The sequence below is a fragment of the Cytobacillus sp. S13-E01 genome (assembly GCF_029193815.1).
Classification (GTDB): Bacteria; Bacillota; Bacilli; order Bacillales; family Bacillaceae_L; genus Bacillus_BV.
Map to the genome: position 1 here is coordinate 1 of NZ_JARFVC010000008.1, position 57,671 is coordinate 57,671.

The following is a 57,671-nucleotide window of genomic DNA, read 5'->3' on the forward strand; positions in this document are numbered from 1 at the left end:
CAGCATTTGGTCATTAAAAAATGTTATGGAAAAAGCGCAAATGCCGTTTACAATCAAATTTACATAGCTATGATCACCTTTTGTCTAACTTTATTGATGAAGAAAAAAGTAAGTTATCAAGGAACCCTCCTTGATATGCTTGAGTTTTTAGGTGAATATTGGTCGAAATGCTTCTTCAATTTTGTAAAAGCACTTTTTGAAAGGCCTGATCGATCATCAGATGGTCGAAGGCGACTAAACCATGAACAGGTTTTCACTGAAACCCTAGCACAGTTTGAAAAAGGAGATGTTCAGCATTTAGATGAATTAACATATGACCCTGTTTATTTGTAAAATTATGGATAAGGACTACCTTCAAATAGGACCCCTTACCCTTTTTTCTCAATTAACCTAAAGATAAAAATACAGAATATTCTGTTATGTCATATTTTGGAATGATATTCAAAAATATACCTTTTTTACACTCTTGACTTTTTCATAATTTTTTTATGCAACGCTAGTGTAAATTCCTTAACAATTAAAAAGGAGAACCAAGTAGAAATCAGTTCTCCGTCAGTTTACATTCATTTTTTACTCTTCGTCTTTGTTTTCGTCACCTGTTACATCACCAGTTCCAGCGTCGCCACCAGTTCCTGTTCCAGCACCATTACCTGCGTCTCCGCCTGTTCCTGTATCATTATTCCCAGTTCCAGTGTCAGTACCGTTTTCTGTCACATCTCCAGGTGTACCTTCTTCACCTGTTCCTATGTCTCCTGTTCCACCGTTACCACCGTTACCGGTTGTATCACCCATTTCGTCCTCAACATCATTTTCCAGTTGAGTATCATCTGGTGGCGGATCTTGATCGTCAGCTGCACAACCAGTAATTAACATTGCCGCAAGAAGAGGTCCTGCAAACGTTGCATACCATTTTTTACTCATATAAACTCTCCTTTCAAAGGTTAGTAAGTATAGTTGACCTGTAAAATTAAATTTCGGTCTGTGACTATCTTTCCCCAAAAACCATTTTACTTGCATAGAAAAGTAAATTTATTAAGAAAAGCGCAGGGCGCCCGCCTATCGGCGACAAGCATAAGACAAGCCGGCTTGTTCTTTACCTTCCAGACGGCTTGGCTTATGAACTCAAGCCGATGGCGCCTGGAGCTGGACGTAGATAGACAAAGACTCGAAGTTATACACAACCTTACAATTTTGTAATTTCCTAAACAGTAAAAAATAGCCGACCTTGGGTAAGGCCGACTATCTTCATTATTTTATTTTTACTGCATAGATCACACTAAACTATTGTTTATCACCTAGTGCAAACATAATTTCTGTCTCACATACAATTTCGCCGTCAACTGTTGCAACAGCTTTTCCTTTTCCAAGTGAACCACGTAAACGAACGATTTCAACCTCTAAACGGAGTTGATCACCTGGTCTTACTTGCTTTTTAAAACGGCAGTTATCAATCCCAGCGAAAAATGCTAACCGACCACGGTTTTCTTCTTGTTTTAGGATCGCAACTGCTCCTACCTGTGCAAGCGCCTCAACAATGAGTACACCTGGCATTACAGGATAGTCTGGAAAATGTCCATTAAAGTATTCTTCATTGCTACTTACGTTTTTAAGACCAACGGCCCGCTTTCCTTCTTCAATTTCTAGAATTCGATCAACAAGTAAAAACGGATAACGGTGTGGAATAATCTCTTTAATTTGAGTTGCATCTAACATATGTATTTTCCTCCTTTATGGATGTACTATTATTATAAAGCATTCTGTCCATCTTTTGGAGTCTTACAATAAAGCAAAGTGCAGGGCGCACGGAGCTAGACACTAAAACTAGGTACAAACTTTTATGTTTTCACATCTAATTTCTGATAGTACACGAAGGGTGTCAACCTCCCTGGCTGACACCCTTACCAAACGTTTATTTTACATTGTCTTTTTCAACAAGGTCAATTATATGAACCCAGGTTGATTTTTTAAAAGCGTCTGAAACTTTACCATCCCCGATGACCCCGTAGCCAACAACAACACCACTTATCGCACTAAGTGCTAGAAGAATCGCTATAAGAACTAGACGAAGCCATATAGGTATAAGGCGAATACGGATCTTATTTCTCCGCTTTTGCTGCTTATTATTTAGTTTCGTTTCTTCTTCTGTACGAGCTTTACGTAAACTAGTACGCGACTTTTCTTGTGTATTGTTAAGATCGGTAGCCACTTAAAATTCCCCTTTTATCTTATTCCATTAACAAGACCCATCATTTGGTCAGCAATGGAAATCGATTTCGCATTAAATTGATAAGATCGTTGTGTTACCAACAGTTCTGACATTTCCGTTGTTAAATCAACATTTGATTGTTCGAGAGCACCTTGCAAAATACCAATTTGTTCACGGATGTCGCCTTCTAATAAAGTTAATACATCTTCTACACCAATATTTAGATCAGCAAGATTGGGTAACGCAAATAAATTATTTCCTTTAGCTTCTAACAGCTGCGGACGGTGCAACAAGACGACAGATAGTTCGAATACCTCAGATGGATCAGCTTGATTAGTTGGTTTTACTATGATTGTTCCAGTTGATGATATCGTTAGATCAGAAAAATCATCTTCAAAAGCAATTGGAGCTCCGTCTTGATCAAGAACTGGGAAGCCTTCACTTGTAACAAGCATTACAAGACCCGAACCATCCCCTACTGGAGATAAATACAAAGATCCATCCCTTGTATATCTTGTAACTTGTTCACCATTTTCCTCAACTTGAACTTGAAGAAATTGTCCTTCTTTTGTTAATGCTAAATCAAGTTGGCGCTCTGTCGTGGTAATGGTCCCTTGTGTGAATACAGCATTGGTAGACCCAAGCTTTGCTCCCACTCCTTGTCTAATCCCATTCGGAGTTAGGCGGCCAACATCATTCCCATCAACAGGCTGATTATTAAACTGTTGGAATAAAAGCTCACTGAAATTGACTTCACGTCTTTTATAACCGGTTGTACTAACATTGGACATATTCTGACCAATTATATCCAGTTGCTTTTGAAGCTGACTCATCGTATTCGTTGCTGTAATCATTGAGCGATTCATCTGAATTCCTCCTGAATGAAACGATAGAAGCCTCTGTTGTCACCAACCTTTTTAAAGGCAACAACAGTAAGCAGTATAATTTATCCTACGCTTAACGGGCAGTAAGACCCACACTTCAAAACTTAGAGAACTCATGGATTAGGTGTGGGATCAACTGTCCCTAAGGTCTGACGAAGCATAGGGTGTGCAAGTAAGGCGTTGCGGGATAGGACGTGCGCGCTCCCCTAGCGTTATAAGTTCAACTATCAATCAGTGTGGATGAAGAAAACCCCCACTGATTAAAGTTTCACTTTATCGTAACCGACCTATTTCATTTACAGCCTTTTCCATACTTTTGTCATAGGCCTGTAGTATTTTCTGATTTGCTTCGAAAGCTCGGTATGCCGTCATTAGTTCTGTCATTGTTTGAGACACATCTACATTTGAACGCTCAATAAAGCCTTGTGAAAGTGAAAAACCAATTTCTGGATTATTTAATGCACTTTGTAATGGATCACCTTCAAGACTATATAATCCATTACCTTCTTTGATGAGGTCACTAGCATTTTCAGCGAATGCAATATTAATCCGCCCAGTTTCTTGGTTACCATCTATAATCGTACCGTTTGATGAAATAGTAAAGTCAGTATTCTGTAGTTGAATAGGATTTCCTAGTTCATCTAGGACAAAATAGCCTTCATTTGTCGTTAAAAATCCAGACGCATCCTGTGTGAAGTTTCCGTTCCGAGTATATCGTACGTCTCCAGTTTCATTTTGAACTGTAAAAAATAACGCACCATTCTCCGGGAGATTGCTGTCAACTAAAGCTATGTCCGTTTTACGACCTGTTTCACGAATATCGCCTTGTCTAAACAAGGGGATAGCTTCTTGCATATACACTCCTGTATTAAGACTACCAATCGGAGTTGACCTCGAAAACTGCTTACTGGTACCAGTTGGCGTTTGAACTGATTCTAATCGCTGTAAGAGCAGTTCTGGAAATGCACGAAGTGATGCTTGATCTGCTTTAAAGCCTGGTGTATTTGCATTCGCCATATTGTTTGTTAACATTTCAGTACGGCGTTGTTGTGTTAACATGCCAGACGCAGCACTATACAAGCCTCTTAACATTAGACCTTCACCTCTATTTTCGACTAGCCATTCTTTCATCATCTTCTTCTAATTATAAAAGAATAATTAGCATTCATCACGAACCAAATATTTCCTATCGTTAATGCTTGTCCAATATGACATTAAATAAATTTTGATTTAGGAAGCCTGTCCAAGTTTTCAAGCATAATGCCTGTTCCAATCGCAACACATTCCATTGGATTTTCCGCAATCAAAACTGGTACTTTTAATTGGTCAGCCAGTAACTGATCAATTCCATGGAGTAGTGCTCCACCACCAGTTAGTATTACACCACGGTCAATAATATCGGCAGAAAGCTCAGGCGGTGTTCTTTCTAACACACTTTTTGAAGCTTGGACAATCATTGAAACTGGTTCATGCAACGCTTTTTCAATTTCATGAGATCTAACCGTAATTGTCCGTGGTAACCCAGTGACCATATCACGTCCACGAATATCAATTTCTTCTTGACGTGCACCTGGGAATACAGTTGCAACTTTTATTTTTATGTCTTCTGACGTTCTCTCACCGATTAGAAGCTTGTATTCACGCTTTATGTAGCTTAGAATTTCTTGATCGAACTTGTCCCCAGCCATTTTAATGGAAGAGGCGGTGACAATATCGCCCATTGATAACACGGCAACATCAGTAGTTCCACCGCCTATATCCACAACCATATTTCCGCTAGGTTGGAAAATATCCATTCCAGCTCCAATTGCTGCTACTTTTGGTTCTTCCTCAAGATAAATCTTTTTGCCGCCACTTTTTTCAGCTGCTTCTCTAATCGCCTTTTGCTCAACTGATGTAATATTTGTTGGGCAGCAAATCAAGATGCGTGGTTTTGATAAGAATCCTTTTACGTTCAACTTGTTTATAAAATGCTTCAGCATTGCTTCTGTTACGTCAAAATCGGCAATTACTCCATCTTTTAATGGTCGAATCGCAACTATATTCCCTGGTGTACGTCCAACCATTCTTCTTGCTTCTTCACCGACAGCTAGAACTCTTCCTGTATTTTTATCAAGCGCAACTACAGAGGGTTCATTTAATACTATCCCTTTTCCTTTAACATGGATTAGTACGTTTGCGGTACCAAGATCTATACCAATATCTCTTGCTAACATTCGATAACTTTCCTCCTTGCAACTGATGGCTAAGTACATTTTCCTAATAATATATTGTATCATATTTTTAAATATAAAGTATGAAATTGTAAAAAAAGATACAAAATGTTGTAAGATTTTGTCGATATTGCAAGAATTAAGTTGAATGCGTAAGGTTATTTTACTGGTTCTTCTTGTAGTTCCTCATCTTTCCTATATTTTAATTTTGTAGCCTCTCCACCACGCAAATGTCTTATTGATTTATGATAATCAAGAATTTCTTTAACTTCATTTGCTAACTCAGGATTGATATCTGGAAGCCTCTCTGTCAGATCTTTATGGACAGTACTTTTTGAAACGCCAAATTCTTTCGCAATCACGCGAACCGTTTTCTTAGTCTCTACAATATACTTTCCAATCTTGATAGTACGCTCTTTGATGTAATCGTGCACACTACTCGCCCTCCCTGAAATGGATGTGAGAAGTGTGAAATGAGTTCCGCACAAGGTTTCAACGAAGAAGTACCTCTGTTTTTCTGACGTTGGCTATAAGCATTACTAAGACTTCGAAGGCGATTTACGAGTCCTCACCTCAAACACTCTCTTTTATAGGTTTGTAATCATTTTATTAGCTTGGTTGAGGGAATATGTCATAAATGTCAAGAGGGACAAGGGTTTTATCTAATTTTTTTGAAAACTTACTTCTTTTCATGATCAAAAAGTTCTATTTGTATGCGTTTTAACAACAAATACAGGGATTGGAAAAATTTTATATTTTTTTTGTAACTCATCCGCTATCTTTACGTCTAACAATATGAATGTATAGAAAAGCGAAGGCGCCCGCTTTTCGCTCACACGCATGAAATTTAATTTACGGCATGGACCTAGATACCAAACTTGGTGAAAACATATATACTTCATATTTATTTTTAAATGGAGGAAATAACTAATGAAAAAACCATTAATAACAGGCTTACTTAGTCTAACGTTAGCTGCTTCTATCTTTAATCCAACATATGCAGCTGTTGATAGTAATTGTGGAGAAGGCGAAGTTACTTGCCTTGAAGTTATAAAAAAAGTTTTAACACTTAACGAAAAGTATGCTTTTTTACAAGATAAAGAAATATTTAAAGGCAAAGCAGATGGGAAAGCACATTTAGATAAAAAAATGACAAGAGCAGAATTAGCGGTTGTCATTGATCGTATGTTGGAATTAGAAGTAAAGGGTAAGCATTCTTTTAAAGATTTAAAAAAGCACTGGGCAAAAGATGAAATAGAAGCTGTTGTAGATGCAGGATATATGGAAGGTAGCGAAGGAAAATTCCTTCCCAATAAACATGTAACACTAGAAGAGCTTGCTTCAGTTCTAGTTAAGGTTACGGAGCTTGACACTGGTGATTATGCTTCGATTTGGCTTCCTGGTTCTGACTGGGCACAAGGCTATCTAGCTGCTGCATTAACAGAAGAGTTACTTGGAAAAGCTGATGATTATACCGCTAAAGCAACACGTGGTGATCTAGTGCAAAGTATTTATCAAACTTATCAAATGCTCTTTACAAATGGCGGAATTGTAGCAGGCACGTTAGAACCTTCACTTACTTACGTTGAAAATAAAAATGGTTCATTTGATTTTACGTATAAAGTGAAAAATCAAACAGAAAAAGTGCAAACACTTGAATTTACAAGTGGGCAACGTTTTGACTACGATTTATATAAGGATGGAAAAGAAATTTACCAATATTCAATGGATAAAATGTTTATATTAGAATACGCTGAAATTGAATTAAAGCAAGGCGAAGAATTAACATTTAATGATACATTAAATGATTTAAAACCAGGAAATTATGAGATTGAGTTTTGGTTAGCTGATAAGGATAATGCTTGGCCGGATGCTAAAACTAAAATTTCTTTTAAAGTGAAATAGTAGTAAATAAATAACGGTTCACCTACTCCTAATAGGTGAACCAATTTTTATTAGAAAAACACTTTCCTTGACTGACTCTCCGTCGCCTAAAGCAGCTCTCCCCAGGTCTTATACCCTCTGTTTTTAAACTGCCATACTAACTCTACAAAAAGGTAAGCTGTTGTTAGCGCATCACCTAATGCGGTATGACGCTCATAAATTCTTGTTCCAAAGGCCATTGCGTATCTTTCTAAATCTCTCATATCAAATGAAGGTGCGATATATCCGATAAAATCTAGCGTATCAATGGTAGTAGGTTTTTTAAAAGATAGCTTCTCACGTTTTAATTCATTTTTTAGCACCAACAAATCAAATGCTAGATAGCGTCCTACTAAACATGTGCTTTCCTGTTTTTCAACAAATTGAAAAAAATCAGTGATGGCTTCAAAGGATTCAAGTGCATTCTCTACCATTGCATTGGAAATACCAGTTAACTCAATTATTTCCCGAGAAATTTGTCGTTTTGGATTCACATATGTGTGGAATTTGTCGATTTCTCGTACCTCTAACCCATTAACCGTTACTGCCCCACTTTCAATCAATCGATCTGTTGTCGCCACATGAAACCCTGTCGTTTCTGTATCAAATACTTTAAAAGTTAGCTCTTCAAAAGGTGTAGATAAGGGTATGTCATCATTAAGATTGCAAGTTATTGATTTTCTATTTAAGAACAATCCCTTTTCCTCCTCTATAGAAAAGTGGAGCGTGCCTGTTTAGCGACGTATGGACTGGACTGATCCGCATGTGATAAAGGAAACACGAAGAGCGCATAGCGATTCGATGTTGACTTATCGTAAGGAGGAGAGGGAAGTCCACTAGTCGCTGGGCACGCGGAACTAGACACTAAAACTGTGTTCAAACATTTTTAAAAATGTGAAAATACAAGACTTTGTAATCCCCTTAAAGTCTTAGACTCAAGATTAGATCTTCCTTCTCTCTTGAAGTAAGATGGGTAAAGTTTAGTACTGATGTAGTCGGTTCTTTTTGCTGGTATTGTTTCCATCTTTGTTTCACATAAATTGACATAATCTCCGTAACTGCTGTTTCGATATCCTTAGCAAAGTTAGCTGATAGCACTTTTTTATTTACTAGTTTATTCATTCTATCAATCGGCGTGCCTGAAACGATTCCATTTACTAGACTTAAGATTTGGAGGCTATGATGATAATGAAATAATACTTCTTTTTTCATATCTAATTGTTTTCGGTCAGTCTGAACAATGAACGGATAGGATGGTCTAGAGTTGGAATATGGTTTTCTTTTTCGACCTCAGTTAAACGGTAGATAAATATTTTCCTCTTGCCAGTTGCTCAGTAATTTTCTGTTCAAACTGGTGATGTAAATCCTGACTACCAAAGACATACCGATACAAAAAGAAGTTTTGCGCTAACAATAAATTCTGGTTTGTTGACTGAACACTAAAAGTCCGTAAACGGTCTTGCGACCTGAGTAACAGTACCTCTCCAAATTGGATAACTCGCTATCATATTCCTTTGAAACATTCATAACCTGCTGCTTCAAAACAAGCATACAATTTCTTCAGCTAATCAAATCTACTAATCGTAATTGGATCTAGAGTCATAATCGTTTCTGCATGGTCTGTATAAGATTTTGCATTACCTATTACATGTTCTACTAAATCTCTTTCCGTAATGATTCCTCGGATTTCTTCCTCATCTACTACTAAAACTGAACTAGTATGTTGTTGTATCATTTTTTTTGCAACTATTTAAATTGAGTCCTTTGAAGTTACTGAATTAATAGGTGATGACATAATATCTTGTACTTTTGCAACAATGGCTTCACCGCTTACACCAATATGCCAAGCCAATTTTACTTGTTCAACTAGTGACACATAAATATCCTTTAACCTAATCGACACCTGTGTTAGCAAATAGTCATGTAGATTCGTATCATCCCATCTTTTCGTAATGACGGAAAAATGAATTAGTAGCACTTCCGTTTTTTCTACTGCTCGCACTTCTACTAAATGTTCAGGCTTTTGGTCCTTTTTTGAAACTACTAGAAAGTCGGCTAAGCTTGAAAATCCGATCATTTCTCCCTTTTGGACTACCTCAAGTACTTCTTCTGCGACTTGTTGTTTCTTTTGATGCTACATATACCTCTGCAATGCCAGAAAGCAGCAAAAGGAGACCCTCTCGCTGCTCATTAGCATGAAACATAATAGTCGATTGTTCAAATGTTTTAAGTTTGCAGAGGTTTAGTAATTCAAGGGTCTGTTCTTTTTCGACCCCTTGAAAAAATGGATGAAACTTTATTTTCTCATATAGAGATTCTTGTTTTTACATAGCTAGCCCTCATTTTTAAAAAGCTGTTTACTCAAGGATTCTTGTTATTTTGGATAGTTCTATTAAGTTTTCCCGTTGATTTCCGGTCCAGGCACTTGCCTTTGGCGGGGATATCCGGGAGCCTCCTCTACGTTCCGTCTTTCGGGGTCTCGACCTTTCCTCTACTTCCCGCTGAAGTCAAGTGCCTTCCCCCCCCCAATCAAATCAGTTTTTTAATACTTAACATACTTAACTTAGATTGATGAATCCTCCTTCAACCAAACTTCACCGTCTTTGTAGGTCATTTGCTCCGGATAACGAAGATCCATAACCTCATCTTGCGTTTCTTGTGAAGGAGCTTCTGTCCGTAATGACACGATAACGTTTGTTAAGATGGCAGCTGTTGCACCAAAGACACCCGCTCCTGTATCAATGATACCAGCGATGGTGAAGCCACCGTATTTCGCTGCAAAAATATACGTTAACGTTACGCCAAGTCCGACAATCATACCCCATGTCACACCATATGAGTTTGATCGTTTCCACCAAACCCCGAGTAGAAGAGCTGGGAAGAAGGTTCCTGAAGCTAATGCAAATGCCCATGCAACAATTTGCGTGATTGCCCCTGGTGGGTTAAGTGCAATAAGACCCGCAAATAATGTCGCAATAACGATTGACCATCGTGCAACACTTAAGCGCTTTTTCTCAGTAGCATCTGGCTTCATAACACGGTAGTAAATATCATGAGCAAAGGAAGATGAGATTGCAATCATTAGTCCTCCTGCTGTTGATAATGCAGCTGCCATTGCCCCCGCTGCTACTAGACCAATAACAAATACTCCTAAATTTGCAATTTCCGGAGTTGCCATAACGACAATGTCATTTGCAATTGTTAGTTCTTGCCATTGTAAAATTCCGTCCCCATTGCCATCGGCTAATTGTAATTTTCCTGTATTAACCCATGATTCAGTCCATGTTGGAAGTGCAGTAAGCTTTTGTCCAACAACATTTTTCATTAAAATAAAACGTGAAAACGCTGCATAGGCTGGTGCTGATAAATATAGTAAACCGATAAAAAGTAGTGCCCATGCACCTGACCAACGAGCAGCTTTCATCGTTGATACTGTATAGAAACGTACAATAACATGTGGAAGCCCTGCTGTTCCAGCCATTAATGTAAACATTAACGCTAAGAATTGCCACTTCGTTCCGTTCGTAAAGGGTGCAAAGTATTCGGAGATTCCTAATTGGCGATCAAGTTCACCCATCTCTGATACGATTTTTCCATATGACAACCAAGGAGCTGGATTTCCAGTAATTTGTAGGGACATAAAGATTACAGGAATTAAGTACGCAATAATTAGAATGACATACTGTGCAACCTGTGTCCATGTAATCCCTTTCATCCCACCAAACGCTGCGTAGAATGCTATCAGGACAACCCCAATCATTGTTCCAAGTTTTGCATCAATTTCAAATAAACGCCCAATTACTACTCCAGATCCTGAAAGCTGGCCAATTGAGTATGTAAAACTGATAATGATTGTACATATTGCTGCAATAATACGAGCAGTATGGCTATTGTAGCGGTCCCCGATAAATTCTGGCACTGTATAACGACCATACTTACGCAACTGTGGAGCAAGCAAGAAGGTTAATAATAAATATCCTCCGGTCCACCCCATGATATAGGCAAGTCCGTCATATCCTAACAGCATGATCGTTCCAGCCATACCAATGAAGGAAGCTGCACTCATCCAATCCGCTCCAATTGCCATACCATTAAAAATTGGTGGCACCCCGCGACCCGCTACATAGAAATCAGATGTTGCTTTTGCTGTGTTATAAACGGCAATTCCAATATAAAGCCCAAAAGTAATTAAAATAATGGTTAATGAGACCAAAAACTGTGTATCCACATTTCATCCCCCTTTTTCGAAAGCTTAAATTATCTGTTAGTTAATGATCAAGAACTTTCCCAGAACTAATTTGTTCGTTTTTACTTTCATCAATTCCATATTTGCGATCAATATTGTCACTAAGCTTTGCGTTTACGAACAGAAGGATAATGAACGTTACGACAGCACCTTGGGCACCCATAAAGTAGTGAAATGGGAAACCGTTAATTGAAAAGTTACTAAATGGCTCTGCCAACAATACAACACCAAATGAAACGATAAACCAAATAATTAAATAAATAACGATGTTTCGTGTTCTTTCCCGGAAATACCCATCCGCTAGTTTTTTATCGATTTTCTTCAACAAGTCCACCTCCATTAATAATTCACTGTACTACTTAAGTTGATACTATTAGACCACCTACCTTTTCCTTTGGTATATAAGATCAACTTCACTCAGTACAGATGATAAGTTAGGCTGAGTGTAGTATTTCTAACATGTCGGTAGATTACCTAAGGTTTAAGATGAATTTTAAAGTGTCGAACAAAGGTGCAGGAAACAGTATGATTTCAACGACGAAATAAATTAAAATAGCTGCGAAAGGAACCAATAACAATTGAGGAAGCTTGCGCCTAAGTGCGAGAAAGAGACTGATTGCTGTAATAAGTAGTATCATAAAAAAGATAACCAAGTGTCGAATTCCCTCCTTTTTTGTAAGCGTTACCATTAAAAGACTGTAGAAAGGATTTTCTACTATAGTAATGTTGCTTAATCATTGTTGTTAATATTTAGAAAATTATAGTAATTTAATTATCCTTAATTCATTGTCCATCGTCAATAGTCGTTATCGAAAAATTATAATAAGAATTTCTACAAAATCTGCAGGAGTATATTATAGTTAACGAAAAGATATGTAGTAATCCGAAAACATCACTTCTAAAAGAAGGATGATATTTTCAGTGCAATTATAAAAATAGCACCTTTATATATCCAGAAAGTTTATTGTAAGAGGAGAAAAAAACTCGCCGAGTGGCGAGCCCAAAGGGCGAAGACAGAGGCGTAGTTGCCCTTTTGCGGTTTAGAATTTATGGATATAAATGCTAATTAGCTAAAGAAAAGTTCAGGGCGCCCGCCTATCGGCGACAAGCATAAGACGGTTCCATTAAGAAGGTGGTCGATTAAAACGTCTTTTGATAACCGTTTTCTATTTTTTTCGAGATTTCGGGCATCAGATTGCTCTTTTGATTACCGTTTTCTATTTTTTTCGGAGTTTCGGGCATCAGATTGCTCTTTTGGTTACCGTTTTCTATTTTTTTCGGAGTTTCGGGCATCAGATTGCCCTTTTGGTTACCGTTTTCTATTTTTTTCGGAGTTTCGGGCATCAGATTGCTCTTTTGATTACCGTTTTCTATTTTTTTCGGAGTTTCGGGCATCAGATTGCTCTTTTGGTTACCGTTTTCTATTTTTTTCGGAGTTTCGGGCATCAGATTGCCCTTTTGGTTACCGTTTTTTATTTTTTTCGAGATTTCGGGCATCAGATTGCTCTTTTGATTACCGTTTTTTATTTTTTTCGAGATTTCGGGCATCAGATTGCCCTTTTGATTACCGTTTTCTATTTTTTTCGGAGTTTCGGGCATCAGATTGCTCTTTTGATTACCGTTTTCTATTTTTTTCGGAGTTTCGGGCATCAGATTGCCCTTTTGGTTACCGTTTTTTATTTTTTTCGAGATTTCGGGCATCAGATTGCCCTTTTGGTTACCGTTTTTTATTTTTTTCGGAGTTTCGGGCATCAGATTGCTCTTTTGGTTACCGTTTTTTATTTTTTTCGAGATTTCGGGCATCAGATTGCTCTTATGGTTACCATTTTTTATTTATTCGGAGTTATATTTTTTTGATACTCGAACCCATTTAGAAATCACTGATAGGGGTTAATAAAAAGAGGCCCTTTCTGCAGTTTCTGCAAAAAAGACCATTTTTATAGGTTGCGCTATTTTTTAGGGTTGTTCTTCTTTTCTTCTTGTTCCCTAAACCATGTTTTCTTCTGTTGGTTCCTCGTCATTTGGTAGCCCATCTAGAGTCCACTTCGTCTAGAGTTTTTTGTTTACTTTCCGCCATTGTGCTCTATCTTTTTCGCTTGTATATAAATATATCCTCCTTCGACCAAGGTATATTATACCAGGATTTTTGATCTATTATGCTGTTTTTAAAGTCTAAAAGGATCAACATATAAACTCTGATAGGATAAGAAAAGCGCAGGGCACCCGGAGCTAGACACTAAAAATGTGTTCAAATTTTATACTTTTTTATCTTTTAAAAAAACAGGTAATCCAATATGAATTTACCTGCTTGATACGTTTTACCTATTTTGTTTCATATACTCCAATATCTCGCGATCAATTTTACCTTTGTCTTGTTCGCGGGCTTCAAAGTTTTCTGTATGGATATACGTTGTTAATGCGTCATAAAGTTTACCGTCAGAACCATCAAATTCTTTTAAGTAACCATGTCTTTCAAGCTCCAAAATCAATTCTTCTTTGACACCACCTGTGATCTCTAAAATATTTTCTAGTTTGGTTGGTGCAAAATAGAGCTGCTGGAGATTATAGATTCTGATAAGTTCTTTAATTGGATCTGGATGTTCATCAACTCGTAAATCGATATAACGATCATTAAAGCCACCATAGCCACCTTGTTCTTTTACGACTAGTAAGGCTGCTGATTGCATTCCTCGACTGTCTCCACCAGCATCTTGTCCAGCATCCAATGCTTTCAATAATCGTTTGGCAAGGGTTCCACTAGTTTCTAAGAAAGTACGTCCCATTGCTTGTACTGTTTCTTCACTTACTAAAATATTTCCTTGCGCAGCGAAGTAGTCCCCTGTAATACCACCAGCCCAGTCATAGCATTTTTCGCCAGTGAAGGTAGCAACATTCCCGTTGGCATCGACGATTCCAGCTTGTCTAAATTCTTTTTGTTCATCCTCAGAAGTTAGCGCATCTAATGTTTCTTGTGCTGTTTTCCCTGTAGCCATAAGCTCAAGTCCTTTAGGACCGTATGAAGTGTTGGCATAGGATTGCGTAGCGATAGCACCAACACCCGCTTTAGCCCATGGAACGACTGAACCTACACCGAGAAACTTTGATTGTACGGCAATACCTAATTCCTTTGTTTCTGGATCAAATCCTACAATTGAAAATGTCATTTTGGTGGTCTCCTTTTGATTTATTTGGTTTTCTTTTAAAAAAGCACGTTACTTCATGCTGCAATTTCCAATTAACAGGAAATACTCGTCTATTTTGTGGAAATACTCGTCTACATCTTGGAAATACTCGTCTACTTCCAAAAATACTCGTCCATTTTACGAAAATACTCGTCTAATTCAAAATATATATCTAATGAGCAAGCCCCGTGCATAAACAAACTACCAACACTACCTACCCCAAAACCTCAATCATCGCCACCACTGCATTTTCCAAGTCACTTCCTGACCAACTCGGTAATTTCGGATGGGCAATCGCAAGCTCGTGTGATGCGGGGATATGGACAAAGCCAGCGCATACGTCTAGGCCATCTTGCGCAACCTTATGTAAAACAGCGTACATGACATTATTACAAAGATATGTTCCAGCTGTATTAGAAATCGTAGCTGGCAGTCCTTTTTCTACTAAAACATCGACAAAGCGACGAATTGGCAGTGTTGAGAAATACCCCGCTGGACCTTCTTCTTCAATTGGCGAATCCTGAAGCTTTACACCACGATTATCTTCGGCGCCATCACGACAATTAATTGCAATTCGTTCTGGTGTTATTTTTGATCGACCTGCTGCCAAACCTAGTGAAAGCACCGCATCAGGTTTCACTTCATTAAAATGCTCTAAGCACTGTTTTGCTGATTCCGAAAAATCAACTGGTAAAATTCTTCCAACCACTACATACTCACCTATGGTTTTTCCATCTAGCGCCCTAACAATTTCATCTGTTGGATTAATCGGGAAGCCCAAGAATGGCTCAAAACCTGTTAACAATAATTTTTTCATATCCTGCTCACCTTTTCCGATTCAATAGAGGGGTCAGACCATATAAGTTTGACCCCAAATTATTTTACAAAAACAAAGCCCCATACCCTAGCGCACCAACAATCACATATGCCGGATGAACCTTCCATTTTTCCATCAATAAAAAGCTTGCTACAATTAAAAACAGTGTTTGCCCTGTTCCTGTGTCTTCATATGATGTTAAAAAGAAACGAATGGACATCAATCCTAATAAGACTGCAATTGTTGGGCGGATGTAATTTGTCATTTTCTTTACTTTAGGTGAATCCTTAAATTTGTAAAGTAACCCTAGTAAACCAATCATTAAAATAAGCGATGGTGCAACGGTTGCAAAGACAGCAATACCTGCTCCTACTACTCCTGCTTGCTCGAATCCAATATATCCAGCCATCTTTGTTGAGATAGGACCAGGCAATGCATTTCCTAGGGCAAGCACCTCACTAAATTCACTAACTGTTAGCCATTCATAATTATGAACGACTTCATTTTCAACTAAAGGTATTGAAGCTGGACCACCACCATAGCCTAAGATGCCCGGAATAAAGAAGGCAAGAAAAAGCTGCCAGTAAATCATGATGATGCCCCACCTTCTTCTTTATCACGTGTGAATAGAGCAGCCCCTAGTAAAATCGTAATTAAAATACCAGGGTGCAATCCGAATAATTCTAATAATACCAAGCTTAACACGCCTAATCCTGCGGTTCTAACCCAACCCATCCCTTTTTTTGCTCCATCAAAAAATTGCCAAGTCAATACTGCAAGCATCACACCAACTACAGGCACAACGGCTTTCGTCATTCCCGCTACCCATGGTTGGTCTTTAAAGGAGGTCAAAGAAGTTAATATGATAATCATTAAAATTATCGTGGGAACAATGGTCGCGATAATTGCATTGATCATACCCCATATTCCTGCAACACGATAGCCGATATAGCCTGCCATCTTTGTTGCAATTGGTCCTGGTAATGTATTTCCAAGTGCTAGCACATCCGCAAATTCATCGGTGTCCATCCATTTATACGTAGCAACCACTTCTTTATGAACGAGTGGGATGGAAGATGGACCTCCGCCATAGCCTAACAGTCCTACTTTTAAAAAAGCTAAAAATAAATGCCAATGTTTCATAGCTGTCCTTTCCCGAAGAAGTTTTACCTATCTCAATTAATAAAATCATACGTTCAATTCGAGATAAGCAAGTTATTTGTATAGTATGTCTTTTTGCTAACTTTCAAACATACACATGCAAACGTTCTCCTGTGGAAAAGGTATACACTCAAGCACTAATAGAGTTAAGGCCAGAACCATCATGGCTCTGACCTAACAATTTTTAAGCTAAAAAGATTGCCCCATACCCAAGAGCACCAATGATAACGTATGCTGGATGAACCTTAAGTTTTTCAAGTAAGACATAACTCACTACAATTAAAATGAGCGTTTGCACGACGCCAGCATCCACATAGGCTGTAGCGAAAAAACCAAATGTCATGACACCAAGTAATAACGCAATGGTTGGGCGTACATAGTTCGTCATTCTTTTTACTTTTGGGGAATCTTTAAATTTATATAACAATCCAAGTAGTGCGATCATTAAAATGAGTGAAGGAGCAACAGTTGCAAAGATCCCAACAACCGCTCCTAAAATACCACCCTGTTGAAAGCCGATATAGCCCGCCATTTTTGTCGCAATCGGACCTGGTAGGGCATTTCCGATCGCTAGCACCTCACTAAATTCGGAAGTGCTTAGCCAGCCGTAACGTTCAACTACTTCATTTTCAACCAACGGAATCGATGCAGGTCCACCACCATATCCGAGGATACCCGGAATGAAAAAGGCTAGGAAAATATACCAATAAATCACATTCCTACACCCCTTTCAACATTTTGATGTGTATCCACATCTTTGTCTTTCTTCAATAAAGCAAACAATAGTAACGACGCAATTAATATCGCTGGGTGAATTCCTATAAGCTCCATTAAGACAAAACTCGCTACGATGACGACAGATGCGTTCACCCAACCTAACGTTTCTTTCGACTTTTTAAAGAAGTCCCATGTTAAAGTTGCTAACATCACGCCAACAACTGGAACGACAGCTTTTGTCATTCCCATAACCCAGGGTTGATCTTTAAAAGAAGCTAAAGATGTTAGTAAAACAATCATTAAGACGATTGTCGGGATAATTGTCGCCAATACGGCAGTTATCGTCCCTAGAATACCCGCCACTCTATAACCAATATAGCCCGCCATTTTTGTCGCAATTGGTCCTGGAAGTGTATTTCCTAGCGCTAAAACATCGGAAAATTCATCGTCATTCATCCACTTATATTTATCAACGACCTCTTTATGAACGAGGGGAATAGATGAAGGACCTCCACCATAACCTAACATCCCAACTCGAAAAAACGCTAAAAACAAATTAAGTTGTTTCAAATTGATCAACCCTTTACATTTGGTGTGAATCTAGGAGTATTGAAAAAATTACCAAGCAGCAACCGCACCATCTGTTCTAGATTCCGTACCACCCGCTAATACACCTGTTTTTGGATCGCGCCAAATGATTTGTCCACGCCCGAAGCCACCACCATCTAAAGCGACTTGAATTTGATGACCTTTACGAGCAAGCGCTTGTGCAATATGTGCTGGGAAGCTTGGTTCAACAAGTACTTTTTTACCTTCCATCCACTGCCATCTTGCTGCATCAAGTGCCGCCTGCGGATTTAGGTTGAAATCAACTGTATTCATAACGACTTGAGCGTGTCCTTGTGGCTGCATATATCCACCCATTACACCAAATGGCCCAACCGCTTCGTTGTCCTTCGTTAAAAATCCAGGGATAATGGTATGATATGTCTTTTTACCTGGTTCTAACGCATTTTCATGAGTCGGATCTAATGAGAAATCATGACCACGGTTTTGGAGTCCAATTCCTGTTCCAGGGATAACAATTCCTGATCCAAAGCCCATGTAATTACTTTGGATAAATGAAACCATATTACCTTCACCATCAGCAGTTGCAAGGTACACTGTTCCACCACTTGGAGGTGTGCCTGGTTCAGGAGTTAGAGCAACATCTCCGATTAAATTACGTCTTGTTTGGGCAAATTCCTCTGAAAGAAGCTGCTCAGAGCTAACAGACATCTTCTCTGGATCTGTTACATATTTCTTCCCATCTGCAAATGCTAGCTTCATAGTTTCGATTTGTTTATGATATGTTTCTACAGATTCCTTCTCAGTGAGCTCATAACCCTTCATCATATTAAGAGCCATTAACGCAACAATCCCTTGGCCATTTGGTGGAATCTCCCAAACATCATAACCACGGTAGTTAACCTTGATTGGTTGTACCCACTCTGGTTTATAATCTGCTAAATCTTCTTTAGAGATAAATCCACCATGTTCTTTTGAAAATTGATCAATTTTGTTAGCTAATTCACCACGGTAAAAGCTTTCTGCATTTGTTTCTGCAATTGAACGTAATGTATCAGCATGCCCTTGTGACTTCCAAACGTCACCAACTTGTGGTGCTTTACCTTCTTTAGCAAACGTATCAAACCAAGGTTTGTATTCATCAGTCGTAAACATTTCTTTGAACTTTTCGTAAGCTGCATTCCAATATTTCGCTAGCACTGGTGAAAGAGGATACCCCATTTCTGCATAGTCAATTGCAGGTTGTAAAACTTCAGTTAAAGGCAGTTTACCAAATCTTCTTGATAGCTCTGCCCATGCACCTGGCACACCTGGAACTGTAACTGGGATTAACCCAAAAGTAGGCATAGACTCATGTCCTTTTTCTTTGACCGCATCAATTGAAATGCTTTTTGGAGCAGGGCCACTTCCATTTAACCCGTGCAATTCTCCCTTTGTCCAAACAAGCGCAAAAGCATCTCCACCAATACCATTTGACGTAGGCTCAACAACAGTCAAACATGCCGCCGTCGCAATCGCCGCATCAATTGCATTCCCACCCTTTTTCAAAATATCTAATCCAGCTTGTGCTGCAAGTGGCTGAGACGTAGCGACCATACCATTTTTCGCAAATGTCGTTGTTCTTTGTGATGCATATGGATGATTTAAATAATCGAAATTCATGTAGTACACTCCTCTAAGTAGACTTGGAATATTAACCCTAAGTTTCCGTTTGTTAGTTTATCTAATTCATATACTTTACAAACGGAACTAACAAACTAGTAAATTGATTATAAAGTAAAATCCAATGAAACTCTATATTCTTTCTAAAAAATATAGGAATTAATTTTTTATACTGTTATCTTCATTACTTTCCATAGCTAATCTTCTACCTTCTCGAATCTCTGATACTACTGCATAAATAATTGATAAAATTGTTAAGGTTAGTAGCACACCTGAAATAGGCCTTGTAAAAAATAGTGATAAATCTGCATCAGTTGAAACAGCTCTTCTCAAATTGACCTCTGTTAATGGCCCTAAAATAACGCCTAACACAAAGGCCGCTAAAGAAAAATTAAACTTTTTCAGCAAGTAACCGACTACTCCGAATATTAAAAGGATCCAAATATCAAATACGCGATTGTTAATAGCAAAACTTCCTAATGCACACAGTATAAATACGACAGGAAGTAGATAGTGCATTGGTACATCCGTAATTTTTAAGAACAATCTAATTCCAAATGCTTGTATAAGAAGCATGAAAATAGCAGATATAAAAAATGCTAAGAAAATTCCATATGCTAAGACAGGCTCTGAGATTAAAAAGTAAGGTCCTGGCTGAATACCATGTACTAATAATGCTCCCATCATCATAACGGTAACAGCACTACCTGGAATTCCTAACGCTAATGTCGGAATTAAGGCACCACCCTCTGAAGAGTTATTAGCAGTTTCTGCGGCAATAATCCCATCCTTTGTGCCTGTTCCAAACTTACCTGGATTCTTTGATACTTTTTTTGCGATATCATAACTAAGAATATTCGCAATACTTGATCCTGCACCAGGTAGAGCACCAACCACTGTTCCAATAATAGAAGATCTCACAACATTTATCCAAGAAGATGCAAGGTCTTTAACTACTTTTCTTATTGGATAATGGAGACTGATATCTTTATTGATTGTAATTTTCTCATTAGGCTTTTTCTTCACCTCAGAAAGTAGCTGTGAAAAGGCAAAAATTCCGATTAGGACTGGTAAGTAACTAATTCCAGCTAATAAGTCTGTTGAGCCAAATGTAAAACGTTCCGTTCCTAAAACTGGATCTAATCCAATTGTTCCTATAAACATCCCTAAAAGACCTGCAATAAGTCCTTTAATAAGATTTCCGCTACCTAAGCTTGCAATGGCACTTAAGCCAAATACCATTAAACTAAAAAATTCCCATGGTCCAAATTTAATCGCCCATGCTGATAATAATGGAGCTGCTAAAACTAAGATAATTCCACCTATTAGTGATCCAACAAACGATGACCATAAACCAATGGATAACGCTCTTCCAGGTTCACCGTTTTTAACCATTGGGAATCCATCAAAGGTTGTGGCCATTGCCGATGGAGTACCTGGTATACCTAATAAACAAGCAGAGATCAAACCACCTGAAGCCCCGCCCAACCAAACACCCATCATCAAGGAAATACCTTGTAAAGGTTCAAGCGAAAAACTAAAGGGTAGTGTTAATGCGACTGCCATCGTTATTGTAAATCCAGGAATACAGCCAAAGATGATCCCAGCTATTACACCCACGACCATTAACAACAATGTATCCCATTGTAAAATTGCCTGTATACTCATTACTAAATTTTCCATGGTCCCACTCCTTTCTGTTTAGAAAAATACACCTCTAGGTAAGAATACTTGAAGAACGGTTTGAAAAAACATGGATATTCCCACTGAAACAACCAGTAACCCACCGATAGCAACAAGGTGTTGTTTTAAAGGTCTTTTTTCCCTCACGATTAAAAGGTAAACCACGGACATGAATAAAAATGAAGAAGTGATAAAACCAATGACTTGAATTAAAATGACATATACACCAAAGAGGGCGAAAAGGATCCAAACGATCCACCCTCTTTTTTCTTGTACCTCTGATTCTTTTTGTGCTTCTACTATTTTTTGTGGAACAAAAAACGATTTAATCAACATCACAACAGAGAGTATGGCAATAATACTTAGTATTACTCTTGGAAAAAATGCCGCTGTTATCCCAGTTAAATCTTTAGTTTGAAACAGTGTTGTTTGATAGTAAAAGAAGCCGCAAAATACAAGTAATCCAATACTTACTATTCTATTATTTGCCATACAGTACACTCCTCAAATCTTATTCAATAATTCCCTGACGTTTCAGCATTCCTTCTAAATATGCTACGTCATCTTCTAGATACTTTGTATAATCTTCCGTACCCATATAGTTCACGTTAACGCCCATATCTTCCATTTCTTTAATATAATCAGGATTTTCTGCAACCTTCTTCATTGCATCGTTCATTGCTTTTACGATTTCTTTAGGCGTACCTTTTGGGAAGAAGTAACCACGGTTTGTTGCATTTACAAAATCAATTCCTTGTTCCTTTAATGTAGGAACATCTGGTAAAGCAGGATTTCTCTCTGCAGAAGCAATTGCTAACATTTTCAATTGACCAGCTTTTAAATATTCTTTTGCTGCCGGGATTGTTGTTGAACCAAGGTTAAGATGGTTACCTAGTAGTGCTTGAGTACGTTCTGCTGTGCCTTCATAACTAACAATATTGAATTTCACATCTGATTTATCCATAATCCCTAGTGGAACAATATGAGTTGTTGAACCAATTGTCGCTCCGAAGCTGATTGACTCTGGATTTTCTTTTAGTTCATTTACAACGTCTGTAATACTTTCCCACTCGTTATCAACGTGCGTTGCAATTAACTGATTTGCTGTTGTCATTAATGCTACTGGTTCAAATTCAAAATAAGAAAAGTCCGTTTTCCCCATTAAATTAGAGACTGCGATTGAATCATGTCCCGCAAACAATGTATACCCATCAGGCTCTGTAGCTAGTGCTTCCTGAGCTCCAACAGCTCCACCAGCTCCACCGATATTTGTAACAATAATTTTTTGTCCCAATTCTTCTTCTAAGTATTTGTTCGTAATCCGTGCAATAACATCAGAGTCTCCTCCTGCTGCCCATGGAACAATTAACTTAATTGTCTTCTCTGGATAACTACTCTCACTCTCACCTTCACCTGAACTGCCTGCACTATTTGATCCACACGCTGATAGCAGTAGAGCAAGGATCGTCATTACTACCATTATAAGACTACTTTTTCTTCCTAATATGTTTTTCACGTTTTGTTTCCCCCTTTTAAAATCATCAAGTAATTACAATCAATAAGCTTATTCATAACAAATGTAACTTATTAATTTGAATCACTTTCGTTTGTTATATTTTTTAGTATATATGCTTTCCTTTTGTATGTCCACCGAATTATTAGAATTTTATAGATTTACCAAATCTTTTGTTTAATTAACATTAAATCTGTGCCTAGTTCTACGCTAAATACACCCTTACTCACGGAGTAAGGGTGTATGGTGGCCTATATTTCAAATGTAAGGAGAAAACCGTTAAAGGCTAAACATGATGACAAGCAACAAAATGCCCTGCACTCATTTCTGTAAACACTGGCTCAACCTCACGACATTTATCAGTGGCGATTGGACATCTTGTATGGAAGCGACAGCCACTTGGTACGTTTAGTGGACTTGGTACGTCACCAGTTAGGATGATTCGCTCACGTTTAGCTTCCTCTTTGGTTGAAGGAATCGCTGATAAAAGCGCGCGAGTATAGGGATGTAATGGATCAGCATACATGTCCATTTTATCTGCAAGCTCAACTATTTTCCCTAGGTACATAACAGCAACACGGTCACTTACATGCTTTACGACACTTAAGTCATGGGAAATGAACAGGTATGTTAAATGATGTTCTTTCTTCAAGCGCTGTAGTAAGTTTAGAATTTGTGATTGGACGGAAACATCTAGTGCTGAAACCGCCTCATCACAAACGATAAGTTTCGGGTTTACACAAAGTGCTCTTGCAATACCGACACGTTGACGCTGTCCACCTGAAAATTCATGCGGAAAACGGTAATAATATTCTTCTGATAATCCCACTTCTTTTAAAAGGTTACAAACGTAGTCAAATTCTTCCTTCTTAGGAACAATTTTATGTGTTTGGACGATTTCCGAAAGCATGGCACCAACTGTCATCCTTGGATTTAATGAACTATAAGGATCTTGAAAGATAATTTGTAAATCTTTTCGCTTTTCTCTCATATCACGTTTAGAAATCGATGTGATATCTGAGCCTTCAAACACAATCGAACCTGAGCTCGGTTCATGTAGTCTAAGGATTGCTCTTCCCATTGTTGACTTTCCACAACCTGATTCACCAACGATTCCTAAGGTTTCTCCCTTTTTAAGTGAAAAAGAGATCCCATCAAGTGCCCGTACAACCTGCTTGTCTTTATTAAAAAGACCTGAGTCTCCGACAGGAAAATGCTTAGTTAACTCACTTATTTCAAGAAGATTTTGAGGCTGCGATTTCTCGGCTAATTGACTCATTTAGCTCTCCCTCCTTCTCTGCAATCCAGCTGTCTGTATATTTCCAACAGCTTACCAAATGGTTACTGTCTTCTTCACTCACTAGTGGTGGCGCATTGTCTACACACATCTCTTGTGCAAATGGACAACGATCAACAAATCGACAGCCTGTTGGCATCTTGTCAGGACTTGGTACGGATCCTTTAATAACAAAAAGCTCTTCGCGTTCTTCTTCATCATCTACATCTGGAATACATTGAAGCAAGCCTTGTGTATAGGGATGTTTAGGGTTGCTAAAAATTGCTTTGCGGTCACCATATTCAACTGCTTTTCCTGCATACATAACAAGTACTGTGTCTGCCATTTCATAAACAACAGCTAGATCATGGGTAATCATGATGATTCCCATTTCAAACTCTTTTTGTAGATTCTTCATTAAATCTAGAATCTGCGCTTGAATCGTTACATCTAGTGCTGTTGTTGGTTCATCGGCAATTAGCAGTTCAGGGTTACAGCTTAACGCGATTGCAATCATCACACGTTGGCGCATTCCACCACTTAGTTCATGAGGATATGCGTCGACACGTTTCTCAGGTGACGGGATTCCAACAAGTTTCAACATATCAATTGCTTTTACACGTGCTTCCTTTTTACCAACCTGTTCGTGAATCATAATTGATTCTGAAATTTGTTTTCCTACCGTTTGAACCGGATTGAGTGAGGTCATTGGCTCTTGAAAAATCATTGAAAGCTGTTTTCCACGTATTTTACTCATTTGCTTCATCGTCTTGGTAGCTAGGTTTTCTCCTTTTAACAGGACTTCCCCTTCAAGTTCACCGGTCTTTGGAAGTAATCCCATAACAGAAAGTGACGTCATACTTTTGCCACAGCCAGATTCACCAACAATACAAAGAGTCTTTCCTTTTTCAACCTTAAACGAAAGGCCCGCTACGATATTCGTTGTTTTCTTTTTCGCTTTAAAACTAACACGTAAGTCTTTTACTTCTAGTAGAGGTTGTGACATTGACATTATGAGTCCCCCTTTCTTTTTAAAAGATTATGAGTATATGGAAATAAATCTGTCTCGCAAACTTTGTATACTCTGAATAATTCTGTAACTGGATCTGTATGTTCATCGACACGGATATCGACTAATGGATAGTCTTCTTCATAAACAACATAGAGGGCGGCAGATTGTTTGCCGCGCTTGTCACCACCTGCTTCTTGACCACTTTTCAAGGTTGCTAGAAGCCGCTCTGGAAATGATTCATTCTCAAATGCTTCATAGGTATCAAACATTGTTTGTAAGACTTCGGGTCCTGTTAACATGTTTCCTGCTACGACAAACTGAGAACCTCGTAAATGTCCCTGCCAGGGCACTGTATTAACTCCTGTAAAAGCGGCTGTTTCTCCATTTATATCGACGATTGCAAACTGTCTTCTATCTGAGTCTGAATCTGATTCTAGTAATTTATCCTTTACTTGATTCGCTGATAGACCGCTTTGTAATAGTCGTAACCCGTCAATTCCATAGTAAGGATTTACAAGCGCTTGGGTTGCAATTGCCCCTACCCCAGCTCTTACATAAGGCACTAGGGAACCAACCGCTGGACGTGCCGTTGAAACAGCAACCCCTAGCATTCCGGTCTTTTTACACCTTGCTGTAATAGAAAAAGTAGTTAATTCTACCACCTGTAATCCCTCCTATTTAAGTTTCGGGTCTAACGCATCACGTAATCCATCACCGAATAAGTTGATTGATAACACCGTTAAAAAGATGAATAAGCCTGGGAATAAGGAAATCCATGGTGCATCAGCTAAATAGCCTTGGCCCATCGCTAACATTGAGCCCCAACTTGGTGTTGGCGGTTGTGTCCCTAAGCCCAAATAACTTAATGAAGCTTCAGCGATAATCGCTGCTGCAATTGACAATGTTGCTTGCACAAGAATTGGCGGCAAGCAGTTCGGGAAGATATGACGAAACATAATCACTAAATCATTAATTCCTGAAGCCTTTGCAGCCGTAACATATTCTCTTTCACGTTGACTCAATACTTCCGCTCTCATCAGGCGGATAAAGTTCGGGGTAAAGATGATACCAATGGCAATCATCGCATTTTGCAAACCTGCTCCAAGTACGGCAGCAAGTGATAACGCCAAGACAAGTGGTGGGAATGATAGCAGTGCATCTGTGAATCTCATGACCACATACTCATCAAGGACACCTCGGTAATAGCCTGAAAAAAGACCAATTGGAATACCAAATAATAATGCAATACCTACAGAAATAATACCTGCTTGTAATGACACCTTCGCTCCGTAAATGACTCGACTTAAAATATCACGACCTAGATCATCTGTACCTAGCTTATTTTCAGCACTTGGAGCAGACAGAAATTTTCCATAGTCTTGCTCAATTGGATCATATGGAGCAAGTTGTGCGGAAAATAACGCCATAATTAGGAGTATAAGTGTAAAAATACCTCCTATTACAGCTAATTTATTTTGAAAAAAACGACCTGCCATTTGTTTGAACATTTTTACCTTTGGACTTTCATTAGGAATGGGCTTTACCTGGTCTGTTTTAGATTTAGCTAGTTCCATTATGACTGCCCCCCTGTTAATTTGATACGTGGATCTAAGATTGAGTAAAGAATATCAATTAGGAAGTTCGTTACAACAACGGCAATTGCCATAAAGAGTACCGCTCCTTGAACGACAGGGAAATCTCTTGTTAGAATCGCATCAACTACTAGTCTGCCAAGACCTGGTACAGCAAAGATTGTTTCTGTAATAACAGCACCGCCTAAGAAGGTTGCAAGCTGTAATCCACTTACCGTTACAACCGGGATTAACGCATTTTTAAGTGCGTGACCGATAACTACACCTTTTTCTAAAACACCCTTTGAATAGGCAGTACGAATGTAATCTGCCCCAAGGACCTCGAGCATACTTGAACGAAGCATTCTCGTAATCTCTGCAGACAAGCGAACTCCAACTGCAACTGCTGGCAACACCATTAGCAGCATACTCTTTTTAAAATCAACCCATGGTTCTATATAACCAGAAGGTGGGAACCAACCTAAGCTAATTGCAAATATAAAGATTAAGAGAATTCCAAGAAAAAACGGTGGAATTGAGACCCCTGATAAGGCAAAAGTCGTTCCGAAATAATCCCAAAACGTTCCTTTTCTTGTAGCGGAAATAATACCCGCAGGAATGGCGATAATTAATGCAATTGCAAATGACATGATGGTTAATTGGATTGTTACTGGTAATTTTTGAAGTAACACTGTAAGTACTGGTGTGTTGTCTTTTAATGAATTTCCGAAGTCACCTTGTATGATTCCACCTATCCAAGTTAGATACTGTACATACAATGGTTCATTAAGACCCATTTTTTCACGTAGTGCATTTAACGATTCTTCTGTAGCCTCTTGACCTAACATCATCCTTGCGGGATCTCCTGGTGTTAGATGGACTAAGGAAAAAATGATAATACTAACGATAAAAAGGATTACAACCATAAGGCCTAATCTACGTATTAGAAATCGAGCCATTCTTTTCCCCTCCATTTTGAAAAGCTTTGGGTGCCCGTATATCGACTTGCCTTATGACCTCGAACAGGTGGCACCCAGAGCTAGACATTGTACAAATTTTTGACTAACTTACTCTTCCTAGTAAATACATAGGCTTGGAGCCAATTCATCTCCAAGCCTACTGAATGATTATTTGAAAGTTACAGTATGGAAACGCATCATTTGGTCTGGGATGTGCTTATAGCCTTGAAGATAATTCTTATATGCTTTGTAATCTAGCTCATGATAGATAAAGATAAATGGTACTTCCTCTTTTCCTAATGCTTGAGCTTTTGTATAAATTTCTTTACGTGCAGCTTGATTTGTCTCTGTACGTGCTTGTACAAGTAGTTCATCCATTTGTGGGTTTGAGTAACCGTAGTTAATTGAACCCTCTGTATGGAATAAAGCGAAAATATTTCCATCTGGATCTGTTCTTCCACTCCACCCTAGTCGAACAGCGTCGAATTCAAAGTTGTCCATGTCATCAAGCATTGCTCCAAACTCGATTAATTCGATTTCAACTTTGATTCCAGCTTCTGCTGCCATGGATTGAATCATTTGCGCAATTTGTTCTTCAACTGGTTTTGGTGAAAGCTTTAATGTAAATGAGAATCCATCAGGGAATCCTGCATCTGCCATGATTTGTTTTGCTTTTTCAACATTACGTTCTGTTGGTTTAATGCTCTCATCATATGCCCATGTTCCTGGAGGCAGTGCTCCTGCAGCAGGTACACCAGCACCACGAAGCGCTACTTTGATAATTGCATCACGGTCAATTACTAAATCTAGTGCTTGACGTAGTGCTTTGTTATTGAAAGGCTCATTTTTATTGTTTAAGTATAGACCTTGGAAACCAAGTGCTCCTGCCTCAGATAATGTAATATTCGGGTCTGTTTTAAGCTTTTCGATATCTTTTGGTGGAACTTTATTAATAATGTCTAAGTCACCAGATAATAGATTTGTTAAACGAACATTCTCATCACCATATGGACGATAAACAATTTTCTCAAAATTAGGCTCTCCGCCCCAGTACTCTGCGTATTTCTCTACTTCTATTTTGTCTTGCTTCACACGGCTTACAAATTTGTAAGGACCTGTTCCTACAGGAGAATTCTTAAAGTCTTCCCCTTTTTCTTTAACCGCAGTTGGAGAAACCATCATCCCAGCACGGTCTGTTAATGCCGCCAAAAATGGGCTAAATGGTTGTGAAAGTGTTACCTTTAACGTAAATTCATTAACAACTTCTATAGTATCAACTAATGAAAGCTCTGAAGCACGAGGTGAACCACTAGCAGGATCCATCATTCTTTCGAAATTAAATTTAACCGCTTCTGCATTAAACGGAGTACCATCATGGAAGGTTACACCTTGTCTAAGTGTAAACGTATATATTTTCCCTTCGTCTGTGATATCCCACTTTTCAGCTAACATCGGTACGAAGTTTAGTTCCTCATCTACATCAATTAATTTGTCATAAATACTTTGATAAATTTGTCGATCCACTGCAGCTGTTGAAAAATGCGGATCCAATTGTGGTGGATCATCATCAAGTCCAGCTACTAATGTTGTTTTTGATGCTTGACTTTCAGTTGCTGTCGTTTCCTCTGTCTCTGTTTCTTCTTTTGCTGAACCATCATTAGATGAGGTGTTATTACTGCCGCTACATCCTGCAAGTAACAATAAAGCACCTACGAATAAAACAAAAAGAAATTTACTTTTATTACTCATATTATTATCCCCCTTATAATTTTTTGAACTGGAATATTTTTCATAAAGACGTAAAAAAGTATCTTTATACTTCTTTATGAAAGCGTTTCACTTGTTTTTATTCCTTTTTGTAATTTTCATAATTATAATACAAGACTTTTTAAAAATCTACTAATTATCTGAAAAAATTTTTAATTTTACTTTTTAACGCTTTAAAGCCCTTATATAAATGGCTATCTTATAACAAAACTTTTTTTAAAAAAACCCCCTAACAAAAAAATGATTTGAATCTTTCAATATAATTACGGTAAGATAGTTAATATTACATATTTTTGTAAAAGTGGTGAGGTATTGAAACTAGATGAAACAGATAAAAAAATCCTCCAATTGCTAACTGAAAATGGCAGGATGTCATATGTGGATATTGGTAAAGAACTGAGTCTTTCAAGAGTATCGATTCGGGAACGAGTCAATCATTTAATAGAAAATGGAATTATCGAGAAATTTTCAGTGGTGATTAATTCTGAAAAAGTGGGTAAAGGCGTGTCTGCGTTTTTCGAGGTGGATTGCGAGCCATCTTCATTAGTAAGGGTTGCTGAGGCCTTAGCAAATAACCCTCAGGTTGCGAGTTGCTATCAAATGACAGGTCCAAGTACATTACATATGCATGTTCTCGTTGAGGATTTTTCAAAGCTCGAACATTTTATTAATGAGGAATTGTATGCGTTAGAAGGCATCACAAGAGTTGAGAGTCATATCTTATTGCGTCGATTTAAGAGTAGAACCGGGCTGAAACTTTAAGATAAGCGCAGGGGCCAAAGGGCTAGACACTAAAACTAGGTGCAAACTTTTATACATTTATCTTTTTAAAAAAGACTTTACGGCGGAACTCACCATAAAGTCTTTTTTCTTTATTCCGGATAATTCGCGCTCTTTGTACCATTAACAGATGTTTGATCTAGTTGATGCTCTCTGTCACTATACTCGGGATATGCCGCATTGCCTTCATTTGTTTTCTTGAATTTATCTTTTTTATTGCCTTGGTTGTTTTTGGCCATCATCCTCATCCTTTCCTACTCGGTTATCTGTAGTTTGCTATAAATCCTGTCATTTTAAACACGAAAGCTCGCGGGCTTTTTGTGGTGTTTAGAACCCGCCCCTTGAAAGCATGAATACGGTGGTGATTGCACTGCGAAAAAAAAGCCTACCCACTAAGGATAGACTTCGTACTATTTATGCAGTTGCCATACCGATTGAAGCATCAGTGTTTTCATCTTCTTCTGATTTTTCTTCATCAGCAGGAGATTTTTCTGTGTCTTCGTCAGCTGCAGGTGTTTCTTCTTCAGCAGGTTGTTCTTCAGATACACTTTCATTTTCTTCTAAAGACGTTATTGGCTTTTCGAAGATTTCAAGTGGGTTCACTGCTATACCATTGTTTCGAACTTCAAAGTGCACATGTGTTTGTGCATCTTTGTTAAATAAATTTTTTCCAGCTTTTGCAATTACTTGACCTTGTTCAACAGCATCACCTTGTTTTACCACGACATCAGATAGTGATTGGTATACTGTTATCACACCTTCTGCGTGCTCAATTTCAACAATATTTCCAAATAAAGAATCTTCGGCGGCTCTGACTACTGTACCAGAAAGAGATGCTGTTACATCAAAGCTTTTGCCATCTTTCCCGACAATGTCGATACCTTTGTTTGGATAGTATGTGTTTTCATAAGATACAAGTGCTGCTTCTTGTTCTTCTTTACTTGCTTCTGTATCATAGAATTGCTTGTAGATCTCAACCGCGTCTTCATCAAGTACAGGCATCGCAAAGTTTTCAAGTGATGTGTTAACCGGAACTGCTGGTTCATTTTCATTCGTGGCTGTGCCTGGCAGATCTTCACTGTAATTATACTCTTCTTCTGCCAAATCCTTGCTACCACTACTTTGAAACCATAACACACCTGTCAGTATAATTGCTGCACTAGCCAAATAGATTGCTGGAAATACCCAACGCTTTTTGAAAAAACGTTGTAAACTTGAATTTTGAGAAGTACGTTTCTTTTCTTCCTCTCTCATTATCATCACCTCAGCAATCATTCTGAACATATCTAGCAAATTATATACATCCACTAAAAACTTTTTTTAGATTATTTTTCGACAAAATTAAAATACTATACATAAAAGTTAAAAAATGTCGTAAAAATAATTCATTTATGTTTTAATTTACTGATATACCGTTGGTTGGGGAGGGATTTTAAAATTGTTACTTCGTTTGTTGTACTACTGTATAAAAACAGCACCATTCGCCTATATGGCATTAATATGGATATTATCAAGCCTTCCACAAGATGCAGTAATTGACACACCTTACAGATGGGACAGACCATTTAAAGAATCACTCCATCTTATTGAATTTGGAATTCTATATGTCTTATTTGTTTTGTTTTTTGTAGTAGATGGCAAGCTTACGCGCAAAACAAATGTTATAGCTGCAGTGATTGCGATTTCCTATGGCTTTGGCGATGAACTTCATCAGTATTTCGTACCATATCGATCAGCTACTGTTAATGATTTGGTAAAGGATACAATTGGGGTGCTTGTCGGCTATATTGTAGTGAAGCGTTTTTACTTTTCTAATGAATCTACCAAATTGAAGGCTTTTTTAGAGGGTATACGTGTAAAAATAGGATCTACTAGGTGATTTTGGTGCTGGGGCATAGTCCTTGGCACTTTATTTATTGAACATTTTGACTGTTTATCCAAGTGTCTAGGAGCTAAATCAGCAGTTATTCAATCGTAACTCTATATTATTCGTCCAAGTTCAACAAGAATTCGGCCGACTAAGGTTTTCTCTCTCCTCCCCAGCTCAAATCGAGCCGAACCCATCAAATAATCAGGCGATACCTTTTAGAATCCCGCCAATTTGTACCAAATCCTTCCGATTTAATGGACAATTCCGCCAAATTCACGGATAATCCCGCCAAACACCATTTACTGCTTAATTATTAAATAAACAAACTGCCACAGTACATTGTACTATGGCAGACACTTTAATTATTGTTTCGCAGTAAACTTCGTTAGGTACTGCTCAGCTGATGAGATTTGGACACCTTTATAATAATAAGAAATAATTTCTTCGTAATTTTTGCCTTCTTGTGCCATGCCATTTGCACCGTATTGGCTCATCCCAACACCGTGTCCAAAGCCTTTTGTGGAGATTACGATTTCACTACCATTTCGTTTCCACTCAAAGTCGGTCGATTTCAAGTCTAGGAGTTCACGGACTTCTCTACCTGTAAACCTTTCACTTCCAACTTCTACCTCAGCTACACGTTTACCCGGTGTTCGTGAGATGATCTTTCCAACTGATCCATCATTGCCTAGCTTAACACCAAGGGCTTTTTCAAATTCAGCAACCGTGATTGTCACTTGGTCATAAAATTTAGGTGATTTTTGATCCCATGGACTTTCAACACTTTTTAAATAGGGGTAAGCATTTTCCCAATAAGCCTCTGAGTTTTCAGTATAGCCATTGCTAGTTGAAAAATATTGTGGTTCAATCGGCTTATTATCATATGTTAAAATCTTGCCTTTTGTTTGCAGCACAGCTTCTTCAATCTTTTTAAGATTAGTGCTATAATTTCTACCCCATTCTTTTTTTAGTTCAGCTTTATTTTTATAAACTTGGTGCAAAACTGTATCACCAATATCTGCATCTTCAGGAATACCGACACTTACATCGCTTAACAGTTGTTTGACTAGATAGGTTCTTGCGGCTAGTGCCTGCGCTTTTAAGGCCTCTGGTTCAAAATTAGCATACATTTCAGATGCGACGACACCGACAACATACTCTTCTAATGGAATTTCTTCAATTTGTTCTATCTTACTTCGATAAACAGCAACATTTATCGTAGGCCCTGAAGCAATTTGGACTTCTTCCTTTTTTTCCGTTTGAAGGTCTTCTGTGAGCGTTCCATTTCCCTTATCTGTAAAAGGAACGACTAAAATGGTAGGTATCATTAAAATGACAACAAATAAGACTGATACGAGTACGATAAGTGGTTTCAATGGTTTCATGAATGGCTGACCTCCAGTTTAAGTAATAGCTTTTATAAATGCAATAAACAACCTTACTTAATGATATGGAGGTGGACAACCTTTTATGACTAGTAGAAAAAGACAAATGTGGATTAGACTATATTTATTCAACAAAAAAAGCCAGAAAATAGACTGATTAGATATTACTCAGTATATTATCTGACTATTTTATCTTTCACATATTAACGTTTACTTCTTCAGATTGTTCTATTACTACTTCAGAAATGCGTTCGATATCCGCACCAATTGCAGCTAGCTTCTCATGAAAGCTAACATAGCCTCGATCAAGGTGCTTTAATTCTGTTATGCGTGTATAGCCATCCGCGACTAGACCTGATAAGATCAAAGCTGCTGCTGCACGTAAATCAGTTGCAGACACTTCTGCTCCTTGAAGCTTAGATGGTCCGTTCACAATAACTGAACGTCCCTCAATTTTAATATCACCGTTCATGCGTCTAAATTCTTCAACATGCATGAAACGATTTTCAAACACTGTTTCTGTAATCATACTGGTGCCTTTTGCACGAAGTAATAAAGCCATCATTTGTGATTGCATATCGGTTGGAAATCCTGGGTGTGGCATTGTTTTTATATCGATCGGTTTTAAGTACTCAGGACCGATAACACGAAGTCCATCTCTTTCTTCAGTGATGGTAACGCCCATTTCTTCCATTTTTGCAACTAATGAACTTAAATGTTCTGGTACAGCTCCTTGCACTAAAACATTTCCTCCTGTGATTGCTGCGGCTACCATAAATGTACCCGCTTCAATTCGATCAGGAATGATGTTATGCTGTGTGCCGTATAATTTAGGAACACCTTCAATACGGATTGTTCCAGTACCTGCGCCTCTTACCTTTCCTCCCATTGAGTTAAGGAAGTTTGCTAAGTCAACAATCTCAGGTTCTTTTGCAGCATTTTCAATAATCGTAGTGCCTTCTGCTAAAGATGCAGCCATCATAATATTTTCTGTTGCCCCAACACTTGGGAAATCAAGATAAACCTTCGCACCACGAAGTCTTCCATCTACTTGTGCATCAATGAATCCGTTACCTACTTTTACCTTGGCTCCCATAGCTTCAAAGCCTTTTAAATGTTGATCAATAGGACGTGAACCAATTGCACAGCCACCTGGTAAAGCTACTCTTGCACAACCATTACGTGCAAGCAGTGAACCCATCACAAGGACTGATGCACGCATTTTGCGGACATATTCAAATGGTGCTTCTGTTTTAAGCTCTCTCGATGCATCAACAACGATTTGATTATTTTCAAAAGTAACATCTGCATTTAAATTTCGCAGTACTTCATTAATCGTATATACATCAGAAAGCGTGGGTACATCACATATTACGCTTTTTCCATCACTAGCTAACAAAGATGCAGCGATAACTGGCAACACGGCATTTTTTGCGCCTTCTACCTTTACAGTACCGTTTAGCCTTCTACCGCCACGGACGATGATTTTTTCCAAGGTATTCCCCTCCGCGTCCATTTTCTCTATATTAATATTCAGAAGTAATGATTGGTGTGCCAACTTCTACCGTAGTCTTTTTCCAATCCAGACTTTCGTAACGCGATTTGTATATTCATTTTCTCAGTTAATGTAGGGATATCGTTCTTCCAGTTTTCAGTATATGCAGACACCAAGAGGAATGTCTCTTCTTTCGCCGATTCAATTCGCTCTGCATTAAATTCTTCTAAAAGGTAGTCGACCTGATTATACAAAACACCTTCCATCTTATCATTGTTTTCGCCTTTTATACAAGTGAAAATAGTGGGATTTTCTAGAAAGATGTCGTCGTTTGTCGAATTTAATGATTTATAAAAAGAATCAGTTAAAGCTTGTTCCCAACGATCTCCTTTTATATCATAAACTATATACGAATAAAGATTTCTGTATTTGGGGGTAGTCAGCATTTTTATTTATTTTTATTTAATTCATCGCTACGAAGGACTGATTAATCCGTTATTCATTTTCTATCATCAACCATTTCATTCTATTGGTTTATTCCCCAGTGCACCATTCTCTATATTTCCATTCATAACCAAAGTAAAACCTAAAATGATTGGCAAAATAATCATGTAAAACCTTGTTACCGTTACTCTCTCTCCTTACCTTTCATTCTTGCCAAACATAGATGGTACATACGTGGAAAAACTCGGGATTATTGGATTGATGAAATGATTTTCTTGGCGTTGATTATAAAAAGGCACGCGTAACTGTTACCAGTTCACCCGCGCCTTTAGTTGATTAAAACATTGTTGGTATTTGCCTTGACCAGATCATGTAGTCGAGGAAAAAATTGCTTACTGTTGCTCCAATTACAATTGTTATAAAGATAAGTAGTAGCCTGGCTTGAATCACATGGTTTGGTTTCAGGAATTTTTCAAAATTCAAGCTTTGTAGCGCCCACCACGTAATTGAAATGAATAGTAGATGTGAAATAATACTTATTAATGCTTGTTGGCCAAAATCTGCGATCATAGGTGTTGGTGCTCCTTTCAGGTATAGGTATCGTTTTTGTTGCTATACTTGGGTTTGCACTTATTTTAGTAGAAAGTGCACATATTTCGTTTAAAAGTGCACATAATTGGAACAATTCTGCACATAAAGTTTGTTTTTCTGCACATAAAATCACTAATTCCGCTCATAAAAACATAAATCTACTCGTAACTCTTTGTCGCCTTGATAAAACAATGCTTTTTTTAGTGAAGTCCTTAAAAGTGTGTAAAATTTTATTTATAATCCACTCCAAATTCTACTATACTTTGGACAAAATACTCAAAGATTGTGATTAAATACAAAAAAGAAGGGGTCCCTAAGCCCCTTCCTTCATACGTTAACATATACCCCTTAAAAATTAACCAATAAAATCAGAAAAGTTATTAAATTGACTTAAAAAATCTAGTGCGATACCTGGAAAGATCCCAAAAGCAATTGTCCCGATCACACACAGAATTGCTACAATTAATACTCCACCCGGAAGCTTAACTTTACTATCATCGATAGCAGGTCTAAAGAACATTTGGGTCAAGATTCCGAAGTAATAGAAATAAGATATTACTGTTGTTGCAATCATAATCGATGCTAATACATAGTGTGTTGGTTCTGTTACAAATGCACCTAAGAAAATATTAACTTTACCAATAAAGCCAGCTGTTCCAGGTATCCCCGCTAGTGATAAAATAAATATTCCCATTGCTACGGCCGTAAGTGGTGAACGCTTATACAATCCAGCGAATTGCTGAATGTCTGCCGAACCTGACTTATCTGTCACAACTTGAAGAATAGCGAATACCCCAAGGTTCATAAACAGATAAGCAACAAGATAGAACCAAATTGCTTCAATCATAAAGTATGAAAGTGTTGCAAAGGCAACTAGGATATAACCCGCTTGTGCGATACTTGAATAGGCAAGCATTCGCTTGATATTACGTTGTTTTAATGCAATTGTATTCCCAATGATCATCGTTGCACCAGCTAAAAATGCGACGAAATCTTGGAGATGGAAAATCATATAGGGTGACTCTTCGTTACCAGATGGCACTTGACCGAAGACTGTAACCATAATGCGGAGAATAATTACAAATCCAGCCGCTTTCGAAACAATACTTAGGAACGCCGTTACAGGAGTTGGTGCTCCTTGGTAAACATCTGGTGCCCACATATGGAACGGGGCAGTTGCCAATTTGAATGATAATCCAATGAATATCAAGAAAAATGCAAGTGCAACGATGTACAGCATTTTTGTCTCTTGTAGGTTTGTAAACAACAAGAAGATTTCTGTAAGGTTTGTTGTTCCAGTTAAACCATAAACATAACTCATCCCGAACAAGGTAATCGCAGTCGCTATACTACCATTGATTACATATTTCATTGCTGATTCGTTCGATTGAATATTTTTCTTACGAAGGCCAGCTAAAATATAAGATGAAATGGATAATAGTTCAAGTCCAACGAAAAGTGTAATTAAGTCCCCACTTGACGTCATAATCATTGCACCTAGTAATGCTGCTAAGAATAAGTAGTAGAATTCCCCACGATATTCTTTCATGCCTTCTTTAGGCTCATAACTCATTGCTAAAAGCAGTACCATACCTGCTCCAACAAGCATGATGAATTTAAACGCTTTGCCAAATCCATCTAATCTAAATGTATCTGCCAAGATGGATGTCGCTTCTTTGTCAAGTAAACCAAAAAGGACTCCAATTGCTAGGACGATACCTGCGATACCAATCCATGCTAATGGTTTGCGGTCTTTATCACGACCCATAAATAAATCAAGAATTGAAAGAAGGGTAGCAACACCTAGGATGATAAACTCTGGTGCCATGATGCTCCATTCATAACTTAATAATGTCTCGAGATCCATCCGCTTACCCTCCTAACCCTAACATTATAGTTTCAAGAACGAACTGTAGAGGCTCTGTAAGGACATTTGGATAAACCCCAATTAACACGATAAATCCTAGTAATACGAAAACAGGAACCATCTCGATTGGACGAATATCAAACGCATTTTCATATGTGTTGTAAGACTTCCCATATGTCACATTCAATACAGCTCGTAGTAAATACACAGCAGTCATAATAATACCAATTGCTCCGACAGCAGCAAGTACAGGCATTTCTTTAAATAGCCCTAAAAACGCCATGAATTCTGCGATGAAGCCCGACATACCTGGTAATCCTAATGATGCCATTGCGCCAACAAGCAGGAAGCCCGCCGTTAATGGCATAACACTCGCTAGGCCACCAAGTTTGTTTATAGATGATGTACCTACACGTTCGTACATAACTCCAATTAAGAAGAACAATAATGCCGAAATTAAACCATGTGATACAACTTGAAACACCGCTCCTTGGACACCTGCTACATTTAATGAACCAATCCCAATTAAGACAATTCCCATGTGAGAAATACTTGAGTATGCTAACACCATTTTCAAGTCATCCTGAACGAAAGCTAAAAATGCACCATATAACAGGTTAACTACACCCAATACTGCAAGCAATACTGCCATTGATTTAAATTCCTCTGGAAATAGTCCCATACCAAAACGAATTAAACCAAACGCACCGATTTTAAGTAGAACACCTGAGTGTAGCATTACAATTGCAGGTGGTGCCTGAACGTGAACACGCAGCATCCAGCTGTGTAATGGGAATATCGGTAATTTCACACCGAATGCGACTATTAAAGCAATAAGTAAGCCATAGCGTAATTCAGTTGAAATGGGTCCAAACGTCGGAACTGTGCCTTCAGGTGATGCTAATATAGCTGTTAATGCAGCAATATTAGATGTTCCTGTTTTTGCAAATAGGATCATAATGACTAATAGTAAAATCGCTGAACCTATACCATTGTAAATTAAGAAGCTAAAGGCTGCTTTTTCACGCTCAAAGTAACCCCATTTTCCAATTAGAAAAAACATCGGGATTAATGTTACTTCAAAGAAGATAAAGAATAAGATTAAATTTTCTGCCGCAAATACTCCTAGCATTCCGACTTCTAAAAGTAAGAACAACATGAAATAGCCTTTCCATTCTTTTTTAATATGAATGGAGGCGATTGCTGCAAGTGTTGATAGTACTGTTGTTAAAATAATTAGTACAAGCGATAATCCACTAATGCCTAGTTCAAACTCAACTGAAAAAGGACCATCCTTTATAAAAGCAAACCATTTATATTTTTCAGCAAACTGAGCTAGGTCTTCCCCAGCCTTGTATGAACTGAAAATAATAAATGAAAGAATAAGCGCAGGTAGTGTAGCAAGAAAACCTACTAATTTAATCGTTTGTTCCTGTGCTTTTGGTACAAGCGCTAGTAAAATAATGCCTAGTAATGGGGAGAATACTAATAGTGATAAAAGATATGATTCGTTCATCCGAAGTACCCCCCTGTTAACGCTAGTATAACAATAACCACTGCTAGACCGACAAATGCTACCGAGGCATAGGTTTGGACCTGCCCATCTTGGAACTTAGATCCGATCTTACCAATTCCTTGTATTGCAGCAGTTACACCACTTACAATTCCACCAACTAAGTAACGATCGATGTATTTTAAGAACAAACTAAACACTCTAACTGCCTTTATAATAGTTAACTGATAAAATTCATCTACATAATATTTGTTATACAAAACATTGTAAGCGATTGGTGCTCTTGAAGATAACCAATCTCTTCGAATTGATTTTTTACCATACATTAAATATGCTACCAAAATACCAAGTAAGGATACTACAGTGGCAACAACCATGATCCAGGCTGGTCCTTCAATATGACCTTTTCCTAAAGCAGGTGAATCCTCCGTTAACCAATCCCCTAAAAACGAACCAAACCAAGGTGTATTCACATATCCCACTCCAACTGCGAGAACACCTAAAACAATCATTGGAATTGTCATTAGTCGCGGAGATTCATGAACAATTTTGTGCTCCACTCTTGCTTCTCCAGTGAAAACCATGAAAAACAAACGGAACATATAAAAGGCAGTGAAAAATGCTGCAATAACAGCTAGCCAGAATAGACCATAATTTCCACGTTCCCATGTAGCAACTAAAATTTCATCTTTACTAAAGAATCCCGAGAAAAGTGGCACTCCACTAATGGCTAATGTGCCAATTAAGAACAATGGACCAGTGATGCGAAGCTTTTTCCAAAGCCCGCCCATTTCCTCTATATTTTGCGTGTGCACTGCATGGATAACACTACCTGCCGCTAGGAATAGCAATGCTTTAAAGAATGCGTGTGTCATTAAGTGAAACACACCTGCTACATATCCTGCTGAACCTAACGCTAGCATCATATAACCTAACTGACTGACTGTTGAATATGCAAGTACGCGTTTGATATCCTTTTGCACCAGACCAATTGATGCTGCAAATATTGCAGTAAGTGCCCCTACAGTCGCCACTGTCAATAATGCAGTTTCACTAGCAGCAAATAACGGGTAGGTTGCAGCAACTAAGTATACCCCCGCAGCAACCATTGTCGCGGCATGAATTAATGCAGATACTGGTGTCGGACCTTCCATCGCATCCGGTAACCATGTATGTAATGGGAACTGACCTGATTTACCAACTGCACCAACGAAAATTAAGATTGCTGTTAATGTAATCATACCCGCTGATATCGATTCAGCTTCTACAGCCAGAAAAATTTCGTCATATTCGAAGCTGCCCACCTGCCAGAATAACAAAATCATTCCGATAAGTAAGCCAACATCCCCAATACGTGTCATAATAAACGCTTTTTTTGCTGCAGCCCTTGCTTCTTCCTTATAAAAGTAAAAACCAATCAATAAGAAAGATCCAACACCTACAAGCTCCCAAAAGATGTACGTTTGTAAAAGGTTAGGTGAAAGAACCAAGCCTAACATTGCAAACGTAAATAAACCTAAGTACGCATAAAAAACTGGAAAGCGCTCATCACCATGCATATATCCTTTTGAATACATATGTACTAGAAAACTGACAAGCGATACTATCACTAACATAAGTGCATTTAATTGATTCACTTCAAAACCCGCTGTTAATTGTACATCCCCAATTGTTAGCCAAGTGCCCTCAGCTTTATATGTTGGTGCAGAAAATCGTTCAAATAACACCAACAACGAATAAACAAATGATGTAAAGGTTAATAGCATCCCAATATAGGCACTAGATTCTTTCATTTGTTTTCCGAAAACAAGAAGGAACAAAAAAGAGATAAGCGGGAAAAGCGGTATGATCCATGCATTTTCCATCATCGTATCACAATCCCCTTCATTTTAGATGTGAGAGGTCAGAGGTGGGAAGTCAGAGGTTTGTTTCTTACCTCAGTATTTTACAGCTTGCTACTAACTGAATTTCCTCATTAGTCCATCTCTACATCTTAATACCATTTTCAAGTTATTAATTTTTCATAGAATTCATTTCGTCGATATTTACTGTTTTACGGTTGCGGTATAACGCAAGTAAGATTGCAAGTCCAACTGCCGCTTCTGCCGCCGCAACTGTAATCGTAAACAATGCAAAAATTTGCCCCGTAATATTTGGGTTTACCCCATACTTACTAAATGCGACCAAATTGATGTTAACCGCGTTTAGCATTAATTCGATCGAGATTAACACGATCACTGTATTTCTCTTTGTTAGTGCGCCATATAAGCCGATGCAAAATAAAATGAGTGCAAGGACAAGGTAGGCTGATAATGGAACTGAACTCATTCCTCCTTCGCCTCCTCTTCATCATCTTTTTTCGCTAGAATGATCGCTCCGATAAGGGCAACTAATAAAAAGACAGACATCAACTCAAACGGAATAATAAATTTTGAATAGAGAGCAATACCAATTTGCTCTGTATTATTTTCGTGTAAATTAGTTGCTTGCTGACCAAAATCTAAGTCGTAGATGCCATAATATACAGCACCAGCAAACCCTACTACTCCAAGTAACACGAAAATTTTACGAGATACACTTGTCTCCCGCTCACTTGTATCATTGTGTCGTGTAAGCATGATACCAAATAGCATAATAATTGTGATCGCACCTGAATAAATCAGGATCTGAACTGCTGCGACAAATTCAGCCGAAAGCATGACATACAGACCAGCAATACTAATGAATGTAAACACTAATGCAACAACCATATGGACGACCTTTGATAAGTTAATCATCAAGATACCGCCACCGATGGCCACTAAGGCAAGAATTAAAAATATGAGAAATTCACCATTCAAACTCACGCTTTATTCTCCTTTCGCAAGTTTGTATCATTTTCATCCAACCACTCGAGATTTTTAAATAACTCATCCCGGCTATATTCCGCAAGTTCAAAATTATTTGTCATAATAATCGCTTCTGTTGGACAAACCTCTGTACAAAGGTCACAAAGGATACAGATCTCAAAGTTAATATCATACGTATCAATGATTTTCCCTTTTTTGTTTGGGTCAGGGTGTTTTTTTCCTGTTAACTGAATACAGTCTGTTGGACAAATATTCGCACACTGATTACATACAATGCATTTTTCTGGATAAAACTTTTGAATCCCTCTGAATCGATCCGGTAAAGGCAACGGTTCATTTGGATAATCATACGTCACTTTTTTCTTTGTTAAGTTATTCAGGGTATATTTCAAACCTTTGACTAAACCAATCATGTTCTGTCACCCCTTTGCGTCAGGTATTAATGATGTTCAACCAGTCCGGGAAAAATAGCTGCCCGAACACTACATTTAAAAACTATCATTTATCTAAAAAACAATTCCTTAATTAATGCCGTCACAAAAATGTTTGCAATAGCCACTGGTAATAGCACCTTCCAACCGAATTCCATCAATTGATCAGCACGCATACGTGGGAATGTAACTCGGAACCAAATTAATATAAACACAACTAAACTAAATTTCAACGCAAACCATATTGCACCTGGAATGAAATCAAGGAACATGATTGGCTGCCATCCACCTAGGAATAATACAGTTGTTAATGATGCCATAGCAAAGAAATATACATATTCAGCGAGCATGAAAAATGCCCATCTAAATCCCGAATACTCTACATGGAATCCTGCAACTAGCTCTGACTCTGCTTCAGGTAAGTCAAATGGCGTTCGATTTAGCTCCGCAACAGATGCGATTAAAAAGATCAAAAAGCCAATTGGCTGTAGGAAAATATACCAAACATTTGCTTGAGCTTCAACGATTTCAACTAGGTTTAAGCTTCCTGTCATTAAAATAACACCGATTACTGACATTACTAATGGAATTTCATATGAAATCATTTGGGCAGCTGCACGCATACCACCAAGTAAGGCGTACTTATTATTTGATGCCCAACCACCCGTCACTATTCCAACCGTCGTGATTCCAGAAATGGCAATGTAGTACAATAACCCGACACCAATGTCAGCAAATTGGAACTTATCCGTAAATGGAATTGTCGCTAGTACCATAAATGCAGGTGTAAATGCGATTACGGGCGCAATGATGAATAGCGGTTTATCCGCAAGCTTTGGAATCGTATCTTCTTTTAATAATAGCTTCAATACATCAGCAACAGTTTGTAAAAGACCCCACCGGCCGCCAACCTGGTTTGGACCAATACGACCTTGCATGAAACCCATTACTTTACGTTCAGCAAGTATTCCGTATGTTACAAAACCAAGGACAACCATTAAAAGAGCTGTTCCAAGACCAAAGAAAATTCCGAAATTGAGCCAACTCGGAGGTGAATTAAGTAGACCTTCGATCATTAACCATCAACCTCCCCAAGTACAATATCAATTGCACCTAAGATAGTAATTAAGTTTGCCATATTCTCACCTTTAAGAAGTTTTGGGAGAATTTGAAGATTGTAGAATGACGGACGACGGAATTTTAAACGGTACGGTTCTTTTTTCCCGTCACTAGCTATGTAGCATCCAATTTCACCACGAGGCGATTCAATGCGGACAAAGCCTTCACCTTTTGGCACCTTAATGATTTTTGGAACCTTTGCCATGATTTCGCCTTCTTTAGGGAACTGCTCTACTGCTTGCTCAATAATCTTCAATGATTCAACAATTTCAGCCATGCGGACTTCATAACGCGCCCAGGCATCGCCACCGTCACGAACTGGCACATCAAAATCAAATCGGTCATAAATGGAGTATGGCTCATCTTTTCGTAGATCCCATTTCACACCTGTACAACGGAGGTTTGCTCCACTTAAAGAATACGCAATTGCATCTTCCTTCGTATATCTACCGATTCCTTTAACACGGTTCATGAAGATTTCATTTCCTGTTACAAGCTCGTGGTAGCCTTTTAACTGTTCTCTCATATAAGGAACAAACTCTTCTACCTTTTCAATCCAGCCTTCTGGAGCATCCCATTTCACTCCGCCTACACGCATGTAGTTGAAGGTTAAACGAGCCCCTGAAAGTTCATTTAATAGGTTAATAATCATTTCACGCTCTCTAAATGCATAAAGGAATGGGCTTACCGCTCCTATATCCAAGAGGTACGTTCCCCACCAAACTAGGTGACTAGCAACCCTACCTAATTCCATCGCAAGGACACGTAAATACTCGGCGCGATCTGGAATTTCAAGACCCATCATGGTTTCAACACCATGAACAAGTACATAGTTGTTTGTCATAGCTGAAAGATAGTCCATCCGGTCTGTATAAGGAATGATCTGTGTATATTGCAGATCTTCTGCTAGTTTTTCAGTTCCGCGGTGAAGGTAACCTATAACTGGTGTAGCTTCTGTAATTGTTTCGCCATCAATTTTGACGACTAATCGGAACACTCCATGTGTACTTGGATGTTGCGGTCCGACGTTAAGGAGCATTTCTTCTGTACGAATCATATGCTACACCTCCACATCGTAAGGTTCATAGTCTTTTCTTAGTGGGTATCCTACCCAGTCTTCCGGTAACATGATTCGAGTTAAATCTGGATGTCCAGTAAACTTAATTCCTAATAGATCAAACGCTTCTCGCTCAGGCCAGTTTGCACCTTCCCAAAGCGGTTGCAATGATTCTATCACAGGTTGGTCACGGTCAATCTTGACCTTTAACGCTACAGATTGTCTATTTTTAAATGAGAATAGATGAACATAGATTTCCATATGAGTTTCAAAGTCTGAGCCATGTAACTCAGAAACATAATCAAAGCTTAATTGCTCGTTAAATTTTAAAAATTGAGCAACCTTGAAATATGTATCGGCTTTTGCAATCAATGTAGGAACATCTTTAGATAATGGATTAATATATGAATCTTCCAAAACGTCAGCACCAATATGCTCAGAAATTACCTTCACATATTTATCTAAATATGGCTGATTTGGTGACGGTTTCTTCTCTTCATCATGAGTGTCAGCTTGGTCATTTCCAGCACCTGCTGCTTTCGCTTTTGCTGCTGCCGCCGCTTTGGCCTTCGCTACTGCAATAGCCTTTGCTTTTTCTTTTGCCAGATCATCAGCTGATCCATCTCCACCAGCTGCCGCCTTAGCCTTTGCCGCCGCTGCTGCTTTCGCCTTTGCTACTGCAACTGCTTTTGCTTTTGCCTTCGCTAGATCATCATCAGATCCGCCGTCAGTTGCTCCTGCAGCTTCTGCTGCTTTTTGCTTCGCTAGTGCCGCCGCCTTCGCTTTTGCTGCTGCAACCGCTTTGGCTTTCGCCTTAGCTAAGTCATCATCCGCATCTCCAGCTGATTCTCCAGCACCTTCTGACGCTTTTTGCTTCGCTAGTGCTGCCGCTTTTGCTTTTGCCGCTGCTGCTGCTTTCGCTTTAGCCTTCGCTACATCATCATCCGCATCTCCAGCTGATTCTCGAGCACCTTCTGACGCTTTTTGTTTTGCTAATGCTGCCGCTTTTGCTTTCGCCGCTGCTGCTGCTTTCTTTTTCGCTAATTCTTTATCGTCTTCACTCGGACCAGTGCTCGCGTCAGCTTTATTACTGTCTTGTGCAGCTACTGCGGCATTACGTTCCTCTAACTTTTTTCGAGCTAGTTCCTTTGCACGCTCAGCTGCTTCACGCTTTTGCTGGTCTAAATCTTTCCCTTCGCTCACGACTAAATCACCTTCTTCCCAGTCTTAGCTTCGTAGCGAATCTTTTCTCTTAATTTATTTATTCCATATATAAGTGCAGCTGGGTTTGGCGGACAACCTGGAATATAAACATCTACAGGTACAATTTGGTCTACCCCTTTTACAACCGCATATGATTTTACATACGGACCGCCTGCTGTAGCACAGGATCCCATCGCAATAACCCATTTCGGTTCTGGCATTTGATCATAAAGACGCTTTAAAACAGGTGCCATCTTCTTAGTCACTGTCCCAGAAACGATCATGCAATCTGACTGACGTGGTGATGTACGGAAAAACGAACCGAAACGATCCAAGTCATAATGAGAAGAACCTACACCCATCATCTCAATTGCACAGCAAGCAAGACCAAACGTTAACGGCCACATTGAATTACTTCGAGCCCATCCCTTCACTTGCTCAAGTGTTGTCATGAAAACATTACGCTGTAGCTCTTCCATCTCTTCAGGAGTGATATTATCCAATTTTAAATCCATTTTAACACCTTCTTCTTCCATGCATAAACTAATCCTAGAAGCAACATCAATACAAAGATTAACATCTCAATAAGTGCCACAATACCTAGTTTCTCATAAGCAACAGCCCACGGATATAAAAAGACTGTCTCCACATCAAAAATAACAAACATAAGTGCAAAAATATAATAACGTACATTAAACTGTACCCTTGAATCATGGAATGGCTCAATCCCACTCTCATACGTTGTCTGTTTCGCTTCACTTGGCGCATGCGGCCTCAAAAAACGACCTGCAGTCAACGCAACAACCGGTAAAAGGATACCTAAACACAAGAAGACAACCACAATCAAGTAATTGTTCAAATACTGATTAAGTAAATCCATGCAGCCCCCTCCAACATCATAAAAATTTTAAACCACCATAACTTGAAAATTGTAACCGATAACATTATACCACCTACCAATATAAGTGTCGACACATCCCATTTCTATACATCAGGAATTTCCCTCTCCAAGCCAAGAAATAAAAGCGCAAAAGAAAATGCTCGCATTTTCAGGGGCGCTTTTATTTCTTGGCTTGTTTTCAGCGAAGCTGAAAATGAGGAAACGCAAGTTTCCTAAGGAGAGGGAAATTCCGCCCATGTACAAAAATGCAAACCCTCTATATCGACACTTATTACCCCCACCCCTAGCTAGATTGCGCAAGCAATCTAGCGTACCAATACCCTAAATAAAAGCACAAGAAATGTTTGCATTTACGAGGGCGCTTTTATTTCTTGGCTTGTTTTCAGCGAAGCTGAAAATGAGGAAACGACAGTTTCCTAAAGAGAGGGAAATTCCGCCCATGTACAAAAATGCAAACCCTCTATATCGACACTTATTACCCCCACCCCTACCTAGATTGCGCAAGCAATCTAGCGTACCCAAAACCCTAAATAAAAGCACAAGAAATGTTTGCATTTACGAGGGCGCTTTTATTTCTTGGCTTGTTTTCAGCGAAGCTGAAAACTTAGGAAACGCAAGTTTCCTAAAGAGAGGGAAATTCCGCCCATATACAGAAACGCAAACCCTCTATATCGACACTTATTACCATTGTTTACCTAAGGAAAACTATTAAGGGCAGTGTAAAACCGAATTCTGAAATGTGTGAACAAGTAAAAGAACCGAAGGTTTCACCAAAAGATTACAACAAGATAATAGCCATAAGTTTGAACTAAATTAGTAAGCATCCTATACAATCTTCTACAAAACACCCCACAACACTACCATTTCTTACCCAATGATTGAACTTTACCATTAATTACACACTGTAAAATTTAATAAAAAACAGCAAAAGTTGCAATGATAATTGTCACACTTTGTCGTTATTAATCATCTAAACTAGTATTCTCGTAGATTCTTCCTTAAACATTGCACTCAAAAATTATTTCCTAAAATACCATCTATTATTTCCCACGAAAGGATAGTCTGTGAAAAGTGACAATCTCCTTGAATATTTCTTCTCCCTCAATCGATTGATCCTTGTTATCGTTCAACACCAAATACATGGCCCTATATTTTTCAGCAACCCATCTATAATGATGGATATAATCAGTCAAAGTAAACCCACTTTTTCCCCAAAATAGTACTAGACCATCGTACATTTTACATTCGTCATATTCAACTTCAATAATAATCCTATCATAAAGCTTTTCTTTTAAAGACCATTCTATATGATACTCAACGAGCTTTTGACCAGCACCGTGGTTACGATACTCTTCATCAACAGCTAAATAATCAATTACAAGTGAACGAGATTCTTTCACTGCTCCTGTAATTGCCATGGCAGCAACCTTAGAATCGTCAAAAAGTACATGTAGGACACATAATTCTTGAGCAAACATATTTTTAATGATTTTTTCACTCTTTGCCCCTTTATCTCCAAACGCTTCAGTATATACAGTCTTTACTCGATTCCAAAGCCTTTCATCCCAATGGTCTATTGATTTAAACTCCATAGCTGATATTCACTCCAGTAAAATTCATGATTATAGTAATAGCTTATCTAAACGATAGAAAATCTAAAGAAGGGTTTAATCATTTATGTCGAATACATTTTTATACTAGTCATTTGGAGGAAATGTATGGGATTACTATTTTATTGATACTAAAGATGAAGTCTGACTGTAAATTATGAAAGGGGTCTCAAATATATGATTTATACAACTTCTCTTAAAGGTATTACACCAGACATGTTAGCTGGTTTATTTGATGGTTGGCTAAATCCACCATCTGCAATTAAGCATTTAGAGTTATTAAAAAAATAGTTATAAGGTTGTAGTTGCTGTTGAAAATGGTAAAGTAGTTGGTTTCATCAACGCAATTAGTGATGGTGTCTTAACAGCGTACATCCCTCTGCTTGAGGTTCTACCAGACTATAAGAATAAGGAATTGGTAGACAACTAGTTAACAAGATGCTAGAGGAACTCCATGATATGTACATGGTAGACTTAATGTGTGATGAAGTACTCCAGCCATATTATGAAAAACTCGGTATGATAAGAGCTAAAGGTATGATCGTTCACAATTACAAGTTTCAATCGGGACGCTAATATATAATAGAAAAGAACTCGCTCCTGAGTTCTTTTTTAGTTTTAACTATTAAAATATAGATCATTTATCCTTTTAGCAACTTCATTTATATTACCTGCAACTTGGGGTATTGAATAACCGACAAACAAGGGTGATGTAGCAAAACGAGGAATCACTTTGACCTGAATTTTATCACCTGGATTATAGAAAAATATATTATAACTTTTACATCTCACATTAAAATGATTCATGACAAAATGGGCAGCTGTTTGGATATAATCGGCAAGAATATTCACATCGTCCATATCCTCCAGAGTTATATTAAACTCAAAAAAGCCCATTCTTGGCTGTGTCGATACATTAAAAGCTACGGACTTAGATTGTTGAATCAATACTCCTTCGAAGTGTTCATTTATAACTGAAAGTTTATAGTCAACATTCTCTAATCCAACAATCTGCATATGCGAATGATGGATCGTTCCCCCTGATAATGGCCCATGGTTTTTAAAAAGAAGGACGGATTTAAATTCACCACTATCAGTCATCTGCATCCAGTGCTTAATCGCAAACTGAATTAATTTGTGTAAATGCTCTTTAGGATATGTAGAAAACTCCTGGTCACACTGATCCGTTTCAATGAGTACCGTTTGATAGGTTTCCTTTAAGGTTGGATACTTGTTCATTAGTAAAATAAGCGGACCATCTTCTTCAATAATATTTTCTAAGTTTTCTCTATCACAAAATGGGCATGCCGTTGATTTGTTAATGATGCTTTCTGGCTTCTGTCTTCCAATCGAAAGGTCAAATACTAATGGTGAGATATTATTCATCTAATTTCACCCCCAATTATCTTAATATGTATTAATTATAACCAGTTTATCTAATGAATTGTTAATGATTAGATCAATAAAACTAATAGGAAGCTTAGAAACGCAGTTATTTCAATTGAGAATTCACCAATTAATTACCAATTAAATACATTACTCGTCTAGATACGTAATTTACTCGTCTGTTTAAACCTTTACTCGCCTACATGTGATATTTACCAGTCTAAATATGCCTTTTACTCGCCTAAATGAGGTATTTACTATTCTAAAGGCATTTCCAATGAGAAAGTATGTTACCCCATAGATGTTTCACAATACAATATGTGCTTAAATCCTACATTTATGTGCGAGAAAATATAATTTATGTGCGGAAGCAAATCGCTTATGTGCAGAAATCACCGATTTATGTGCAAAATCATACTATCGAAAAAAATAGACTACACACCCCACCCTCAAAAAACAACAAAAAGCCTCAAGAGAGTTTCCCCCCTTAAGGCTTTCCTTATTAGTATCTATTTTCAGTTACATTCAAGCGGTTGATGGCACGTTTTAAAGCGAGCTCAGCTCGTTTAAAATCAACATTGTCTTGTTTCGCTTGCAAGCGTTCTTCAGCACGTAACTTCGCTGCTTTTGCACGGGCAACATCTATGTCTTCCGCTGTTTCAGCTGTTTGTGCTAAGATTGTTACTTGCTCAGGGCGAACTTCTAGAAAGCCACCACTAACAGCCACAAGTTCAGTGTTGCTTCCGCTTTTAAATCTGACTACTCCAATTTGTAGTGGAGCAACCATAGGAATGTGGCCTGGTAAAATACCAAGCTCACCACTTTGAGCTTTGGCACTTATCATTTCCACGTCAGCTTCATAAACTGGGCCATCAGGAGTAACGACATTGACTTTTACTGTCTTCATTTTAAAACCTCCTAAGTCCGTTTATTAAGCCATTTGTTCTGCTTTAGCAATTACTTCTTCAATTCTTCCAACTAGACGGAAAGCATCCTCTGGAAGAGTATCATATTTACCTTCAAGAATCTCTTTGAAACCTTTAACCGTTTCTTTAACAGGTACATATGATCCTTTTTGTCCAGTGAACTGCTCTGCCACGTGGAAGTTTTGAGATAAGAAGAACTGGATACGACGCGCACGTGATACCGTTAATTTATCTTCATCAGAAAGCTCATCCATACCTAGGATAGCGATAATATCTTGTAATTCTCTGTAACGTTGAAGTGTTTGTTGTACTTGACGAGCAACATTATAATGCTCATCGCCAACGATTTCAGGAGATAGCGCACGAGAAGTTGACGCTAATGGATCAACCGCAGGGTAGATACCCATCTCTGAAAGCTTACGCTCAAGGTTTGTTGTTGCATCTAAGTGAGCAAACGTTGTTGCAGGAGCCGGATCCGTATAGTCATCGGCTGGAACATAGATTGCTTGGATCGATGTAACAGAACCAACGTTAGTTGATGTGATACGCTCTTGCAGACGACCCATCTCAGTTGCAAGAGTTGGTTGGTAACCTACCGCTGATGGCATACGACCAAGTAGGGCTGATACTTCCGAACCTGCTTGAGTAAAACGGAAAATGTTATCGATAAAGAATAACACGTCTTGTCCTTGCTCATCACGGAAGAATTCAGCCATTGTAAGACCAGTTAGGGCAACACGCATACGTGCTCCAGGCGGCTCATTCATTTGACCGAATACCATTGCTGTTTTATTGATTACTCCTGAATCCTTCATTTCATAATAAAGGTCATTACCTTCACGAGTACGTTCTCCAACACCGGCGAATACTGAGATACCACCGTGCTCTTGAGCGATGTTATTGATAAGTTCTTGGATAAGAACCGTTTTGCCTACACCCGCACCACCGAATAGACCGATTTTCCCACCTTTGATATAGGGTGCAAGAAGGTCTACTACTTTGATACCAGTTTCAAGAATTTCTACCTCTGTCGAAAGTTGCTCAAATGTTGGTGCTTCTCTGTGAATTGAATCACGGCGAATACCTGCAGGAAGTGCCTCATCTAAGTCAATTTTCTCACCTAATACGTTGAATACACGACCTAAAGTTACATCACCAACTGGAACTGAAATAGGAGCACCAGTATCTGTAACTTTAATATTACGAACTAGACCATCTGTAGATGACATCGCTACAGTACGAACTGTATCATCACCAAGATGTAATGCAACTTCAAGAGTTAACGTAATATCAACTTCGTTTTCGTTGCGCGCTTTATGTTCAATTCTAAGGGCGTTGTAAATTTCAGGAAGATGCCCGCTGTCAAACGTTACGTCTACAACAGGACCCATGATTTGGGTTACGCGTCCTTTTGTCATCGTTTTCCCTCCTAACTTGCTATTGAAAAAAGATTTATATTCGTCTATTCTAATGCCGCAGCTCCACCGACAATTTCAGTAATTTCTTGCGTAATTGCAGCCTGACGGGCACGGTTGTAAGAAAGAGTAAGTGAGTTGATAAGCTCTTTCGCATTATCTGTTGCACTCTTCATCGCTGACATACGTGCAGCATGCTCACTAGCTTTTCCATCTAAAAGTGCACCGTAGATGAGACTTTCAGCATACTGAGGGAGCAATACTTCAAGAATTTCTTCTTGAGAAGGCTCGAACTCATAAGAAGTAAGCTTTTTCTCAGAATTAATGTCTGTTAACGGTAAAAGCTTTTTCTCCGTTACTTCATGTTGAATCGCACTTACAAAGTGGTTGTAATACAAGTAAAGTTCATCAAACGTTTCATCAGAAAACATGCCTACAGCTTTATTAGCAATGTCCTTAATATCAGAGAATGCTGGTTGATCCGCTAATCCAGCGATATCTAGGATTACTGGGATCCCACGTTTCTTAAAGAAATCACGTCCAATACGTCCGATTGCTATGACAGCATACTCATCTTTGCTTTTATGGCGCTTTTGAATCGTTTGGTAAACGGAACGAAGGATATTACTGTTATACGCACCTGCTAAACCACGATCTGATGTAATAACCAAATATCCTGTCTTTTTAACTGGACGTTTAGTTAACATTGGGTGACTAACACCTGTGCTTCCAAGTGCGATACTAGCTACTACCTCTTGAATCTTTTCCATATATGGAACGAAAGCTTTCGCGTTGGTTTCAGCACGGTTAAGCTTAGAAGCTGATACCATTTGCATTGCTTTCGTAATTTGGCTAGTTTTCTTTGTAGAGGTAATTCTATTTTTTATATCACGTAATGATGCCAAAGGTTCTCACCACCTTTTTTTCAAAAAGTCAATCGATTATTGTTATAACCGAATCATATCAAATGTCTATGTCATAATAATCGGCGAAACATGGTTCGCCGATTGTTCATCTATTACTCAGTAACTGCAAAAGTTTTCTTAAAATCACTGATAGCTGCCTGCATATCAGTATCTTCAGGAAGTTTTCCAGAAGTGCGAATTCCTTCAAGTAGTTCTTTACGGTTATGTTCTAACCAAGTGAAGTACTCAGATTCAAAACGGTTGATATCTACAACTGGAATGTCATCTAAGAAACCACGAGTTAGTGCATAAAGGATAGCAACTTGCTTTTCAACCGCAAGTGGCTTATTTAAACCTTGTTTTAGTACTTCTACAGTACGTGCACCACGATTAAGCTTTGATTGAGTTGCTTTATCTAGGTCTGAACCGAATTGAGCAAATGCCTCTAACTCACGGTAGGAAGCTAGGTCAAGACGCAGTGTACCTGATACCTTTTTCATTGCGTTGATCTGTGCAGATCCTCCAACACGTGATACTGATAAACCTGCGTTAACGGCAGGACGTACACCTGAGAAGAATAGGTCAGATTGCAAGAAAATTTGTCCGTCAGTAATCGAGATTACGTTTGTCGGAATGTAAGCAGAAACGTCACCAGCTTGTGTCTCAATAAAAGGTAAAGCTGTTAATGATCCCGAACCTTTCGCATCACTTAATTTTGCTGCACGCTCAAGTAAGCGGCTGTGTAGGTAGAATACATCCCCTGGATATGCTTCACGACCTGGAGGACGACGAAGTAGTAATGAAAGTTCACGGTATGCAGAAGCTTGTTTTGTTAAATCATCATAGATAACAAGAACGTGCTTGCCGTTATACATGAACTCTTCACCCATTGTTACACCAGCATAAGGAGCTAAGAATAATAATGGAGCAGGTTGTGATGCAGAAGCAGTTACAACGATTGTGTAATCTAATGCACCGTTTTTACGTAATGTTTCAACAACACCACGAACTGTTGATTCTTTTTGACCGATTGCAACATAGATACAAATCATATCTTGACCTTTTTGGTTAATAATTGTATCGATTGCAACAGCCGTTTTACCAGTTTGACGGTCACCGATGATTAACTCACGTTGACCACGACCGATTGGTATTAACGCATCAATAGCCTTAATACCTGTTTGTAATGGCTCATGTACTGATTTACGATCCATTACTCCTGGAGCTGGGCTCTCAATTGGGCGAGTTTTAGTTGTTTCAATTGGACCCAAACCATCAACTGGTTGTCCTAAAGAGTTTACAACACGTCCGATTAATGCTTCACCAACAGGTACTTCCATGATACGGCCTGTACGACGAACTTCGTCACCTTCACGAATATCAGTGAAAGGTCCAAGGATTACGATACCAACGTTGTTTGCCTCAAGGTTTTGTGCCATTCCCATGACACCGTTCGAAAATTCAACAAGTTCTCCAGCCATGACATTGTCGAGGCCATGAGCACGTGCGATACCATCACCAACTTGGATAACTGTACCTACATCACTCACTTTTATTTCAGACTGATAGTTTTCGATTTGCTTTTTAATCAGCGCACTAATTTCTTCAGCTTTGATGCTCATGAATTTCACCCCTATCTACGATCTTTTCGCAATAAGTTCACGCTCTAAGCGTGCTAATTTACCACTAACGCTACCGTCATATATACGATTTCCAATTCGAAGCTTAACGCCACCAATTAGAGCTTTGTCTACAATATTTTCAATACGTAATGAAGCCTTGCCAATTTTAGCAGCAAAAGATGTTGAGATTGTAGTCTTCTCATCTTCTGTTAATGGACGAACTGAATATACTTTTGCATCTTCAATTCCACGTGCTTCATTTGAAAGTTTTATAAAGTCTTCTACAAGGTCAACCACAATATTGATGCGGTGACGGTCAAGCAAAATCATCAATGTGTTTGACACATTTGTTGATAGACCTGAAAAAGCATCATTTAACATGCCTTTTTTGCGATCCAATGCTAGTTTTGGATTTTGTAAAACAGATAATAACTCTTTATTTTCAGAGAATACTTGCTTTACTGTGCGAAGTTCACCTTCAAATTGATCTAAAGTATTTTGTTCTTTTGCTATTTGAAAAAGAGCTGCTGCATATCGTTTTGCTACGATTCCATTGCTCATCGCTCTTCTCCTACCTCGTTAATATACTCGTTGATCAATTTCTCTTGGTCTTGCTCGCTTAATTCTTTTTCAATAACTTTAGAAGCAATTAATACAGATAATGATGCAACTTGCTCACGTAGGGCCGTAACTGCTTGTTCTTTTTCTTGTTGGATTTCTTTCTTAGCAGATTCTTTCATACGTTCTGCTTCTGTACGAGCTAAACGAATAATTTCGTCTTTTTGATCTTCACCAAGTTTTTTTGCACTTTCGATAAGCTGAGCCGCTTCTACACGTGATTCTTTTATTAATTCACGTTGTTCAGCTGCAAGCTTTTTCGCTTCTTGGTGATTGTTTTCTGCTGCACTAATTTCATTTGCAATATGATTTTCACGTTGTTTCATGATGCCCATTAATGGACCAAATGCAAATTTGCGAAGCAATGCTAACAGGATTAGGAAAATTACTAATTGGAAAAGGATGTCCCCACCGTTTATGAAGGATTCTTCAGCACCAACGGCAGCACCTAATACAAACATATTTGTTAACACAGCTTGATTCACTCCCTTCAAGAGTCATTCGAATAAGGAAAGTAGTAACTTCCTTACCTGAACATGTATATCGAAGCATTTAAATTTCACATATAGGAAATTTTCATCAATGGTTGTTATCTTTCAAACCACCAATGATGGTTAGTTGATCTTATCGGGACTTTACGGGCAGTAATCCCGTTGTACCCAATTTCGATTGGTTTAGTTTCCACTACTATAACTTTTTTAAATTCAATAGTTGTTAATAGAGGCTATACTGCAAGTTAAACTGGGATAAAGGAATGGCGAAGGTTCTCTTGGAATGCTTCGCCATAATCAAAAGTTACTTATACTTAGTTTGCACCAAATACCATGAACGCGATAACAACGGCGATGATAGGAATCGCCTCAACTAGTGCAACCCCGATGAACATTGTTGTTTGAAGCATACCACGAGCTTCTGGTTGACGAGCGATACCCTCAACTGTACGAGATACGATAAGTCCGTTACCGATACCAGCACCTAGTGCTGCTAAACCGATTGCGATTGCTGCTGCTAATAAACCCATTGAAATAGTCCTCCTTTGATTGTATAAAAAATTATTTAGTCATTATTTTTCGTGTCCAAAAAGTGTCTTTTTGAACAAGGTGTATATTATTAATGGTCATGACTCACTTTGTGTGCCATATAAACCATTGTTAACATAACAAAGATAAATGCCTGAATTGCACCTACGAAAATACTGAAACCTTGCCATACCATCATAGGTAGAGCTGCAACAACAGTACCGATGACACCACTTGCAATGCCTTCTGCATAACCTCGCGTTGCTAATCCAGCTAATAAACCTAGTAAAATTTCTCCGGCATAGATATTCCCAAAAAGACGAAGACCTAACGTTAATGTGTTAGCAAATTCTTCAATAATTTTCAGTGGGAATAAGAAAGGTAGTGGTTTTAAGAAATCTTTACCATACTCTGCCGCACCCTTCATTTTAATACCATAATAATGTGTCAACGCTACTACCATTACAGCTAATGTTAGTGTAATTGCAGGGTCAGCAGTTGGTGATTTCCACCATAATTGTTGATCGACGATAATTGCAAATGGTAGACCTAACATATTTGCTACAAAAATGTACATTAACAAGGTCATTCCTAATGTTAAGAAACGTCCACCTGTTTTCCAGTCCATTGTACTGCTAATGATCCCCTTAATGAAATCCATAATCCACTCAACGAAATTCTGAATTCCAGTTGGCTGCATTGCAAGGGTGCGTGTACCCGCTACAGCCAGTATGAAAACAATTACACTTGCAATTGTAATCATTAAAACATTTGATAAATTAAAAGTAAGTCCTAAAAATTCACGTATAGGAGCCTCATGACCCAACAGTATTCACCTCTCTTCCCAATATGTCCAGTTCAAGTGTCCATTGAAACTGATCAAGTTTCTTGTAAAGGTCACTTTCACTTTTCGGGTTACTTACGAAAGTTTTTGAAAAAAGAAATCTATCATAATGACAATATAGGATGTCATTAATCCCAACACAACACTAACTAAATGAATCTGATCTGGATACTGTAAGGCAATCACAACAGCAAGTCCTGCTGAAGCCATCCTTGACAGAGTACCTAACGAACCTACTTTTTTACCTTCTTCAAAGGCTTTATCAAAACGTTTACTTTTCCTAACCATAACAAACAGGTTGTACAAACTAATTACAGTCCCTAGAATCAAACCTAGAAATACTGGTTGATACTCAGTAAAGCCAAAGCCAAGTACATAGATGGATAACAGAGAGAATATGTATTTACGATACCTCGTAAACATTTTCTGGAAATCTTCCATTTTTTAGTCTCCCGAAAAAAA

General features: G+C 38.4%; 62 protein-coding genes and 2 pseudogenes (1 of these 64 running past the window's edge). 5 read left to right on the top strand and 59 right to left on the bottom strand.

Features of this window, described 5'->3' with window-relative positions; genetic code table 11:
* Positions 1 to 333: pseudogene (locus PY093_RS07480) on the top strand (IS4 family transposase); the annotation flags it as partial.
* A gap of 237 nt (positions 334 to 570) precedes the next feature.
* Here PY093_RS07480 and PY093_RS07485 read toward each other — a convergent pair.
* The 7 genes from PY093_RS07485 to spoIIID all read right to left on the bottom strand — a co-directional run bounded on the left by PY093_RS07485 (position 571) and on the right by spoIIID (position 5,737).
* Entirely contained in the window at positions 571 to 921 is a 351-nt protein-coding gene (locus PY093_RS07485) for a hypothetical protein (RefSeq protein WP_275645263.1), read from the bottom strand.
* Positions 922 to 1,281: 360 nt separating this feature from the next.
* A complete protein-coding gene (fabZ, locus tag PY093_RS07490; protein WP_275645264.1) occupies positions 1,282 to 1,713 on the bottom strand; it encodes a 3-hydroxyacyl-ACP dehydratase FabZ in 432 nt (143 codons plus the stop codon).
* Positions 1,714 to 1,909: 196 nt separating this feature from the next.
* Complete coding sequence (locus tag PY093_RS07495; RefSeq protein ID WP_275645265.1) at positions 1,910 to 2,206, bottom strand: DNA-directed RNA polymerase subunit beta; 297 nt, start codon at positions 2,204 to 2,206, stop codon at positions 1,910 to 1,912.
* Positions 2,207 to 2,220: 14 nt separating this feature from the next.
* Positions 2,221 to 3,072, bottom strand: a complete 852-nt coding sequence (locus PY093_RS07500) for a flagellar hook-basal body protein (protein WP_275645266.1) — start codon at positions 3,070 to 3,072, stop codon at positions 2,221 to 2,223.
* A 291-nt stretch (positions 3,073 to 3,363) separates the two neighbouring features.
* On the bottom strand, positions 3,364 to 4,182 hold the full coding sequence (locus tag PY093_RS07505) for a flagellar hook-basal body protein (RefSeq protein WP_275645405.1): 819 nt from the start codon (positions 4,180 to 4,182) through the stop codon (positions 3,364 to 3,366).
* 122 nt (positions 4,183 to 4,304) lie between these two features.
* Entirely contained in the window at positions 4,305 to 5,306 is a 1,002-nt protein-coding gene (gene mreB / locus PY093_RS07510) for a rod shape-determining protein (protein ID WP_275645267.1), read from the bottom strand.
* A gap of 155 nt (positions 5,307 to 5,461) precedes the next feature.
* Positions 5,462 to 5,737, bottom strand: coding sequence for a sporulation transcriptional regulator SpoIIID (gene spoIIID, locus PY093_RS07515; RefSeq protein WP_275645268.1), 276 nt, complete (start codon positions 5,735 to 5,737; stop codon positions 5,462 to 5,464).
* Positions 5,738 to 6,233: 496 nt separating this feature from the next.
* On the opposite strand from spoIIID, the gene PY093_RS07520 reads away from it, so the two are divergent.
* A complete protein-coding gene (locus PY093_RS07520; protein WP_275645269.1) occupies positions 6,234 to 7,208 on the top strand; it encodes a BsuPI-related putative proteinase inhibitor in 975 nt (324 codons plus the stop codon).
* A gap of 86 nt (positions 7,209 to 7,294) precedes the next feature.
* On the opposite strand, the gene PY093_RS07525 is transcribed toward PY093_RS07520, so the two are convergent.
* The 23 genes from PY093_RS07525 to PY093_RS07635 form a co-directional block, all read right to left on the bottom strand.
* On the bottom strand, positions 7,295 to 7,921 hold the full coding sequence (locus tag PY093_RS07525; protein ID WP_275645270.1) for a 3'-5' exonuclease: 627 nt from the start codon (positions 7,919 to 7,921) through the stop codon (positions 7,295 to 7,297).
* A 226-nt stretch (positions 7,922 to 8,147) separates the two neighbouring features.
* Positions 8,148 to 8,438, bottom strand: a complete 291-nt coding sequence (locus PY093_RS07530) for a putative nucleotidyltransferase substrate binding domain-containing protein (protein WP_275645271.1) — start codon at positions 8,436 to 8,438, stop codon at positions 8,148 to 8,150.
* A 352-nt stretch (positions 8,439 to 8,790) separates the two neighbouring features.
* Positions 8,791 to 8,961, bottom strand: a complete 171-nt coding sequence (locus tag PY093_RS07535) for a CBS domain-containing protein (protein WP_275645272.1) — start codon at positions 8,959 to 8,961, stop codon at positions 8,791 to 8,793.
* A 15-nt stretch (positions 8,962 to 8,976) separates the two neighbouring features.
* Positions 8,977 to 9,303, bottom strand: a complete 327-nt coding sequence (locus tag PY093_RS07540; protein WP_275645273.1) for a hypothetical protein — start codon at positions 9,301 to 9,303, stop codon at positions 8,977 to 8,979.
* 486 nt (positions 9,304 to 9,789) lie between these two features.
* A complete protein-coding gene (locus tag PY093_RS07545; protein WP_275645274.1) occupies positions 9,790 to 11,454 on the bottom strand; it encodes a sodium:solute symporter family protein in 1,665 nt (554 codons plus the stop codon).
* A 40-nt stretch (positions 11,455 to 11,494) separates the two neighbouring features.
* On the bottom strand, positions 11,495 to 11,797 hold the full coding sequence (locus PY093_RS07550) for a DUF4212 domain-containing protein (protein WP_275645275.1): 303 nt from the start codon (positions 11,795 to 11,797) through the stop codon (positions 11,495 to 11,497).
* A gap of 815 nt (positions 11,798 to 12,612) precedes the next feature.
* A complete protein-coding gene (locus PY093_RS07555) occupies positions 12,613 to 13,275 on the bottom strand; it encodes a hypothetical protein (protein WP_275645276.1) in 663 nt (220 codons plus the stop codon).
* A gap of 515 nt (positions 13,276 to 13,790) precedes the next feature.
* The gene (locus tag PY093_RS07560) at positions 13,791 to 14,636 is read right to left on the bottom strand and encodes a DUF1028 domain-containing protein (RefSeq protein ID WP_275645277.1); all 846 of its coding nucleotides are present in this window, start codon (positions 14,634 to 14,636) and stop codon (positions 13,791 to 13,793) included.
* A gap of 232 nt (positions 14,637 to 14,868) precedes the next feature.
* On the bottom strand, positions 14,869 to 15,471 hold the full coding sequence (gene pcp, locus PY093_RS07565; RefSeq protein ID WP_275645278.1) for a pyroglutamyl-peptidase I: 603 nt from the start codon (positions 15,469 to 15,471) through the stop codon (positions 14,869 to 14,871).
* Positions 15,472 to 15,535: 64 nt separating this feature from the next.
* Positions 15,536 to 16,063, bottom strand: a complete 528-nt coding sequence (locus tag PY093_RS07570) for a chromate transporter (protein ID WP_275645279.1) — start codon at positions 16,061 to 16,063, stop codon at positions 15,536 to 15,538.
* Positions 16,060 to 16,614 (bottom strand): chromate transporter, encoded by a 555-nt coding sequence (locus PY093_RS07575; protein ID WP_275645280.1) that lies wholly within the window; start codon positions 16,612 to 16,614, stop codon positions 16,060 to 16,062. Before PY093_RS07575 ends, PY093_RS07570 begins: the two co-directional genes overlap by 4 nt.
* A gap of 202 nt (positions 16,615 to 16,816) precedes the next feature.
* A complete protein-coding gene (locus tag PY093_RS07580; protein WP_275645281.1) occupies positions 16,817 to 17,347 on the bottom strand; it encodes a chromate transporter in 531 nt (176 codons plus the stop codon).
* Positions 17,344 to 17,919: a chromate transporter gene (locus tag PY093_RS07585; RefSeq protein ID WP_275645282.1), complete on the bottom strand. Its 576-nt coding sequence runs from the start codon at positions 17,917 to 17,919 to the stop codon at positions 17,344 to 17,346. The genes PY093_RS07580 and PY093_RS07585 overlap by 4 nt, the downstream gene beginning before the upstream one ends.
* A 48-nt stretch (positions 17,920 to 17,967) precedes the next feature.
* A complete protein-coding gene (ggt, locus tag PY093_RS07590) occupies positions 17,968 to 19,578 on the bottom strand; it encodes a gamma-glutamyltransferase (RefSeq protein WP_275645283.1) in 1,611 nt (536 codons plus the stop codon).
* Positions 19,579 to 19,737: 159 nt separating this feature from the next.
* Positions 19,738 to 21,261: a tripartite tricarboxylate transporter permease gene (locus PY093_RS07595; RefSeq protein ID WP_275645284.1), complete on the bottom strand. Its 1,524-nt coding sequence runs from the start codon at positions 21,259 to 21,261 to the stop codon at positions 19,738 to 19,740.
* A gap of 18 nt (positions 21,262 to 21,279) precedes the next feature.
* On the bottom strand, positions 21,280 to 21,753 hold the full coding sequence (locus tag PY093_RS07600) for a tripartite tricarboxylate transporter TctB family protein (protein WP_275645285.1): 474 nt from the start codon (positions 21,751 to 21,753) through the stop codon (positions 21,280 to 21,282).
* Between the two features lie 19 nt (positions 21,754 to 21,772).
* The gene (locus PY093_RS07605; RefSeq protein WP_275645286.1) at positions 21,773 to 22,777 is read right to left on the bottom strand and encodes a tripartite tricarboxylate transporter substrate binding protein; all 1,005 of its coding nucleotides are present in this window, start codon (positions 22,775 to 22,777) and stop codon (positions 21,773 to 21,775) included.
* Positions 22,778 to 23,060: 283 nt separating this feature from the next.
* On the bottom strand, positions 23,061 to 24,053 hold the full coding sequence (locus PY093_RS07610; RefSeq protein ID WP_275645287.1) for an ABC transporter ATP-binding protein: 993 nt from the start codon (positions 24,051 to 24,053) through the stop codon (positions 23,061 to 23,063).
* Positions 24,010 to 25,056 carry an ABC transporter ATP-binding protein gene (locus PY093_RS07615; RefSeq protein WP_481769287.1) on the bottom strand — a complete coding sequence of 349 codons (1,047 nt, stop codon included), beginning with the start codon at positions 25,054 to 25,056 and terminating at the stop codon, positions 24,010 to 24,012. Before PY093_RS07615 ends, PY093_RS07610 begins: the two co-directional genes overlap by 44 nt.
* A 5-nt stretch (positions 25,057 to 25,061) precedes the next feature.
* On the bottom strand, positions 25,062 to 25,724 hold the full coding sequence (locus PY093_RS07620) for a DUF1028 domain-containing protein (RefSeq protein ID WP_275645289.1): 663 nt from the start codon (positions 25,722 to 25,724) through the stop codon (positions 25,062 to 25,064).
* A 12-nt stretch (positions 25,725 to 25,736) separates the two neighbouring features.
* The gene (locus tag PY093_RS07625) at positions 25,737 to 26,570 is read right to left on the bottom strand and encodes an ABC transporter permease (RefSeq protein ID WP_275645406.1); all 834 of its coding nucleotides are present in this window, start codon (positions 26,568 to 26,570) and stop codon (positions 25,737 to 25,739) included.
* A 65-nt stretch (positions 26,571 to 26,635) separates the two neighbouring features.
* The gene (locus PY093_RS07630) at positions 26,636 to 27,592 is read right to left on the bottom strand and encodes an ABC transporter permease (RefSeq protein WP_275645290.1); all 957 of its coding nucleotides are present in this window, start codon (positions 27,590 to 27,592) and stop codon (positions 26,636 to 26,638) included.
* 168 nt (positions 27,593 to 27,760) lie between these two features.
* Complete coding sequence (locus PY093_RS07635) at positions 27,761 to 29,341, bottom strand: ABC transporter substrate-binding protein (RefSeq protein WP_275645291.1); 1,581 nt, start codon at positions 29,339 to 29,341, stop codon at positions 27,761 to 27,763.
* Positions 29,342 to 29,671: 330 nt separating this feature from the next.
* Between PY093_RS07635 and PY093_RS07640 the strand changes: the two genes are divergently transcribed.
* Positions 29,672 to 30,121 (top strand): Lrp/AsnC family transcriptional regulator, encoded by a 450-nt coding sequence (locus tag PY093_RS07640; protein ID WP_275645292.1) that lies wholly within the window; start codon positions 29,672 to 29,674, stop codon positions 30,119 to 30,121.
* Positions 30,122 to 30,231: 110 nt separating this feature from the next.
* On the opposite strand, the gene PY093_RS07645 is transcribed toward PY093_RS07640, so the two are convergent.
* Together PY093_RS07645 and spoIIQ are read right to left on the bottom strand one after the other, a co-directional pair.
* Entirely contained in the window at positions 30,232 to 30,381 is a 150-nt protein-coding gene (locus PY093_RS07645) for a hypothetical protein (RefSeq protein ID WP_275645293.1), read from the bottom strand.
* A gap of 172 nt (positions 30,382 to 30,553) precedes the next feature.
* On the bottom strand, positions 30,554 to 31,423 hold the full coding sequence (gene spoIIQ, locus PY093_RS07650; protein WP_275645407.1) for a stage II sporulation protein SpoIIQ: 870 nt from the start codon (positions 31,421 to 31,423) through the stop codon (positions 30,554 to 30,556).
* 154 nt (positions 31,424 to 31,577) lie between these two features.
* On the opposite strand from spoIIQ, the gene PY093_RS07655 reads away from it, so the two are divergent.
* Positions 31,578 to 32,018, top strand: a complete 441-nt coding sequence (locus tag PY093_RS07655; protein WP_275645294.1) for a VanZ family protein — start codon at positions 31,578 to 31,580, stop codon at positions 32,016 to 32,018.
* A gap of 353 nt (positions 32,019 to 32,371) precedes the next feature.
* Here the strand turns inward: PY093_RS07655 and spoIID are convergent, their stop codons facing one another.
* The 16 genes from spoIID to PY093_RS07735 all read right to left on the bottom strand — a co-directional run bounded on the left by spoIID (position 32,372) and on the right by PY093_RS07735 (position 48,456).
* The gene (spoIID, locus tag PY093_RS07660) at positions 32,372 to 33,394 is read right to left on the bottom strand and encodes a stage II sporulation protein D (RefSeq protein WP_275645295.1); all 1,023 of its coding nucleotides are present in this window, start codon (positions 33,392 to 33,394) and stop codon (positions 32,372 to 32,374) included.
* Between the two features lie 196 nt (positions 33,395 to 33,590).
* A complete protein-coding gene (gene murA / locus PY093_RS07665) occupies positions 33,591 to 34,889 on the bottom strand; it encodes a UDP-N-acetylglucosamine 1-carboxyvinyltransferase (protein WP_275645296.1) in 1,299 nt (432 codons plus the stop codon).
* 38 nt (positions 34,890 to 34,927) lie between these two features.
* Positions 34,928 to 35,335, bottom strand: a complete 408-nt coding sequence (locus PY093_RS07670) for a YwmB family TATA-box binding protein (RefSeq protein ID WP_275645297.1) — start codon at positions 35,333 to 35,335, stop codon at positions 34,928 to 34,930.
* A 334-nt stretch (positions 35,336 to 35,669) separates the two neighbouring features.
* A complete protein-coding gene (locus PY093_RS07675; protein ID WP_275645298.1) occupies positions 35,670 to 35,903 on the bottom strand; it encodes a DUF1146 family protein in 234 nt (77 codons plus the stop codon).
* Between the two features lie 376 nt (positions 35,904 to 36,279).
* Positions 36,280 to 37,791, bottom strand: coding sequence for an NADH-quinone oxidoreductase subunit NuoN (gene nuoN, locus PY093_RS07680; RefSeq protein ID WP_275645299.1), 1,512 nt, complete (start codon positions 37,789 to 37,791; stop codon positions 36,280 to 36,282).
* Positions 37,792 to 37,795: 4 nt separating this feature from the next.
* Positions 37,796 to 39,307, bottom strand: coding sequence for an NADH-quinone oxidoreductase subunit M (locus PY093_RS07685; RefSeq protein WP_275645300.1), 1,512 nt, complete (start codon positions 39,305 to 39,307; stop codon positions 37,796 to 37,798).
* Positions 39,304 to 41,172, bottom strand: a complete 1,869-nt coding sequence (nuoL, locus tag PY093_RS07690) for an NADH-quinone oxidoreductase subunit L (RefSeq protein WP_275645301.1) — start codon at positions 41,170 to 41,172, stop codon at positions 39,304 to 39,306. Before nuoL ends, PY093_RS07685 begins: the two co-directional genes overlap by 4 nt.
* A 145-nt stretch (positions 41,173 to 41,317) precedes the next feature.
* A complete protein-coding gene (nuoK, locus tag PY093_RS07695; protein ID WP_275645302.1) occupies positions 41,318 to 41,632 on the bottom strand; it encodes an NADH-quinone oxidoreductase subunit NuoK in 315 nt (104 codons plus the stop codon).
* On the bottom strand, positions 41,629 to 42,144 hold the full coding sequence (locus PY093_RS07700; RefSeq protein WP_275645408.1) for an NADH-quinone oxidoreductase subunit J: 516 nt from the start codon (positions 42,142 to 42,144) through the stop codon (positions 41,629 to 41,631). Before PY093_RS07700 ends, nuoK begins: the two co-directional genes overlap by 4 nt.
* Before the next feature lie 2 nt (positions 42,145 to 42,146).
* Positions 42,147 to 42,566, bottom strand: coding sequence for an NADH-quinone oxidoreductase subunit NuoI (gene nuoI, locus PY093_RS07705; protein WP_275645303.1), 420 nt, complete (start codon positions 42,564 to 42,566; stop codon positions 42,147 to 42,149).
* An 89-nt stretch (positions 42,567 to 42,655) separates the two neighbouring features.
* The gene (gene nuoH, locus PY093_RS07710) at positions 42,656 to 43,660 is read right to left on the bottom strand and encodes an NADH-quinone oxidoreductase subunit NuoH (protein ID WP_275645304.1); all 1,005 of its coding nucleotides are present in this window, start codon (positions 43,658 to 43,660) and stop codon (positions 42,656 to 42,658) included.
* Entirely contained in the window at positions 43,660 to 44,760 is a 1,101-nt protein-coding gene (locus PY093_RS07715) for an NADH-quinone oxidoreductase subunit D (RefSeq protein WP_275645305.1), read from the bottom strand. The genes nuoH and PY093_RS07715 overlap by 1 nt, the downstream gene beginning before the upstream one ends.
* A gap of 3 nt (positions 44,761 to 44,763) precedes the next feature.
* On the bottom strand, positions 44,764 to 45,963 hold the full coding sequence (locus tag PY093_RS07720) for an NADH-quinone oxidoreductase subunit C (RefSeq protein WP_275645306.1): 1,200 nt from the start codon (positions 45,961 to 45,963) through the stop codon (positions 44,764 to 44,766).
* A 2-nt stretch (positions 45,964 to 45,965) separates the two neighbouring features.
* Positions 45,966 to 46,478 carry a NuoB/complex I 20 kDa subunit family protein gene (locus PY093_RS07725; protein ID WP_275645307.1) on the bottom strand — a complete coding sequence of 171 codons (513 nt, stop codon included), beginning with the start codon at positions 46,476 to 46,478 and terminating at the stop codon, positions 45,966 to 45,968.
* Positions 46,469 to 46,843, bottom strand: coding sequence for an NADH-quinone oxidoreductase subunit A (locus PY093_RS07730; RefSeq protein ID WP_275645308.1), 375 nt, complete (start codon positions 46,841 to 46,843; stop codon positions 46,469 to 46,471). Before PY093_RS07730 ends, PY093_RS07725 begins: the two co-directional genes overlap by 10 nt.
* Before the next feature lie 1,061 nt (positions 46,844 to 47,904).
* Positions 47,905 to 48,456 carry a GNAT family N-acetyltransferase gene (locus tag PY093_RS07735; protein ID WP_275645309.1) on the bottom strand — a complete coding sequence of 184 codons (552 nt, stop codon included), beginning with the start codon at positions 48,454 to 48,456 and terminating at the stop codon, positions 47,905 to 47,907.
* Between the two features lie 195 nt (positions 48,457 to 48,651).
* On the opposite strand from PY093_RS07735, the pseudogene PY093_RS07740 reads away from it, so the two are divergent.
* Positions 48,652 to 49,050 (top strand): annotated as a pseudogene (locus tag PY093_RS07740) (GNAT family N-acetyltransferase).
* Between the two features lie 42 nt (positions 49,051 to 49,092).
* Here the strand turns inward: PY093_RS07740 and PY093_RS07745 are convergent.
* The 11 genes from PY093_RS07745 to PY093_RS07795 all read right to left on the bottom strand — a co-directional run.
* On the bottom strand, positions 49,093 to 49,860 hold the full coding sequence (locus PY093_RS07745; protein ID WP_275645310.1) for a DUF4931 domain-containing protein: 768 nt from the start codon (positions 49,858 to 49,860) through the stop codon (positions 49,093 to 49,095).
* 502 nt (positions 49,861 to 50,362) lie between these two features.
* Positions 50,363 to 50,767 carry a F0F1 ATP synthase subunit epsilon gene (locus PY093_RS07750; RefSeq protein ID WP_275645311.1) on the bottom strand — a complete coding sequence of 135 codons (405 nt, stop codon included), beginning with the start codon at positions 50,765 to 50,767 and terminating at the stop codon, positions 50,363 to 50,365.
* A 24-nt stretch (positions 50,768 to 50,791) separates the two neighbouring features.
* Positions 50,792 to 52,204: a F0F1 ATP synthase subunit beta gene (gene atpD / locus PY093_RS07755; RefSeq protein ID WP_275645312.1), complete on the bottom strand. Its 1,413-nt coding sequence runs from the start codon at positions 52,202 to 52,204 to the stop codon at positions 50,792 to 50,794.
* A 44-nt stretch (positions 52,205 to 52,248) separates the two neighbouring features.
* Positions 52,249 to 53,106: a F0F1 ATP synthase subunit gamma gene (locus PY093_RS07760; protein ID WP_275645313.1), complete on the bottom strand. Its 858-nt coding sequence runs from the start codon at positions 53,104 to 53,106 to the stop codon at positions 52,249 to 52,251.
* A gap of 113 nt (positions 53,107 to 53,219) precedes the next feature.
* The gene (gene atpA, locus PY093_RS07765) at positions 53,220 to 54,728 is read right to left on the bottom strand and encodes a F0F1 ATP synthase subunit alpha (protein ID WP_275645314.1); all 1,509 of its coding nucleotides are present in this window, start codon (positions 54,726 to 54,728) and stop codon (positions 53,220 to 53,222) included.
* A 15-nt stretch (positions 54,729 to 54,743) separates the two neighbouring features.
* On the bottom strand, positions 54,744 to 55,289 hold the full coding sequence (locus PY093_RS07770) for a F0F1 ATP synthase subunit delta (protein WP_275645315.1): 546 nt from the start codon (positions 55,287 to 55,289) through the stop codon (positions 54,744 to 54,746).
* Positions 55,286 to 55,807, bottom strand: coding sequence for a F0F1 ATP synthase subunit B (gene atpF / locus PY093_RS07775; protein ID WP_275645409.1), 522 nt, complete (start codon positions 55,805 to 55,807; stop codon positions 55,286 to 55,288). Before atpF ends, PY093_RS07770 begins: the two co-directional genes overlap by 4 nt.
* 344 nt (positions 55,808 to 56,151) lie before the next feature.
* A complete protein-coding gene (gene atpE / locus PY093_RS07780) occupies positions 56,152 to 56,367 on the bottom strand; it encodes a F0F1 ATP synthase subunit C (protein WP_275645316.1) in 216 nt (71 codons plus the stop codon).
* Between the two features lie 89 nt (positions 56,368 to 56,456).
* Complete coding sequence (atpB, locus tag PY093_RS07785; RefSeq protein WP_275645317.1) at positions 56,457 to 57,191, bottom strand: F0F1 ATP synthase subunit A; 735 nt, start codon at positions 57,189 to 57,191, stop codon at positions 56,457 to 56,459.
* A gap of 93 nt (positions 57,192 to 57,284) precedes the next feature.
* Complete coding sequence (locus PY093_RS07790; RefSeq protein WP_275645318.1) at positions 57,285 to 57,650, bottom strand: ATP synthase subunit I; 366 nt, start codon at positions 57,648 to 57,650, stop codon at positions 57,285 to 57,287.
* 3 nt (positions 57,651 to 57,653) lie between these two features.
* On the bottom strand, positions 57,654 to 57,671 hold the 3' portion of the coding sequence (locus PY093_RS07795) for an AtpZ/AtpI family protein (RefSeq protein WP_275645319.1). The gene runs 204 nt beyond the window's last position; 18 of the gene's 222 nt are visible here — the last part of the coding sequence; its start codon lies beyond the right edge, outside the window; its stop codon occupies positions 57,654 to 57,656.

Excerpts from the sequence above, each read along its gene's own strand:
- PY093_RS07485 (WP_275645263.1), bottom strand. The coding sequence starts at position 921 with ATGAGTAAAAAATGGTATGCAACGTTTGCAGGACCTCTTCTTGCGGCA.
- fabZ (WP_275645264.1), bottom strand. The coding sequence starts at position 1,713 with ATGTTAGATGCAACTCAAATTAAAGAGATTATTCCACACCGTTATCCG.
- PY093_RS07500 (WP_275645266.1), bottom strand. The coding sequence starts at position 3,072 with ATGAATCGCTCAATGATTACAGCAACGAATACGATGAGTCAGCTTCAA.
- PY093_RS07505 (WP_275645405.1), bottom strand. The coding sequence starts at position 4,182 with ATGTTAAGAGGCTTGTATAGTGCTGCGTCTGGCATGTTAACACAACAA.
- mreB (WP_275645267.1), bottom strand. The coding sequence starts at position 5,306 with ATGTTAGCAAGAGATATTGGTATAGATCTTGGTACCGCAAACGTACTA.
- PY093_RS07520 (WP_275645269.1), top strand. The coding sequence starts at position 6,234 with ATGAAAAAACCATTAATAACAGGCTTACTTAGTCTAACGTTAGCTGCT.
- PY093_RS07530 (WP_275645271.1), bottom strand. The coding sequence starts at position 8,438 with ATGAAAAAAGAAGTATTATTTCATTATCATCATAGCCTCCAAATCTTA.
- PY093_RS07535 (WP_275645272.1), bottom strand. The coding sequence starts at position 8,961 with ATGATACAACAACATACTAGTTCAGTTTTAGTAGTAGATGAGGAAGAA.
- PY093_RS07540 (WP_275645273.1), bottom strand. The coding sequence starts at position 9,303 with ATGATCGGATTTTCAAGCTTAGCCGACTTTCTAGTAGTTTCAAAAAAG.
- PY093_RS07555 (WP_275645276.1), bottom strand. The coding sequence starts at position 13,275 with ATGCCCGAAATCTCGAAAAAAATAAAAAACGGTAACCAAAAGAGCAAT.
- PY093_RS07560 (WP_275645277.1), bottom strand. The coding sequence starts at position 14,636 with ATGACATTTTCAATTGTAGGATTTGATCCAGAAACAAAGGAATTAGGT.
- pcp (WP_275645278.1), bottom strand. The coding sequence starts at position 15,471 with ATGAAAAAATTATTGTTAACAGGTTTTGAGCCATTCTTGGGCTTCCCG.
- PY093_RS07570 (WP_275645279.1), bottom strand. The coding sequence starts at position 16,063 with ATGATTTACTGGCAGCTTTTTCTTGCCTTCTTTATTCCGGGCATCTTA.
- PY093_RS07575 (WP_275645280.1), bottom strand. The coding sequence starts at position 16,614 with ATGAAACATTGGCATTTATTTTTAGCTTTTTTAAAAGTAGGACTGTTA.
- ggt (WP_275645283.1), bottom strand. The coding sequence starts at position 19,578 with ATGAATTTCGATTATTTAAATCATCCATATGCATCACAAAGAACAACG.
- PY093_RS07595 (WP_275645284.1), bottom strand. The coding sequence starts at position 21,261 with ATGGAAAATTTAGTAATGAGTATACAGGCAATTTTACAATGGGATACA.
- PY093_RS07600 (WP_275645285.1), bottom strand. The coding sequence starts at position 21,753 with ATGGCAAATAATAGAATAGTAAGTATTGGATTACTTGTATTTTGCGGC.
- PY093_RS07610 (WP_275645287.1), bottom strand. The coding sequence starts at position 24,053 with ATGAGTCAATTAGCCGAGAAATCGCAGCCTCAAAATCTTCTTGAAATA.
- PY093_RS07615 (WP_481769287.1), bottom strand. The coding sequence starts at position 25,056 with ATGTCACAACCTCTACTAGAAGTAAAAGACTTACGTGTTAGTTTTAAA.
- PY093_RS07625 (WP_275645406.1), bottom strand. The coding sequence starts at position 26,570 with ATGTTCAAACAAATGGCAGGTCGTTTTTTTCAAAATAAATTAGCTGTA.
- PY093_RS07630 (WP_275645290.1), bottom strand. The coding sequence starts at position 27,592 with ATGGCTCGATTTCTAATACGTAGATTAGGCCTTATGGTTGTAATCCTT.
- PY093_RS07635 (WP_275645291.1), bottom strand. The coding sequence starts at position 29,341 with ATGAGTAATAAAAGTAAATTTCTTTTTGTTTTATTCGTAGGTGCTTTA.
- PY093_RS07645 (WP_275645293.1), bottom strand. The coding sequence starts at position 30,381 with ATGATGGCCAAAAACAACCAAGGCAATAAAAAAGATAAATTCAAGAAA.
- spoIIQ (WP_275645407.1), bottom strand. The coding sequence starts at position 31,423 with ATGTTCAGAATGATTGCTGAGGTGATGATAATGAGAGAGGAAGAAAAG.
- spoIID (WP_275645295.1), bottom strand. The coding sequence starts at position 33,394 with ATGAAACCATTGAAACCACTTATCGTACTCGTATCAGTCTTATTTGTT.
- PY093_RS07670 (WP_275645297.1), bottom strand. The coding sequence starts at position 35,335 with ATGCTGACTACCCCCAAATACAGAAATCTTTATTCGTATATAGTTTAT.
- PY093_RS07675 (WP_275645298.1), bottom strand. The coding sequence starts at position 35,903 with ATGATCGCAGATTTTGGCCAACAAGCATTAATAAGTATTATTTCACAT.
- nuoN (WP_275645299.1), bottom strand. The coding sequence starts at position 37,791 with ATGGATCTCGAGACATTATTAAGTTATGAATGGAGCATCATGGCACCA.
- PY093_RS07685 (WP_275645300.1), bottom strand. The coding sequence starts at position 39,307 with ATGAACGAATCATATCTTTTATCACTATTAGTATTCTCCCCATTACTA.
- nuoL (WP_275645301.1), bottom strand. The coding sequence starts at position 41,172 with ATGATGGAAAATGCATGGATCATACCGCTTTTCCCGCTTATCTCTTTT.
- nuoK (WP_275645302.1), bottom strand. The coding sequence starts at position 41,632 with ATGAGTTCAGTTCCATTATCAGCCTACCTTGTCCTTGCACTCATTTTA.
- nuoI (WP_275645303.1), bottom strand. The coding sequence starts at position 42,566 with ATGATTGGTTTAGTCAAAGGTTTGAAATATACCCTGAATAACTTAACA.
- nuoH (WP_275645304.1), bottom strand. The coding sequence starts at position 43,660 with ATGATCGAAGGTCTACTTAATTCACCTCCGAGTTGGCTCAATTTCGGA.
- PY093_RS07715 (WP_275645305.1), bottom strand. The coding sequence starts at position 44,760 with ATGATTCGTACAGAAGAAATGCTCCTTAACGTCGGACCGCAACATCCA.
- PY093_RS07725 (WP_275645307.1), bottom strand. The coding sequence starts at position 46,478 with ATGGATTTAAAATTGGATAATATCACTCCTGAAGAGATGGAAGAGCTA.
- PY093_RS07730 (WP_275645308.1), bottom strand. The coding sequence starts at position 46,843 with ATGGATTTACTTAATCAGTATTTGAACAATTACTTGATTGTGGTTGTC.
- PY093_RS07735 (WP_275645309.1), bottom strand. The coding sequence starts at position 48,456 with ATGGAGTTTAAATCAATAGACCATTGGGATGAAAGGCTTTGGAATCGA.
- PY093_RS07745 (WP_275645310.1), bottom strand. The coding sequence starts at position 49,860 with ATGAATAATATCTCACCATTAGTATTTGACCTTTCGATTGGAAGACAG.
- PY093_RS07750 (WP_275645311.1), bottom strand. The coding sequence starts at position 50,767 with ATGAAGACAGTAAAAGTCAATGTCGTTACTCCTGATGGCCCAGTTTAT.
- atpD (WP_275645312.1), bottom strand. The coding sequence starts at position 52,204 with ATGACAAAAGGACGCGTAACCCAAATCATGGGTCCTGTTGTAGACGTA.
- atpA (WP_275645314.1), bottom strand. The coding sequence starts at position 54,728 with ATGAGCATCAAAGCTGAAGAAATTAGTGCGCTGATTAAAAAGCAAATC.
- PY093_RS07770 (WP_275645315.1), bottom strand. The coding sequence starts at position 55,289 with ATGAGCAATGGAATCGTAGCAAAACGATATGCAGCAGCTCTTTTTCAA.
- atpF (WP_275645409.1), bottom strand. The coding sequence starts at position 55,807 with ATGTTTGTATTAGGTGCTGCCGTTGGTGCTGAAGAATCCTTCATAAAC.
- atpE (WP_275645316.1), bottom strand. The coding sequence starts at position 56,367 with ATGGGTTTATTAGCAGCAGCAATCGCAATCGGTTTAGCAGCACTAGGT.
- PY093_RS07790 (WP_275645318.1), bottom strand. The coding sequence starts at position 57,650 with ATGGAAGATTTCCAGAAAATGTTTACGAGGTATCGTAAATACATATTC.